The sequence below is a fragment of the Vibrio aphrogenes genome (assembly GCF_002157735.2).
Classification (GTDB): Bacteria; Pseudomonadota; Gammaproteobacteria; order Enterobacterales; family Vibrionaceae; genus Vibrio; species Vibrio aphrogenes.
The window spans coordinates 1,730,147-1,787,817 of the sequence record NZ_AP018689.1 but is presented as its reverse complement, the minus strand read 5'-3'; the positions used below and the strand labels follow the sequence as shown (position 1 = coordinate 1,787,817).

Genomic DNA, 57,671 nt, shown 5'->3' with positions numbered 1-57,671 from the left:
CTTTCACCGGTGACCGAACTGGCAATCGGGCCTACGACCACAATGGACCCCATATCTAACATACGACTGATTGCTTCACTATCAATTCGACGTACTTTGCCACTATGACAATAATCAACCCCATCATCGACACCAAGTGGCTGTGCAATAATGAAATTACCACTAACAACGTTAAGTTGAGTCCCTTGCATTGGGGTGTTATTTAAGCTCATGGATAAGCGTGCAGTGAGCGCTAATTGTAGGCGACCTGCGGCTTGCATTGCCAGATTGAGAGCCGATTCATTGGTGACGCGAATCCCTTTGTGGTAATGCGACTCGCAATGGTTGCTCTGAAGGCTATCATTGATTTGTGGTCTGGCACCATACACCAAGACGATGCGTACCCCTAAGCTATGCAGCAGCGCAATGTCATTGATGATGTTGTCAAAGTTAGGGTCGGTAAAGACTTCACCGCCGAGCATAATGACCATGGTTTTACCACGATGAGCATTAACGTAGGGGGCGGATTGTCTAAAACCTTTAACCAGAGCTGTACTGCGCAATTTCACAATATCCTTTCCTTGGAATAAATTTATATGGGTTTTTATGTTAAAATAATGACTAAAAATTCAATCATTAGCAATGGTTTTTTAGTCAGTTCATTATGAGCGTTTAAAAAACAATGGCGGGATATTTTGTTGACCCCCTGACAAACTGGCTTTTTATTTCGCTATTGTGGTCGGCTGGACTGTAACGCTAATTTGTATCAAAGCATTGTTTATTACTTGTGTGACAAGCCTATTTTTGTCATTCTGCCTCCTGTTGTTATTTTTGTTATTGGATGATTTTTGTGTTTAATTTTCTCGCTTTACCTGCCTCAATTTGCTCTTTTCCTTCTCAGTCAGTAAAGCCATTTTTGACTCGTACGCTGACGTGTGCCTCGGTATTAATTTTATTTGGTTGTGCTCAGCCTACCGAACGAGGTCAGCAATATCTGGATGGTAAGTTAGAAACAACCTTGGAGCGTACTGATCAGATTGAAAGTGAAGCTCCTCGAGATTTTGAAACTTTTGCCGCTCAAGCGAAAAAAGTAGAAATGAAGTCACCCTCTTTAAAAGCCAAATATCAAAATTTATACGCACAATTAAATGTCTGGGCTCAAGAAAGCGGCGATCCTCAAGAATTAGCCAAATATGGGGTCAATGTTGAGCAACTGGCAGGAGCGGATAAAAAAGGTAATATTTTATTTACCGGCTATTTCTCGCCAGTGATTGAAATGCGACATACCCCAGATCATTTATTCAAATACCCAGTTTATGCCAAGCCGGAATGTGGCTCTGTTTGCCCGACCCGAGCTCAAATTTATGATGGTGCGCTCAAAGGTAAAGGGTTAGAGCTAGGTTATGCTTCCAATCGGATCGATCCATTTTTAATGGAAGTTCAAGGCAGCGGCTTTGTTCATTATGCCGATAATGATGAGCTCGACTATTTCGCTTATGCCGGAAAAAATAATCAACCTTATGTCAGTATTGGCCGTATCTTGATTGAGCGAGGTTTGGTTGCGAAAGAAGACATGTCGATGAAAGCGATTAAAGAGTGGGTGGCCGAAAATGATCCTGCTACAGTCAAAGAATTGCTTGAGCAAAACCCATCTTATGTGTTCTTTCAACATCAACCCGGCGCTGAAGTGGTGGGGTCTGCTGGCATTCCACTATTGCCAATGGCTTCAGTTGCCGCTGATCGTAGCCTCTTTCCAATGGGAACCCCCATTCTTGCTGAAGTCCCATTATTGGATGCCCATGGTAAATGGACAGGCGTTCATGTGTTGAAGTTGCTGATTGTGTTAGATACCGGCGGCGCAGTGAAAGGTGGTCATTTAGATTTGTATCATGGCATGGGGGCACGAGCTGGGATTGCTGCGGGTCACTATCGCCACTTTGGCCGAGTGTGGAAGTTAGATTTAACAGCGCCACCATTACAGATACCGGGGAATTAGATTTAAGAGCGTAGATCCCTAGCTCCTAGTTCCTGGTCCCTAGTTTCTAGAAGAAGTAAAAGCATATCTCGTGGCTAGTTGGTTCGAGAAGGGTTTTGCTCTTTCTAGCAGCGAAGCAAGCCTAGCAACTAGGAACTAGAGGCCTAATCTACTATAATGCGCCTCTTTTGATTTTGCGGTAAATAAGGCTTTTCATGAAAACACTTCCCCCAGCATCAGACAATTATGATCAACGCTTTGGTGGCACCCGTCGCTTATATGGTCATAATGAAGTCGATATATTACGTTCAGCTCACGTGTGTGTCGTTGGGATCGGTGGCGTGGGCTCATGGGCCGTTGAGGCGTTAGCACGTACCGGGATCGGTGAGTTAACCTTAATCGATATGGATGATGTGTGCGTGACCAATATCAACCGTCAAATTCATGCCTTAAACGGTACGGTCGGACAAAGCAAAATTGAAGTGATGGCCGAACGTGTTGCGCTAATCAATCCAGACTGTAAGGTCAATTTGATTGATGATTTTATTACCCCTGACAATGTGCGCGAGTACATCAGCAAAGAGTTTGATTACGTGTTGGATGCCATTGATAGCATTAAGCCGAAAGCCGCCTTATTAGCCTATTGTCGCAGTAATAAAATCAAAGTGATCACGACCGGCGGAGCGGGGGGACAAACTGATCCAACCCAAATTCAAATTGCCGATTTAACCAAAACGATTCAAGACCCTTTAGCGAAAAAGTTAAAAGACACCTTACGTCGTCATCATAACTTTAGTAAAAATCCGCAACGTAAATTTGGCATCGATTGCGTATTTTCAACTGAACAACTTAAATATCCGCAAGCGGATGGTTCAGTGTGTGGCGTAAAAGCGACGGCAGAAGGGCCGAAGAGAATGGATTGTGCGAGTGGGTTTGGTGCGGCAACGGTCGTGACAGCGACCTTTGGGTTTGTTGCAGTTTCACGTATTGTTGAGAAGTTGATTCAGAAGTATAAGCTAGTTCCTAGTTCCTAGTTCCTAGTTCCTAGTTCCTAGTTCCTAGTTCCTAGTTCCTAGTTCCTAGGGCGCGTAACTCATAAGCTTGGGCGCTTTGCTGCTCGTGGCTTGAAAGAGCTAAAGCGCTAGGGAAATTGAACCTAATCATAAAAAACAATATTTATCCGTCACCCTGAAAAGCGATGAACAAGCGCAGTTCAGGATCTCCTACCTCTTATTGATACTCAAAGTGGTGTAGGAGATTCTAAACCGTTTATGCCTCACTTTTGGAATGACGGTACTTTTAATACGAGATTGAATTTATGCATCCATTTGGTAATACCATCACAGCGCAAACTATCATCGAGACAATGTCTAGCTTTACAAGCTGGGAGGAGCGTTATCGTCAGGTGATCATGTGGGGGAAACAACTGCCGAAAATGGGTGAAGCCTTAAAGCAGGAGCAATTATTGGTCTCCGGTTGTGAAAGTAAGGTGTGGTTGGTGTCGGAATTTGATGGCATGCAGTGGCACTTTCAAGCCGATTCTGATGCGAGAATTGTGCGCGGTTTAATTGCATTGGTACTTGCGGCCTTTGAAGGGCAGTCGACTCAAGCGATTTGTGAATTTGATGAGCAAGCCTATTTTGATCAATTAGGTTTAATTAATCATTTAAGCCCATCCCGTGGCAATGGGCTTAAAGCGATTGTGGAACAAATTAAACAAGCGGCCCAAGCTAAGGGTTAATGCGTCGTAACTCATACTCGATCTTACACATCCACTAGTTAGTCACGACTAGATCGTACAAAGTCGGCCTGCTGGTATCGTAACTCACAATTGGACAAAACCTTGTTAGACCTGATGCTCTAAAAAGGTTCTGTCAGATTAGGAAAAGTATGTTGAAGCCTTGAACGTTTGCTATATGCGTTACTTACGTGATCTTAAAAGCGTACGTGTTTCTTTGAGTGCAGTCTGAAGTATTCTTGTGGTTTCAGCTGACTTTTGAGCCTCCATTTTACTTACTTCTAAATCAATGGTTGTTTCACCTTTTTTAAGCACAAAATTGCGTTCTGTCGCTAACAGGCTTTCAACCACCTTTGCTTTTAAAGCATTATCGTCACCATGTACTGCTATATTTAAGGCGGTCAACTTACTCTCTATGTTAGTAAGTTCGTTCTGAAAGTACTTCATATCGTTCAGGTTTGCACGATATAAACGAAGGAAAAAGTATGAAAATACTTCAATAAATAGAACAACTGAAAGTCTTGGTATGTAGTATAAAATGTAATCCGTTAATATATTGCCAGTCATAGAATTATCTGCATCATATACAAAGCCACCAACGACTAACATGTATGCGAGTACGCTAATTCCTAAAACTGTCGTCACACTACCAATGAACAAATTAACATTTGCTCGACTAGATAACGTTCGAATTTCACTTTCTACACGCGCTCTAAACTGATAGCTTGCCTTCTGTGTCTGCTCGAAAGCGTCATACGAATTAACTTCAGCTTTAAAACTGCTAATTAAATCTGATGTCAGTTTCTCATTTACATCTGATTTAACTTCATTTAATACGTTTTTATAATCTTCTGCTGAAATACTTTCTTCATTTGTTCTGCTTTTTTCTTTAGCAATTTCAATCTCAAGTTGAGCTAGCTTTCGTTGCATCATTCGATTGGTAGATAGAGACGATGTTGAGTTTTTTACGAACAACTCGTCAAAAACAACCAATGCGACACCTAAAGCTGTTAGTCCAATACCCATTAGTTGATGAAATTGAGAAATTTCACGAATTGAGCCTAGACCAAAAAGTGAAAACGTTGATACTACTATCAACATCGTACCAATTAGAATCATGGGACGCGAAGCTAACGTTCGGTTGACGTTACCACTAATTGATGAACTGACGTTTCCTTGTATATGTTGAACCTGAACTGTACTTTCACTTGTTTTTTCTGTCATTTATATTTCTCATTATTCATTGCTCCATAAAGCATATAACGCCGCATTAAGGTGTGAGCAACGCTACTACGAAACTTAACCAGACCACCATAAACACGAAGCCCGACGATGGAATGAAAAATTCCAAGCGTTGGGAATCACTCTTAAATGCTTGTAATCTGCGTTATCCATTTTCCATCAAATGTTCCATTTCATTATCAGATAATGTCAGCGTTATATTTCTCTCTGAGTCAGCCTTAAACTTCCCTCTAACCCTTACTATACCTTGCTCCATGCCCTCAAGAATTCCAGCATAGTTTCCTTTCCAAATCTCACTAGGTAAGCCTTCAACTGAAAGCCTTAATGCGTCCCAAACAAGAGTGACGTATGAAGGACCACCTTCAAATGATGATGAAACTATCCCCACAACGTGCCCTTCTTCATTAAAAACGGGACCACCACTCATCCCCCCTAAAGTTTCCATATCAACTTCAACACATGGCGATGGCATTCTTTCGCCTCTACCATGGGGGAAGCAGTTTGTAACTAGTCCTGAAGCAAGCAGGGGGCTCACCGAAGCAACGTCCTCTCCAATTTCGCCATCTCGAAAGCCAACTGCCCATAACCTTGTCCCTATTAATGGAAGACATAGTTCCATCGGTACTAGTGATAATGGATACTCAACATGAGCTTCTGAGTTAAGGTTGCATGACACTATAGTAAGATCGGATACTTTTTTTGAATTAGGATCCCATGGACTGTATGAGCTAGGTCCGGAACAAGTAACTGTCGAAGTAGGTAACCAAGCTCGAGCTTTATTCTCTGGCAAAAATGAAAGTAAAACAGGACCAGATCCCGTTCTCGGAAATTCGTCAAACACATGAGAGGCAGTAAGTACTAGCCCTGGTCCCACGATAATCCCACTGCCTATGCTTTTCAACTTACCATCAAAGTAACCTGCAATAGAAACAATCGCATCACTAGCTTGATATAAATTATCTAAGGAACCTAACCCGTCATCTGCTGTAAACGCAGGACGCCCCCATTTGAGTTCAAGGTTTTTTAGTTCTGTGTTTTTTTCTGTAATGACAACTCTATGCACTTGCCTGACCTTATTTAACTTGAGAGAAAATATGACTGAAGCCTAACAATTTAATAGACGGAAAAAATCCATATAGTCTTTCCATCTATCATTCCATTCGTTTTTTCATTCAACCAGTTAAATTACTAAATTTATTCATAAATTAGGATTTATCTCATATTTACTCAGCATAAAATGCGGAAATAATCCGTATAGTTCACCAAAGCCAATTCGTGATAAAGAACTGTGAATTTACTCAGTACCTAAAACTAACCAAAAACCAGAGCCATATTTCAGATTCATGCGTATTTAGCTTTCTAACTCAAAACCCAATTATTCTAATTTCAAGCTATGCGGGATTAGCAACATATAGCATGAGGAAATATATGGAAAAAGAAAATCATTGTAGCCGTTGCAAGGCTACTGGCTAACGCATTTTGGGGCTGAACCGACTTAGGGCAACCGGTCAGATCTAGTCACACTGAGGAAACGAAACTGACAGATTGCATTCAAACTAATTCAGCTAATGCGTCGAGCTTAATTTTTCTTAGTACCTTAATTCTTCTTACTAAGCTTTTTGTTCTGAATAACCTTACTTGTTATCAATCAATGAAAGCGTTGGGTTAAAGTAAATCGAGCGCTTTATTCAATGCGCTTAAGAAGGCATCGATATCGTGCGCATTGTTGTATATTCCCAGCGAGACACGTACGGTGCCGTTAATGCCTAACGCATCCATGAAGGGGTGAGCACAATGATGCCCGGAACGGACAGCGATATTTTGTTGATCCAGTAACGTCGCAATATCATTGTGGTGGATAATTTCACCCTCTAATTCCACAATAAAACTCACCACACTGGCGTTGGGCTGTAAGCCAATCAGTTGCACACCCTCGATACTTTGCAAACCTGAAACCAGTTGTTGATGGAGCTGATGATAATACGCTGCCACTTGCTGTGGATCGAAATCATTGAGCCAGCGAATGGCTGCGCTCAGTGCAATCGCACCGGCTACATTGGGAGTACCAGCTTCAAATTTACCAGGCAAGCCGGTGAAAGAGGTGTGTTCAAAGCTGACTTTTTCCACCATTTTACCACCGCCGTGCCAGACGGGCATCGCTTCGAGCAAAGCTTGTTTGCCATACAGCACACCGATACCGGTTGGCGCATACAATTTATGGCCGGAGAAAATGTAAAAGTCACAATCTAATGCCTGAACGGCTACTTTCTCATGCACGATCCCTTGTGCACCATCAATCAAAACAATCGCACCGGCTTGATGGGCAAGCTTGATGATGGCTTCAATTGGTTGACGAGTCGCGGTGACATTGGTCATGTGTGCCGCTGCCACGATTTTGGTTTTTTCATTAAGCAAAGTTTGATAAGCCGCCATGTCCCATTGACAGTCCTGGGTCATAGGCACTTTGACGACAATGGCTCCAGTTTGTTGCGCCACGATTTGCCACGGCACGATATTGGCATGATGTTCCATTTCACCGACTAAAATCTCATCACCGGGCTTAAGGTTTTGCCGTGCATAAGTTTGAGCCACTAGGTTGATCGCTTCGGTTGCTCCACGAGTCCAAATGATTTCCTTAGTTGAGTTGGCCCCAATGAAATCTTGTACGCATTGACGTGCTTGTTCAAACTGGCTGGTGGCTTGAGCGGTTAAGCTATGGCTACCACGATGTACATTGGCATTATGGCTTGCATAATAATGGTTGATGGCATCAATCACGCATTGCGGCTTTTGAGTGGTTGCCGCGCTATCCAAGTAGACCAAAGGGAAATCACTATTTAAGGCTGGAAACTGACGACGGACACTTTCGCTATCAAAATGGGATGGAGTTAATAACATATTCAGCCTTTTACAAAACATCAAGGGTTGGGAAAGGGAGTATAGAGGAAATTAAACAGAGCGGAAACGTTATCAAAAATGAAGTTTAAGAATAATCGTTTTCTAATTTCTTAATTTGTTGATACAGCGCACTATGAGTTGGCAAATGGAGATCATATTGCTTGGCTTTTTTGAGTAAGAACCCAGTAATAAAATCGATCTCGGTTGGACGTTGGTGCTGGATATCTTGATACATTGAGGAATAATTATCCGCCGTCGCTTCAATGACTTGATATATATATTGTTGTAATTCATCTAAGGGAAAGGCTGGTCCTGCTAATTGCATTACTTGATGGCACTCTTGAATCAGTGCGTGTAATTGAGCGTGATATTGCTCTTGGGTTAACGCACCATTTTTGCAGTGATAATAGGCGGTACTTGGATTGATCACACAGTTGACGGCCAGTTTTTTCCATAAAGCCGCTTGAATATTATCATCCCAAATCACGCTAGGTAAGGCTAAGTTGAGCTGAGAGAGCAAGTGTTGCGACAAGGCGGGCTGGTGAGCCTGATAACGACCAATGAGAGTCAGGCCATGACCGGTATGTTTGACTTGCTGGGATGAGGGTTTAAAAGCCGCTTGGGTGGTGGTGGCTAGGTAAAGGCAATGCTGTTGCCACTGTTTACCCAACGTATCCAATGCGCCCATGCCATTGTGCAAAAAAATCAGTGGTGTTTGTGCGGTGATGAAGGAATATAAAGGCGCGATGGCTTGATTAACTTGCGTTGATTTAACGGTAATCAGGATAACATCGCAGGTTGTTAATTGAGATAACGCATTGGCTGAAAAAGTTTGAATTGGATTATCATCAAGCTGAATTTGTAATTGAGTTGGCGATTTATCACGTGTCATGGTAAGCACTTGGTGGCCAGCTTGCTGTAATTTATATGCCCAGAGCGCTCCAATGGCTCCGATGCCGATAATCGCGATTTTCATGGTTCGATCTTTTATGATTGCGTTGAACGATGAGGATAGCTTACCGCAAAAAACACAATGGCGCAGATTGAAATGCAATCTGCGCCATTGTTATTTAAGTGATGACGATTTGCCCACTAATGGATGACTTAGAACTTATAAGTCACGTCAAAGTAGTGAGAAATACCGGTTGATTCCAGCGCACTGCTGTCTTTAATACCGTATATGTTGTAATAGCCTTTTAATCCATAACCAACAGCGAATTGTTTGTTATGCCAGTATAAACCGTTGAACATAGCACCACCATTTGATGCTGTTGCATATTCATCTTTCATACCAAATTGGTAATCAATGTAACCTTGGTAAGAGATGAAAGAGCCATTGTCAAAGGTGTAGAAAGGTTTGAACCAGTTAGTTGAGATTTGGTAACCATTCCAATCATTTTTGTTTGAATCATAAGTCGCGTATAGGTTTAAGCCCATTTTGCCAAACCAAGGCATATTGATGTCAGAACCTAGACCAACTTTTTGAGTGTTTACACCGAGAGTTGTATCTCGACCACCATCCCATTCAAATAATGTTGCTACGTATAACTCTTGTACTGGACCAAAAGATAAATCGTGACCTGTCATCGCATCGATAGACATACGAGGTGCAAACTTCATGTAAATTTTGTCTTTTTCACCATTTGCTTTGTCGGTATCGTCAGAGTCATCATTGCTGAATAAGTTAAATACATCAACATAACCGTATAGATCAAAAATTCCCGAACGACCACCAAATTCCATTTCTAAATAATCGTGAGCATTAGAGCCAGAGCTAGCTTCCGGTTTTTCTCCAACAGAATACATCAGATTGAAGTTAACGAATTTGTAGTCGTTCTTATGGATATCATCTGAATAGTCTGCTGCTAATACTGGTGCTGATGCCGCAACAAGACTAAGAGCTAAAAGTGTTTTGCGCATGAGTGGGCTCTCTTTTAATCTAAATTTAAAATTTTTACACCGGTTATCGATGTGGTCTTTAAAAGCGTCGCAGATAATAGCTATTTCGATCTCACTTGTAAGTGATAAAACGTGCAAAATTAAAAATACATTGTGATAGTTGTCACAATAAAGAAATAAACAATGGAACTTGTTGTTAATCTTTGTACAAGAATTTAAAAAGAGAATAAAAAACGCCCAAAGCAACCGCTTGCTTTGGGCGTTTTTTGCTCGGCTCTATTAGCGCTTAGTTTTGATTACGTGCTTTTTCGAGTAAGTTATGAAAATAATGACGTAAAGAGTACAGCATGATTAAGCTCGGTATTACCATGAGCGCAGTGATAATGAAAAAGAGTGGCCAACTGTTCAGTGTATCCACTAATTCGCCACTAAACGAGGCGAGAGTGGTGCGGCCAAAATTGCCCAGTGATGCTAATAAGGCGTATTGAGTCGCAGAAAACGCTTGCCCCGTCAATACCGTTAAGAAAGACACAAAGGCGACGGTAGAGAAGGCGGTAGTAAAGTTATCGACTAAAACCGTGGCTAATAATAAATGCTCATTAGGGCCGACCGAGGCTATCCAAGCAAACATTAAATTACTGCTCGCCATGGCAATGCCGCCCATCATGAGCCCTTTAACAATGCCAAATCGAACATTAAACATACTGCCTACAAAGGTAAACAGCATCGTAGCGCCCCAACCAATTAATTTTGAATATTCACCAATTTGCTCGTTACTAAATCCCACTTCTTTGTAAAACACAATCGACATTCGACCAAGGAAGGCTTCACCAATTTTAAACAGAAAGACGAACAATAGCAGCGTCACTGCCACACCAACCCCATTACGGCGGAAGAAATCAAGGAAAGGCTCTACGACGGTTACTGTTAACCAAGCGGCTATTTTCGAATTAACGACTTTTTTATGGCGATCTTCCGCTTGTTGTTGCAGGTGATCTCGCTGGGTGGTGGGCTCACCAGTTAACAAAGTAAAGATCATCAGCAAGACAATCACCCCGGTCATACCGTAATACACTGTATTCCAGCCATACGCATCAGCATTGGAGAACGCGAGATAGCCAGGAAGTGAATAGCCAGTCCACCAACCAATAACAGCCATGGCGGAAGCTTGAGGTAACTTACTATTATTACTTTTGGGGAAGGTGTCGATACGAAAAGCATCTATTGCGATATCTTGAGTGGCAGATGCCGTCGAAATGGCTAAGGCAAAAGCGGAAATGAGGATTAAATGGTTTTCAGGGTGCAAGCCTGCCATGAAGAAGGTACACACCAATATGATGGCTTGACATAACAAGATCCAACTACGACGCTGACCTAACCAAGCGTGTAAGAGGGGGATTTTGACTCTATCGATTAAGGGAGCCCATAAAAAGTTAATGGCATAAACAGCAAATACCGCACCAAAATAGCCAATGGTTGAGCGAGTTAATCCTGCATCGGATAACCAACCTGACATGTTAGAGCCGATTAATACCCAAGGAAAGCCACTAGAACAACCTAACATGAATACCCACAGCAGACGTTTATCTAAGTAGGTTTGAATGGTTGCCTTCCAAGTCATAGAGGCCATGTATTACTCCTAGGTGTACAAAAGAAAATTCAGCCATCGTAGAAGATGGCTGAAGGCTGTAAAGTCAAAGTATGGGTGTTATTGCTTGACCGTCACTTTGGTGATGACGATCGGAGTCACTGGGACGTCTTTCATCATTCCCATTGATTGGGTCGGTTTGCGAGCCATGGCACGAATAACATCAAATCCTTTGGTCACTTTACCAAAAACGGCATAACCGGCTGAGTTACGTGAATAGTTAAGAAAATCATTATCCGCTAAATTAATAAAAAATTGGCGGGTGGCTGAGTTTGGATTACTAGTCCGTGCCATCGCCACTGTTGCGGTTAGGTTTTCAAGTCCATTGCTGGCTTCATTACGAATAGGGGAGTATGACGAGCGTTCATTCATTTGCTCGTCAAAGCCACCACCTTGAGCCATAAAGCCAGGAATAACACGGTGGAACTGAGTACCGACATAGCTGCCATCATTGACATACTTCATGAAGTTTTCTACCGAGATCGGTGCTTGTTGTTGATTGAGCTCGACAGTAAAGCGGCCTAATGTGGTTTCAAATTCGACAGTCGGTGCAGCAAAAGAAGCACTGCTGAACAAGATTAATAAGCTAAATAAAAACGTTTTCATTAAAAATTACTCTTCATGTACTTAGTCAACTCGGTGTCTTTGGCTATCGTAGTTAAGACTCGGCTAGAAACACGGTTAATGACTTCTTCAACATCGGCTTTATCCGCTGAAAATGACCCGGACTTAGTGCCTGAACCCGTATAAGTACGAACAAACTTACCATTTGGTGTTTCTGCCGTCAGTTTGAGTGTCACTTTACCTTCAATGTCGTATTTCATTGGCGATTGGGTCACGGTAGCCAAAGCATCAACGACTTGTAAGTTAACAATATTATTGCTGTTTTTCGTCATGGTAAAACCTTGAGAGAAAAACTGTTGGTAAACGGCGGCTTCATACGCTTTGCGAACATTTTGCTTAGCGTGCATCGGTTGAACTTGCTCTTGGCCTTCTTGTTTGATAACCGCAATAAATTGTGCATTTCGGACATCTTGGCTCGTGAGTGTGAAAGCTAGGCCATCGGCAACTTTACTTGAGCTGAGCGTTGAAGAAGGCGTGAGGTTCACTAAGTCATTTTGAGATACGCTGGCACAAGCGGTTAATAACAAAGCAGTGCAGAGTAGGAGCCATTTTTTCATACTTTATCGTCCTTTATTTAAGTCGTTGTTTTTGATTGCTTCAATAATGACAAATTTATTATTTTCAGCAACGATTGTCACTTGTTGAGATCCAAAAAGCCGAGCTAGTTTTTTGGGATATTCGAGGTGACGATTACCTACGACCAATAATTTACCATTATGGTTCAATGCATCTTTTGCATCACAGAACATTTGCCAAGCAATATGGTCGGTGATGGTATTATTTTGGTGGAAAGGTGGGTTACAAAGTACCAAGTAAGAGCTGTTCTCTTTCATGCCATCCAAACAGTTATTAGCAATCACTTGGATATTCCGTTCCGCCCCTAAATTCGTTTCTAAGTTCTTACGTGCAGAAGCGACAGCCATAAAACTTTCATCAATACTGGTGATGCGAGCTTGAGGGTTGAGTTGCCCTGCTTTAATAGAGAGCACGCCATTGCCACATCCAAGGTCAATGATGTGCCTTAATTCCGGATCGGTTGGGATGTGCTCGAGCATGAATCGAGCGCCGAGATCTAAACTTTCTCCTGAATACACGTTGGCATAATTAGACAGCGTGATGTCTTCGTTATCCACTTTCCAAGTATATTCTTCAGGAACTGGAATAATAGGCATACAGTTTGGTTTTGAAAACACTAAGCGGTGCTTTTTCCAGGCTAACGAAGTGGTGGTCGTGCCGAGGTGTTTTTCAAAGATATTCAAGGTAGAGGTGTGGATCTCTTTGGCTTTATTGACCCCAATAACTTGGACATCCTCATGAAGCGCTTCTCGAAGTTGGGCTAATTGCCAAGTTAGTAGGCGATTACTTTTCGGAATCTGCATTAAGACTAAATCCACTTGTTCTGGAATTGGTTCTAAACTATTTAGAAATTGGATCTTGTGGCAGCGATTACGTTGTAAGTTTTTTAAAGTGCCTTTGTGAGAGATAAAAGAATCACTCATCATGGTTACGTGGTGATGTTCAGAGAACCAGCAAGATAATGCACCAAAGTTGTCGTTGAGAATTAAAATATTGGAACCTTGGGGAAGATTCATGTCTACCACATGATTGATGAGATATTCATCACCGGCATCCCAAGCTTGTAAAGTTTCATTGGCTCGTTTAGGAAAACGCGTCAATAGTAAACGACGATCATGCAAAGTTAATTCTGTTTTCATATTTTATCTTTAATATTCGCTACATAAGAAATGTCATCAAGCGTATTGTGGCAGAAGGGCTCACAACAAGATAGTTCAACACCAATATAACATTGAGTTTATCTGGATTTTCATGCATTTTGGATAAAGAACACTATCAAATAAGGAACAAGATGATGATTCAAGATTTAATCGAAAGAAAACTACAAGCGGCCTTTAATCCAATTCATTTAGACGTGCAAAATGAAAGCTTTATGCATAATGTTCCACCGGGTTCTGAGAGTCATTTTAAAGTGGTGGTTGTGAGTGAAGGTTTTGAAAATAAAAGACTTATTGCAAGGCATCGAGCAATTAATGACGCTTTAAGTGAGGAGCTGGAAAACCATATTCATGCGCTGTCTATTCATGCTTATACAGAACTAGAATGGAAAGAGTTAAATGGTGCGATTCCGGCCTCTCCAAAGTGTGCGGGTGGTGGTCATTAACTCTTAATCAACCGAGGTGGTGAATGTTTGTACCGCGTTATAAACATTAAAAATAATGTGGGTAATTGTGTTATCATCTTGGTGTGTTTATTGCGTTCGTCTATTTAAAGAATTGTGGAGCGCCTCAAAGATATCAATTTTTTGTATTTGTTCTTCCTGATTTACCATTAAAAAAATACCTGAATAGTCGTAATCAGAATGGCAAGCGATTCTAAAAAGATGTTAGAATACGCCACTTAGAAGAGCTTATTGATAAAATTAGGCCTTTTTATACGGATGTTGCGATCCTGTTTTTTCTCTAAATCCAGGGCCGGACACAAAAAGTCGTGTCTTTAAGTTACGCAATTAAAAGAATCTTATTTTCCCTAAATAAAGTAGTGCAAGTGCGTATGATTACAATAAAAAAGGGCTTGGATCTTCCTATTGCCGGAGTTCCTGCCCAGGTGATTAATGACGGTAAGTCCGTCAAAACAGTCGCCTTGCTTGGCGAAGAGTACGTGGGCATGCGTCCAACCATGCATGTTCGCGTTGATGATGAAGTGAAAAAAGGTCAAATTCTTTTTGAAGATAAAAAGAATCCTGGCGTGAAATACACTTCACCTGCATGCGGTAAAGTTATCGAAGTGAATCGTGGTGCAAAACGTGTGCTTCAATCTGTTGTGATTGAAGTAACCGGTAATGACCAAGTGACTTTCGAAAGCTACACAGCAGACCAACTAGCGAAACTTGATCGTGAAGTGATTAAGTCTCAATTAGTTGAATCTGGTATGTGGACTGCATTGCGAACTCGTCCGTTCAGCAAGGTACCCGCTATCGAATCAACTACCCAAGCGATCTTTGTTACTGCAATGGATACTAATCCATTAGCGGCCGATCCTTCGGTAATTATTAATGAACAAGCAGAAGCATTTAAAGCTGGTTTAGATCTTCTTTCAGTCCTTACTGAAGGAAAGGTTTTCGTATGTAAAGCTTCTGTCGAGTTACCAAAATCTGCTCAATCTAATGTTGAAGAACATGTGTTTGCAGGTGTACACCCAGCCGGTTTGGTTGGTACGCACATGCATCATTTGTACCCTGTTAACTTAGAAAATGTCGCATGGAGTATCAATTACCAAGATGTGATTGCATTTGGTCAATTGTTCCTAACTGGTGAATTGTACACAAATCGTGTCGTTTCTCTTGCAGGTCCTGCTGTGAAAGAGCCTCGTTTAGTTCGCACTCACATTGGTGCTAACTTAGATGATTTATGCGACGGCGAAGTGCTACCAGGTGATATTCGAGTGATTTCAGGCTCAGTACTAACAGGTACTAATGCCAATGGTCCACATGCTTATCTTGGTCGTTACCATACCCAAGTTTCTGTCTTGCATGAAGGCCGTGAAAAAGAGTTCTTAGGTTGGGCTATGCCTGGCTCAAATAAGTTCTCTGTAACTCGTTCTTTCTTAAGCCACTTTTTCCCAAGTCGTGTGTTCAATATGACTACAACGACAAATGGTAGTGACCGTGCCATGGTGCCAATTGGTAACTATGAGCGTGTGATGCCGCTGGATATTGAACCAACATTATTACTTCGTGATTTGTGCGCAGGCGATTCTGACAGTGCTCAACGCCTAGGTGTACTAGAGTTGGACGAAGAAGACTTGGCATTATGTACCTTTGTATGTCCTGGTAAGTATGAATATGGCGAGTTACTTCGCGATTGCCTAGACAAAATCGAGAAGGAAGGTTAATTCATGGGCCTTAAGAAATTTATAGAAGATATTGAACCGCATTTTGAACCTGGCGGTAAGCATGAGCGTTGGTTTGCTTTGTATGAAGCTGCAGCCACACTGATGTATACACCGGGTACGGTGACAAAAGGTCGTTCACATGTTCGTGATAGCGTGGATTTGAAGCGTATTATGATCATGGTATGGCTAGCGGTATTCCCTGCAATGTTCTGGGGAATGTATAACACTGGTCATCAAGCCATTGTTGCATTAAACCACATGTATTCTGGCGATCAGCTTGCTTCTGTTATTGCAGGTGATTGGCATTACTGGTTTACCGAAATGCTTGGTGGCACGCTTGCCGCTGATGCAGGTTGGGGCAGCATGATGTTGCTTGGAGCTACCTACTTCCTACCTATTTACGCCGTTGTATTTGCTGTCGGTGGTTTCTGGGAAGTGCTGTTCTGTATGGTTCGTAAGCATGAAGTCAACGAAGGTTTCTTTGTAACTTCAATCTTATTTGCACTGATCGTTCCACCAACACTTCCTCTTTGGCAAGCCGCTTTAGGTATTACTTTTGGTGTGGTTGTTGCAAAAGAAATCTTTGGTGGTACAGGCCGTAACTTCCTAAACCCTGCATTGGCAGGTCGTGCGTTCTTGTTCTTTGCATACCCAGCACAAATTTCTGGTGATGTTGTATGGACAGCCGCAGATGGTTTCTCTGGTGCGACAGCATTAAGCCAATGGGCTCAAGGTGGTCATGGTGCACTAGTGAATACGGTTACTGGCAACTCAATCACTTGGATGGATGCTTTCATCGGTAACATCCCAGGTTCAATGGGTGAAGTTTCGACTTTGGCACTGATTCTTGGTGGTCTGATGATCGTCTACATGCGTATCGCTTCATGGCGTATTATCGCAGGTGTGATGATCGGTATGGCGGCAGTTTCAACCATCTTTAACCTGATCGGCTCTGATACTAATGCGATGTTTGCAATGCCTTGGTATTGGCACTTAGTACTAGGTGGCTTTGCGTTTGGTATGATCTTCATGGCAACCGACCCAGTATCGGCATCATTTACTAATAAAGGTAAATGGGCTTACGGTGCTTTGATTGGTGTGATGTGTGTACTTATCCGCGTGGTAAACCCAGCTTACCCTGAGGGTATGATGCTAGCGATCCTATTTGCTAACTTATTTGCACCTCTATTCGATTACTTTGTCGTTGAGAAGAACGTCAAGAGGAGACAAGCTCGCTATGGCAAATAAAGACTCCATTAAAGGTACGCTAATTACCGTTATCGGCCTGAGCCTGGTATGTTCAGTTGTTGTATCAACAGCTGCGGTACTACTAAAACCAAAACAAGTAGCCAATGCTAAACTTGATGTTCAAAGTAACATTGTGGCGGTTGCAGGTTTTGATGCAAAAAGTCCTGAAGAGATTCAAACTATCTATAAAGAAAGTATTGAACCTCGTTTGATTGACTTATCAACCGGTGAATTTGTTGAAGGTGACGCAAGCAAATATGACATGCGCGCAGCAGCAAAAGATCCTAGCCAATCTATTAAGCTAAACCCAGCAGATGATATTGCTAAAATCATCCGTCTGCCGAATAAAGGCTTAGTTTATCTAGTCAAAGATGGCGATAAAGTTAAAGAAGTCATTCTGCCCGTCCAAGGTAGTGGTCTTTGGTCTATGATGTATGCGTTTGTTGCAGTACAAACTGACGGAAACACAGTTTCTGGTATTACATTCTATGAGCAAGGTGAAACTCCGGGGCTAGGTGGGGAAGTTGAAAACCCGAAATGGCGCGCACAATTTGTGGGTAAAAAGTTATTTGATGAAAATAACCAACCTGCAATTAAAATTGTTAAAGGTGGTGCACCTGAAGGTTCTGAACACGGCATCGATGGTTTATCTGGTGCGACGTTAACAGGTAATGGTGTTCAGCATATTTTCGACTTCTGGTTAGGTAATAAAGGATACGGTCCTTTCCTAGCTAAAGTACGAGCAGGAGAACTGAACTAATGAATGCAAAAGAATTAAGAAAATCTATTGTATCTCCAGTGCTTGATAACAACCCAATTGCACTGCAAGTCTTGGGTGTGTGTTCTGCGCTGGCAGTAACAACAAAGTTGGAAACGGCTTTCGTTATGACATTAGCAGTAATGTTTGTAACGGCATTTTCTAACTTGTTCGTTTCTTTAATGCGTAACCACATTCCAAATAGTGTGCGTATTATTGTTCAAATGGCAATCATCGCGTCACTTGTAATCGTGGTAGACCAAGTACTACGTGCCTACTTCTTTGATATTTCAAAGCAGCTATCGGTATTCGTTGGTCTTATCATTACTAACTGTATTGTTATGGGACGTGCAGAAGCCTTTGCAATGAAAGAAGCACCGCTGCCATCTTTTATTGATGGTATTGCGAATGGTTTAGGCTATGGCTTTGTATTAATTGTTGTTGGTTTCTTCCGAGAACTATTAGGCTCTGGTCGTATTTTTGGCATGCAAGTAATGCCTCTAATTTCAGACGGTGGTTGGTATCAGCCAAATGGTATGATGTTACTAGCACCTTCTGCGTTCTTCCTGATTGGGTTCTTGATTTGGGTTATCCGCGTAATCAAGCCAGAACAAGTTGAAGCTAAGGAGTAATTGCAGTGGAACATTATATTAGCTTACTCGTTCGTTCGATCTTCATTGAGAACATGGCACTGTCTTTCTTCTTAGGCATGTGTACTTTCCTTGCAGTATCGAAGAAAGTAAAAACCTCAATCGGTCTAGGTGTTGCTGTTGTTGTGGTACTAACGGTTGCGGTACCAGTAAACAATTTAGTTTATACCTACTTATTGAAAGAAGACGCATTAGTGCAAGGTGTGGATTTAAGTTTCCTTAACTTCATCACATTCATTGGTGTTATCGCCGCATTAGTACAAATTTTGGAAATGGTGTTAGATCGCTTCTTCCCACCTTTGTACAACGCATTAGGTATCTTCCTACCTTTGATTACGGTTAACTGTGCCATCTTTGGTGGTGTGTCGTTTATGGTTCAACGTGACTATAACTTCACAGAGTCAATCGTTTATGGCTTCGGCTCAGGTTTAGGTTGGATGTTAGCCATTGTTGCGTTAGCCGGTATCCGTGAAAAGATGAAATATTCAGATGTTCCTCCAGGCCTACGTGGTCTAGGCATCACTTTCATCACTGCGGGTCTAATGGCGTTAGGCTTTATGTCTTTCTCTGGTATTCAACTTTAAGGGTAAACGCCCAATAAATAAGGAATAGTCAATGGACATTATTCTTCTTGGCGTCGTGATGTTTACTCTGATCGTTCTAGCTTTGGTTTTAGTGATTTTATTTGCTAAATCTAAGCTGGTTCCAGAAGGTGATATTACGATTTCCGTTAATGGCGATCCTGAGAAAGCCATTACAACAAGCGCTGGTAGTAAACTACTTGGTGCATTATCAAGCTCAGGCATTTTCGTGTCTTCAGCTTGTGGTGGCGGTGGCTCTTGTGGTCAGTGTCGTGTAAAAGTGAAATCTGGTGGTGGTGATATTCTACCAACGGAATTGGATCACATTTCTAAAGGTGAAGCCCGTGAAGGTGAACGTCTTGCTTGTCAAGTTAACGTGAAAACCGACATGGAAATTGAATTACCTGAAGAAATCTTTGGTGTGAAAAAGTGGGAATGTGAAGTTATTTCTAACGATAACAAAGCTACTTTCATCAAAGAATTTAAGATCGCGATTCCAGACGGTGAGTCAGTACCATTCCGTGCTGGTGGTTATATTCAGATTGAAGCTCCTGCTCACCACGTTAAGTACTCAGACTTCGATGTTCCTGAAGAATATCGTGAAGATTGGGATAAATTTAATTTATTCCGTTATGAGTCAAAAGTGGAAGAAGAAACCATTCGTGCTTACTCAATGGCGAACTACCCAGAAGAAGAAGGCATTATTATGTTGAACGTGCGTATCGCTACGCCGCCGCCTAATAATCCTGACGTGCCACCGGGTATCATGTCATCTTACATTTGGTCTCTGAAACCAGGCGACAAATGTATTATTTCTGGCCCATTTGGTGAGTTCTTCGCGAAAGAAACCGATGCTGAAATGGTGTTTGTTGGTGGTGGTGCTGGTATGGCTCCAATGCGTTCACACATCTTTGACCAACTTAAGCGTCTGAAGTCTAAGCGTAAGATGAGCTTCTGGTATGGTGCTCGTTCTAAACGTGAAATGTTCTATGTAGAAGATTTCGACGGCCTAGCGGCAGAGAACGATAACTTTGAATGGCACTGTGCCTTGTCTGATCCACTTCCAGAAGATAACTGGGAAGGTAAGACTGGCTTTATTCACAATGTTTTATATGAAAGCTACTTGAAAGATCATGAAGCTCCAGAAGATTGTGAGTTCTACATGTGTGGTCCTCCGATGATGAACGCAGCCGTTATCGGAATGTTGAAAGACCTTGGTGTAGAAGACGAAAACATCTTACTTGATGATTTCGGTGGCTAAACACTAAGTTGCTGATATTTATGGCTGGCTTGTATAAGTCAGCCATTGTTTTTTCAGAGTATTTATATTAAATCGTACTGATTATTTAACTATCTAATTCGTGTGATAGGGATTAATCATAAAGTGATTGAGCCATGAGTAAATCACCAGGATGTTCTCATTGCCAATCATTTTATTCCGCTGTTATTAAGGAGTAAGCAAGTGCCATTACCTTTCGTTAAACTTGCTCAATCAATAAAAATTTACCTTGTGTCTGTGGTGGCTGTATTGTTGTTAGCTGGGTGTTCAAAGCCGGCTGAGCAAATTCATATTTCAGGCCCAACCATGGGAACTGGCTATAATGTAAAATACATTAATCAAGACGGATTCCCGACCCCTGAAGTTATGCAAACGGGAATTGATAAAGTCTTGGAGAAAGTGAACGACGAAATGTCGACCTATCGTCCTGACTCTGAATTAAGCCGCTTTAATCAACATCAAAGCCGTGAACCTTTTGCCGTATCACAAGACACAGCAACGGTAGTACGTGAAGCATTGCGCATTAATAAGCTCACCGAAGGGGCAATGGATGTTACGGTAGGCCCTATCGTAAACCTATGGGGCTTTGGTCCAGAGGATCGTCCTGATGTAGTGCCAACTCCTGAACAATTAGCTGAGCGTCGTGCGGTAACAGGTATCCAACATTTAAGTGAAACTGGAGATTCTCTGATTAAAGATATCCCAGAGCTTTATGTCGATTTATCCAGTATTGCAAAAGGCCGTGGTACTGATGAAGTTGCCGATTACCTAGAATCGGTGGGCGTTCATAACTACATGGTTGAAGTGGGTGGTGAAATTCGCGTAAAAGGTAAAAATCGCGATGGCGTTGCTTGGCGTATTGCAGTAGAGAAACCGGTTGTTGATCAGCGTTCGGTTGAAAATATTATCGAACCAGGAAATATGGCGATTGCAACATCGGGCGACTACCGTAATTACTTTGAAGAGAATGGCGTGCGATATTCGCATATCATTAATCCAAAAACAGGTAACCCGATTGATAACAAAGTGGTTTCAGTGACGGTACTGGATGCCTCTTGTATGACAGCAGATGGCTTATCAACCGGCCTTATGGTACTGGGTGAAAAAGAAGGTTTGCGCATTGCAAACTTACACAATATTCCTGTTTTGTATATTGTTAAAACAGAGAATGGATTTGAAGAATTTAGTTCAAATGCATTCAAACCGTATTTAAAAGATAAGCAATAATCGAGGCGCATTATGGCAACTTATGGTATTACATTTTTAATTTTTGTCGCGGTAATAGCAGCGATGTCCGTTGGCTATATTTTCCAAAAGAAAGTCGTTAAAGGCAGTTGTGGCGGCCTTGGTGCGGTTGGAGTTGATAAAGTTTGTAACTGCCCTGAACCTTGCGATGCACGTAAAAAGCGTGAAGCAAAAGCAGCATTACGTGCTGAAAAATTAGCAAAATGGGATGATAAACGCATCATGTAAGTGCGATTTTTATCAGCTTTCATGCTCACCTAATCGTGATGTGAGTGTGTATCATACCTCTAAAGAAATGCCTTAATTCGCTTGGATTAAGGTATTTTTTTATCTAAAAGGGGCGGCGATTTCATCAATTAATAGGCGCAACAATAAAATAGTTGGTAAAACTCAGTATAAACGTTATCATTTAAACTGTGTTTTTATACAGTGTTATTGTGCGGTGTGTGGTTATGGGTGAGCGTAAAATTATTCATGTTGATATGGATTGTTTCTATGCAGCTGTTGAAATGCGTGACTATCCACAATATCGAGAGATCCCATTTGCGGTCGGTGGTGATAGTAAGCAGCGTGGCGTTATTAGTACTTGTAATTATGTTGCTCGTCAATACGGCGTACGCTCGGCGTTATCAACCGCAAAAGCGTATCAATTATGTCCACAATTGACGGTTATTCCTGGGCGAATGGAACTGTATAAACAAGTCTCCACTCAGATTCGAGAAATTTTCTCACGCTATACCCACAAGATAGAGCCCTTGTCATTGGATGAAGCTTACTTAGATGTAACGGATAGCCATATTTTGCACGGTTCGGCGACCTTAATTGCACAATCAATTCGCTCTGATATTGAACGTGAATTGAACTTAACGGCTTCTGCTGGTGTGGCTCCGCTTAAATTTCTAGCCAAAATTGCTTCCGATATGAATAAACCCAACGGCCTTACGGTGATCACTCCAGATAAAGTCCAACAAACGATTGATAACTTACCGTTGGAGAAAATACCTGGGGTGGGAAAGGTCAGTATTGAAAAATTGCATCAAGCGGGTTTATATACTTGTTTGGATGTTCGGCAATATTCTTATCCTGAGTTATTACGTCAATTCGGGTTACAAGGCGCGTCATTATGGAAAAAGAGCCATGGTATCGATCATCGAGAAGTGGTGGTCGAACGTCAACGTAAGTCGATTGGTGTTGAACGAACCTTTAATGAGAATATCCATTCTTTTGAGCAGTGTTGGCAAGTGATAGCGCAACAATTACTTCCGGAACTGGAAAGGCGCTTGTGCAAAGCGTCACCAAATAAACAGATTATGAAGCAGGGAATAAAAGTCAAATTTGCCGATTTTCAGCAAACCACGATTGAACATAATTTTCAGGTGTTTAATGCCGAGGATTTCTATCCGTTACTGAAAGAAGTGCTGCAAAGGCAAAAAGGAAGAGAAATTCGTTTATTGGGGGTCAATGTGATGCTAAAACCTGCAGAGTTAGCAAGGCAGTTGTGTTTGATTTAAAAAGTTATTAAGTAGTGAGTCCTTAGTTTCTAAGCAAAGAAACTTATGGGACAAAAGACAAAAGACAAAAGACAAGAAAGCCCCTAAAGACGCAACAAAGCTTCTCTCTAGGGGCTAGGAACTTAAGATTAGTTAGCGTTAAGCTTTTTGTGGAATATTTTCCAAAATAGCAATCATTTGTTCCCAGTAGAGTGCCACGCTGGCAATTTCTACTTTTTCATCTGGTGAATGTGGGAACTTAATTGTAGGGCCAAATGAAATCATATCCATTTCTGGGTATGGGTTTTTAAATAAGCCACATTCTAAGCCTGCATGAATAACCATGATGTTAGGCTTCTTGCCATAAATACCTTCATAAACATCACGGAAAGTATGCATAATTTCAGAGTTAGGATCAGGTTTCCAACCAGGGTAAGCGCCATCAAACTCAATGGTAGCCTCGGCTAGTTTTGCCAGTGAGGTTAAGGTGCTTTCTACATTTTCACGACCAGAGTCAATCAAAGAGCGGATCAAACATAGAATCGTTAGTTTATTTTCTTCGGTTGTAATCACACCAACATTTAAAGACGTTTCAACCACACCTTCAAAGTTGTCATCCATGCGAATAACCCCATTTGGACAAGCATTTAAAGTGGCGATAAAACGACGTTGTACTGCCATGGTAAATGGTGTCAAGGTGGTGTTTGCTTCTGTGATATGAGAAGTGAGAGCCGTTTCAATTTTGCTTAGCTCTTGTTGAACGACTTGCGTATAGTGTTCAAAAGCTTGCGTTAATGCCGCTTGCTGTGTGTTAGGTAGAGCAACCGTAACGGATGCCTCACGAGGAATGGCATTACGTAAGCTACCACCTTGAAACTCAATCACACGTAATCCTAGCTCTTCAGCATGATTGGCAAGGAAGCGCGCTAAAAATTTATTCGCATTGCCACGACCAGTGTGAATATCACAACCAGAGTGGCCGCCTTTCAGGCCTTTCACCGCTAATTTTACGAGCGAATGATCAGCGGGGAGGGCTTCACGTTCTAAATCAAAAATGATGGACGCATTCACGCCTCCAGCACACCCCATATACACTTCACCTTCTTGCTCTGAATCTGTATTGAGCAAGATATCAGCGTCAAGCCAACCTTTCTCTAAAGCAAAAGCACCGGTCATGCCCGCTTCTTCATCGATAGTTAGCAACACTTCTAAAGGGCCATGCTTAATATCAGTTGAGGCTAAAACCGCTAGACAAGAGGCCATGCCCATCCCGTTATCCGCGCCAAGGGTAGTGCCTTTGGCTGTGACCCATTCACCATCGATGTATGGTTGGATAGGATCTTTGGTAAAGTCGTGAACAGTGTCTTCGTTTTTCTGTGGCACCATGTCAATGTGAGCTTGTAGAACGACTTTCTTCTTATTTTCCATACCTGCGGTAGCTGGCTTTGTTATAAAGACATTACCGGCTTGGTCGCGCTTAACGGGTAAATTTTGAGACTGAGCCCATTCGACAATGTATTGAGCTAATGCTTCTTCATGTTTTGATGGGTGAGGGATAGAACAGATTTTGTCGAAAAATTGCCAAAGTGGCTGGGGAGAAAGTTGGCTGATTTCAGAATGTTGATTCGTCACACGCGACTCCTAATAGAAATGGGTGAATACCGGTTAGACAGAGAATGGGGTGAACGTATTTCACGGCATCATTCTTGTTTAGGTATATCTAGTATTTGCTCATAGATTAGCAGAATTATAGAGGTTTACGTTAATAGATAGAATAATGCTACTTGAAAGTGAATATGTACAGCATAGACGAGCTAATATTGATAAATCTTTACTTATTCTTATCTTAAATACTGCTGATGTTGCATATTTGGTAATTTAACTACCGATTAGTGTGATTTTAATACGATATTTACACGTTTAATGATTTTTTGTTTGTAATTTTATTACGATATGGGTATTATATCGACACTTCTTTGAGAGTCATGGCACATGCTCAGTATTTTCTCAGAGGTGAGCAGGTTCATGGTTTGTTATTCCTAGATTTCACGATTTGTTGAGTCTACAGAGAAACCACCTCTTGTTTTATATTACCCCTATTGTTGAGAATCGATCTGCCTGTAGATAGGTAAACTACATTCTACCGCCACCTAATCTTTTAGGTGGCGTTTTTTTATAACTAAAAAACAAGAAGAAAAGATACTGAGCAATATGATGAGAGGTTTTCTAATTTATTGATATAAAAAGATAATATCATGCATTGTTGAAAGGGGTTGATAATTCGACGCTCTTTAATGATACCGGTAACGGATATTTGGTTGATAAATTGATAATTAAATAAATAATTTGAGCAGATTCAGATTGCTTTCATGATTATAATTTGGAAAACTACACGCCTTTTTATTAAACGATTGCGCAATCGTTTATCGTTGCCGATGCGCTCATTGTAGGGATATATCATGTTAGAAAAGTTTTTTAAGTTATCGGAACACGGCACCAACGTGAAAACCGAAGTTTTGGCCGGTGTAACCACCTTTTTAACGATGGCTTACATTATTTTTGTTAACCCAGCGATTCTCTCACAAGCTGGAATGGATCATGGTTCTGTATTTGTCGCGACTTGTGTAGCGGCGGCGATTGGCTGTTTCATTATGGGTATTTATGCGAACTACCCAATCGCACAAGCTCCGGGGATGGGGCTAAATGCTTTCTTTACCTATACCGTTGTATTAGGCATGGGGCACACATGGCAAGTAGCATTGGCGGCGGTATTCTGCTCTGGTGTGCTTTTTATACTGCTAAGTTTATTTAAAGTGCGTGAATTGATTATTAACGCGATACCAATGTCATTACGTTTAGGCATCTCAGCGGGTATTGGTCTATTTCTTGCGCTGATTTCATTAAAAAATGCCGGTATCGTGGTAGGTAATCCTGCAACACTAGTGGGTGTTGGCGATTTAACCTCGTTACCAGCAATACTTGGGGCATTAGGCTTTGTCTTAACGATTGTATTAGTACATCGTGGTTTTAAAGCCGCGGTTATGATCGCTATTTTAGTGGTTACGGCGATTGGCGTATTAGCGGGTAATGTTGAATATCATGGTATTATGTCGCTTCCACCGAGTATTGAACCAACGTTTTTAAAATTAGATTTTTCAGCTATTTTTGATGTTGGCATGATTTCCGTTATTTTTGCTTTCTTGTTTGTTGATTTATTTGATACAGCTGGAACTTTAGTTGGTGTCGCCAATAAAGCGGGTTTTGTGGGGAAGGATGGGAAAATTCCTCGTTTAAACAAAGCCTTATTAGCTGATTCAACTGCAACATCGATTGGTGCGTTATTGGGTACTTCAAACACCACATCATTTGTTGAGAGTACTGCCGGGGTTGCGGTTGGTGGACGTACAGGTTTAACTGCCGTTGTTGTTGGTATTTTATTCCTACTTGCATTATTCTTCTCGCCATTAGCGGGTATGGTGCCAGCGTATGCAACAACAGGCGCATTATTTTATGTGGCCATTCTGATGTTATCAGGCTTGGTTCATATTCAATGGGACGATTTAAGTGAAGCTGCCCCGGTTGCAGTGGTTTGCTTATTAATGCCTCTAACTTTCTCAATCGCAGAAGGAATTGCCATGGGATTTGTCACTTATGCAGCGATTAAACTGTTAAGTGGTAAAGCACGTGAAGTGCACTTTGGCGTTTGGATTCTAGCCTTAGTCTTCTTATTAAAATTCATTCTGACGGGTGCGTAATCGCCATTAGGCTAAGCGTATCTTGGAACTAAAAAAACAAAGCAGGTTTATATTATGAGTAATAAATTCATTATCACTTGGGACAACATGCAAATGTATTGTCGTCAATTAGCAGCCAAACAAATGCCAGCTGAGCAGTGGAAAGGCATTGTTGGTGTAAGCCGTGGTGGTTTAGTACCTGCTGCGATTTTAGCGCGTGAACTAGGTATTCGTTACGTCGATACTATTTGTATTTCTAGCTACGATCACGATCACCAACGTGAAATGCGTGTTCTAAAAACTATCGAAGGTGATGGTGAAGGTTTCTTGATCGTTGATGACCTTGTCGATAGTGGTGATACTGCACGTCATATTCGTCAAATGTACCCGAAAGCAAAATTAGTAACAGTATGTGCTAAGCCTGCAGGTCAAGAGCTAGTTGATGAGTACATTGTCGATATCGCACAAGATACGTGGATTGAACAGCCTTGGGATATGACGCTTCAATTTGAAGAACCAGTAAACCGTAAGCAAAAATAAGATTTACTCGTTTTTCCTTTAATTACAAACCCTGCATCGATGATGTGGGGTTTTTTATTGAGAAAAAAAGACTCATTCAGGTTATGCTAGAACAAACCCATCAGTGAGGAGAAATAGCATGCCAACATTGAAACATGATCCGGTACAACATCGTTACGAAGTAGAAGTTGTGGAAGGCTTTTGGGCACATTTAGATTACACCGTACAAGGTGAGGTTTGGAGTATTACTCATACTTTTGTCCCTGATGAGTTACGAGGACAAGGATGTGGTAAAGTGTTGATGGAAAATGTTTTAACCGATATTCAAGCACAAGGTAAAAAAATTCGACCTATTTGCAGTTATGCCGTGGTGTATTTACAACGCCATCCTCAATGGCAGCACTTGCTCGTATCATGTGATTGAGTGTGGTTGTTTTCTTTCGTTACAGCAAAAGTGGAGATATTCCTTGGAGCCAAGCAGTAAGAACTTATCAGAGTCTTTATTCAAGAAGCATCAACATGCAGAAGAAACATCAAGTTTAATTAGCTATTTGTCTGAAAGCCAAGCCTTATTAGAAGAAACGCAACAGCGAACTCAGAGCGCTTGGTATCGTGCTTTAAGACGAATGCAGTGGATTTGGCAGGGCTTAAACCCCATCGAAATCGAAGCAGTTTTGGCTCGTATTGCCAGTTCTGGAAATAAGCATAACCACCCTGATTGGTTGGATACAGTTGCGGGATATCGTCCCGGTAATTGGTCTTATGAATGGGTGCAACAAGGCATGTCACACCAAAGAAAAGCGGCCTTACTGGAAGGAGTAGATGCGTCAGATGAACTGTACCTAGCCAGTTTATGCTTTGGCATTGCGAGTTATCCTCACTTAAAAGGTGACAGTTTGTCGATTCAAGGGCAAGTTCTCGCAAATAAAGTGTATAACGAAGCGATGCAGCTTAGCCCTTATGTGACCAAGCCGCTCGAAATTCCTTATAAAAACAACAAAGTGATGGCAACGCTACATTTACCTCATACCGATAAACCTTTACCGATCGTGATGGTCAGTGCTGGTATTGATAATCTACAAACGGATATGTGGCGATTGTTTAAAGATTACCTCGCGCAACATGAAATTGGGATGTTGACGGTTGATATGCCAGGAATTGGCGCAAATGTGCATTGGACATTAACTGAAGATTCGAGTTGTTTACATCAAGCGGTATTAAATGCTTTGCCATCGATTCCATGGGTTGACCATTATCGAGTTGGTTTATTAGGCTTTCGCTTTGGCGGCAACGTGATGGCTCGTTTGTCATTTATTGAGCAAGAAAAAATTAAAGCCTGCGTTGCCATCGGTGCACCGATTCATGACTTATTATCAAGCTCCGAACAGCTTGGCATGATGCCTAAAATGTATGTCGATACCTTAGCGTCACGCATGGGGAAACACTCAGTCGATATTTTAAGCTTTGCTAAACAAGTACGAGCATGGTCATTAAAATCACAAGGATTGTTGGCAGGAAGAGCCACGCCTGTGCCGATTTTAGCGTTAGGGCTTGAGGGCGATCCGGTTGGCTCTAAACAGGATAACCAAAGCTTGGCCATGTTTAGCCAAGGAGGTAAGTCACTTCAATTGAAAAGTAAATCGCTTTCAAAAGGGTATGATCAAGTCCTCACTTCCGCGGTCGATTGGTTAAAATCTGCGCTTAATCAGTGACATTTGTGATTAAATGATTAACTATGGTGGCTTAAGAAAATACCATTCTTAATGATCATATACGTTATGGAGAATTATGATGACAGATGGATCTGCACCAACACACTATCGTTTAATGACAGCATTAAAAGCGATCGGCCCTTATCTGCGTGAAGGTGAATGTAACGTTGATGCCTACCTTTTTGATTGTTTATCCGTTTGTGTCGACGATAAAAAATCACCAGAATGCCGTGAGTTTTGGGGCTGGTGGTTAGAATTAGACAAGCAACAAGATGCTTTTATTGCCAATTACACCTTGGGTCAATATGATGAAAAAGGCCAATGGCTTGAGGTCGATATCCCTGAAAGCGCTCAATCAGAAGTTGAAAGAACACTAGAGAACTTTCATCAAAAATTGGTGAATGTTTTATCTGGCAATTACCACTACACCGTAAGCTTACATAAAAATTCTATAGATACCTTATAATTCTATAGCTACCTTATAGTAGCGTGAGTACCGGATTAGGGGGATCTTATTGTCAAGAGTGTAACGACTGGAAAGCATCCTTTAAGGCGTGTTGGTAGATAATCTGCCACACGCCTTATCTTTTACTTGTTAAATGCTGTTGGTATTGATAAAACAATTGAATCATTTTTTATTATTAGTTTATCTTTGACAGGAATCACATGTCAGCTCAATCTGCTTCAACTCAACGTGAGCAAAATAGCGCACAAACCTCCCAGACAATCGTGGTTAAGCTTGGTACCAGTGTTTTAACTGGTGGCACTTTAGAAATTAATAAAGCTCGTATGGTTGAGCTTGTTCGTCAATGTGCAGAGCTTAAAAATCAAGGTCATCATATTGTAATCGTTTCCTCTGGTGCCATTGCAGCGGGTCGAGAGCATTTAGGTTATCCCGCCTTACCCAACTCAATGGCAAGTAAGCAGCTACTCGCAGCCGTTGGGCAAAGCCGTTTAATTCAGGTATGGGAATCATTATTTGAGCTCTATGGCATAAAGATTGGGCAAATGTTGCTGACACGTGCCGATTTAAAAGATCGTGAACGTTTTTTGAATGCACGTGACACCATCAATGCATTGATTGAGCACGGTATTGTTCCTGTTGTAAATGAAAATGATGCAGTTGCAACCACAGAAATTAAAGTGGGAGATAACGATAACTTATCGGCCTTAGTGGGGATTTTATGTGGCGCTGATAAGCTCTTATTACTGACCGATCAATCCGGTCTTTTTACCGCAGACCCCCGTAAAGATCCGAATGCGGAATTGATTCGAGAAGTGAAAACCATTGATGAGACACTGAGAAAAATTGCAGGTGGCAGTGGGACGACTCTTGGTACTGGTGGCATGGCAACCAAATTACAAGCGGCAGATATCGCTCGCCGTACTGGTATTGAAGTGATCATTGCCGCTGGGAGTAGCCCGAATGTCATTATTGATTTGGTCAGTGATAAGCCTCAAGGGACTCGCTTTTTAGCTTTAGAAGAATCATTGGAAAACCGCAAACGTTGGATTTTGGCAGGCCCTGCCTCTGTAGGCGATCTTATTATTGATGACGGTGCGGCCACTGCGGTGATTCAACGTGGCAGCAGTCTGCTTGCTAAAGGTATTACGCAAATCAAAGGCGCATTTTCGCGAGGAGATGTGGTTCGCTTACGTGACCAACATGGCCAATTGCTGGCCAAAGGCATTGTCAGCTATTCTGATTCGGAATTGCAATTATTAATCGGTAAACACAGTACGGAAATTGAAGCTACCTTGGGCTACGAATACGGTTCAACCATCATTCATCGTGATGATCTTGTAGTCATTCAAGAATAAGTCAGACTCTAAAGAATAAAGGAATACATTGTGGATTTAACATTGATGGGCCAAGCGGCAAAGCAAGCCTCTTACCAACTTGCAACAGCATCGACAGCACAAAAAAATAATGCTTTGTCGATTATTGCTGATGAGCTTGAAGCTAATGCTAAGGTAATTTTGGCCGCAAATGCTAAAGATATTGAACTCGGTAGACAAGCAGGACTGACAGAAGCGTTACTTGACCGATTATTATTAAATGAACAACGTCTCGCAGGCATTGCTGCTGATGTACGTAATGTGATTAGCCTGAATGATCCCGTGGGCAGTGAATTAGACAGCAAAGTCTTAGAAAATGGGATGTCGTTGGCCAAGCGTCGAGTACCACTCGGGGTCGTCGGTGTCATTTATGAAGCGCGCCCGAATGTAACGATTGATATTGCGGCGTTGTGCCTAAAAACAGGGAATGCCAGTATTTTACGTGGGGGGAAAGAAACCTTTTTTTCCAATATGGAATTAGTCAAGGTGATTCAAATTGCTTTACAAAAAGCCGGCCTACCTGCGGCGTCAGTGCAATATATTGAAAAGCCGGATCGTGAATTGGTTTCCCAGCTACTCAAATTGGATGATTATGTCGATATGATCATTCCTCGCGGTGGTGCAGGTTTACATAAAATGTGTAAAGAAAACAGTACCATTCCTGTAATTATTGGTGGCTTTGGGATCAGTCATATTTTTGTCGATGAAACTGCAGATTTAGCGAAATCTATCGATGTGATTGAAAATGCAAAAGTACAACGTCCATCGGCTTGTAACTCTCTTGATACGTTATTGGTGCATGAAAAAGTTGCCGCAGAGTTTTTACCTAAATTAGCACAACAGCTCGGTGAAAAAGTGGCTTTAGTGGTTGAGCCAAAAGCAAAAGCAATATTAGGTGAGAACCCACAAGTACGCGATGCTCAAGAAGGTGATTTTGATACTGAATGGTTAAGTTACACCTTAGGCATTAAAGTAGTCTCTGAGATTGCAGAGGCGATTGAGCATATGCAAGTTCACAATGCCAGCCACTCTGATGCCATCATGACGGAATCGCTTCGAAACGCAGAATTATTCATTAACTCGGCCGGTTCTGCTGCTGTCTATGTGAATGCGTCTACACGTTTTACGGATGGTGCTCAATTTGGTCTTGGTGCCGAAGTGGCGGTCTCTACGCAAAAGCTGCATGCTCGTGGCCCTATGGGCTTAGAAGAGCTCACAAGCTATAAGTGGGTGGGTAAGGCGGATTATTTAATTCGACAATAAACAGCCAAATCTCGTGACTCGGAAGCTCGTTTCTCGACGTTGTCCTTTCCGAACTACGAAGTTACCAGAAACAAAAAAGATCGCGATTTAAGTCGCGATCTTTTTTTATGCTTATCGTAACGCTAGAAACTCAAAATTAACCTTTTTTTTCGAGTAACGAGTAACGAGTAACGAGTAGCGAAGCGCCCGCATACCGAGCTTCGTTGTTTACTTAATCTCAATCCCTTGTGCCTGCATATCCGCATGATAGGAAGAGCGTACAAATGGGCCACAAGCTGCGTGAGTAAAGCCTAGTTCTAGAGCAATTTCTTTTAACTCATCAAACTCAGAAGGCGGGACATAACGTTCCACTGGCAAGTGATGGCGGCTTGGTGCGAGATACTGCCCTAGGGTAAGCATAGTAACGCCGTGAGCACGTAGATCTTTCAGCACTTCGATGATTTCTTCTTTTGTTTCACCTAAGCCCATCATTAATCCTGATTTTGTTGGGATATGTGGGTGCTGCTCTTTAAATTTTTGCAGTAATTGCAATGACCATTTGTAGTTGGCCCCAGGACGTGCTCGGCGATATAAGCGGGGCGCAGTTTCTAGGTTATGGTTAAAAACATCGGGTGGATTATCTTTTAATAACTCTAAGGCGACATCCATGCGACCACGAAAGTCCGGGACTAAGGTTTCAATCTTAATATGCGGGCTTTGTTCTCGAATCGCTTTATTACAATCGGCAAAGTGTTTGGCTCCACCATCGCGTAAATCATCGCGGTCAACAGAAGTGATCACGACGTATTTCAATTTCATGTCTTTAATGGTTTGCGCCAGCTTTTGAGGTTCATTGGCTTCGGGAGCATTAGGGCGGCCATGAGCGACATCACAGAAAGGGCAACGACGAGTACAAATGGCCCCAAGGATCATAAAGGTGGCTGTGCCATGATTAAAGCACTCGGCAAGGTTAGGGCAAGAAGCTTCTTCACAGACAGAATGCAGGTTATTTTTACGCATTGCCGCTTTAATGTCTTGAATACGTTGGCTGTCACTTGGCAGTTTGATCTTCATCCATTCTGGTTTACGTAGAACTTCTGATTTTTCTACGGCAACAGTTTTAGTGGGAATTAATGCCATTTTATCAGCGTCGCGGTACTTAACGCCTTGTTCCATTTGGATTGGTTTACTCATAACTTCCTACTTTTTAAAGCGGTTCAATGTAATTAAGCTTTGCAAATTGTGTTATTGACTGACTCGTTAGCGAGGCTGGTCGGTGATATCAACTTGGCAATATTTCAGCTGTTGAGTGATTTGTTGTATTAGGGCATGTTCAACAGTATGGATATCGTTTGGTCCATTAACATCTTTTACTTGTACCATTTCCATTCCAGCATAACCGCAAGGGTTAATACGCAAAAAGGGAGATAAATCCATATTAACGTTAAGCGCTAGACCATGAAAAGAGCAGCCTTTACGAATGCGTAGTCCTAGCGAACAAATTTTTCGAGAATCGACATAGACACCAGGTGCATCGGGGCGAGCGGCCGATTCAATATTGAATGACTTGAGCGTTTCTATCACGATATTTTCGATATGGCTGACCAGTTCACGTACACCAATATGTTTACGGCGTAAGTTTATCATGAAATAGGCGACAATTTGTCCAGGTCCATGATACGTCACTTGTCCTCCACGGTCACTCTGTACGACGGGAATATCACCAGTATTCAATAAGTGCTCAACTTTACCAGCTTGTCCTTGAGTGAAGACAGGGTTGTGTTCGACTAACCAGATTTCATCTGGAGTATGCGCGTCACGTTCATCGGTAAAGCGGTGCATGGCTTGCCAGACGGGTTCATAGTCTTGACGGCCCAATTGTCGGATGATGATATGTTCAGGAGAGGCGATCGCGGGTTCCACTATCTCGACGTGTTCTGTTTGACTATCCATGCACAGATTCCTAAAGCAAAATGGAAGAATGGGGTGTTATTGTATTCGATAGAAAGGATCAGGCTAATAGTATAAACCGAATTGCTCAGTGTAAATACTGATGAAGAGTAAGGGTATAGCGCTGATCCTCGATGGAAACAATAGTATTACAGTACCATTCTAACGATTTCAATATCGCCAAGTTCTTTATACAGAGTTTCAACTTGCTCGATTGATGTTGCTGTAATGGTAATAGATACGGAATGGTAAGTACCTTTACCACTTGGTTTGACGTTTGGAGAATAATCGCCAGGGGCGTGCTGTTGAATAACACTCAATACCAAATCGGGTAATTCAGGTTTTGCATAGCCCATAACTTTGTATGTAAATTGGCAAGGAAATTCAAGTAAGTCTCTTAGTTTTGGTTGCTCTTGCATACCGTACTCCTGAAGGGAAAGGTGCGATAAAGCGTGCATAGTAATGGGATCAGCGTCGGATCTCAACACTCTGAGTCTATCTATATCGCATAGTTTATGCTGTTTAGTTGTTTATCTATAGATGGGGGGAAAATAAAAATAATAAAGCCTATGAAATAATTATCTTTTTTCTTGAGGCTGTATTGATAGTCGTGAAAACAAAAAAGCCGCCATTGGCGACTTTTTGTGATTCAGTTTGTTCTTCAATTATGTGGTTATCCCAGCAATGGGTCACTACATTGGTTACTAAAGATTAGAACCAGCTTTTGAATAACAGCACAATGTAATCGATCATGCGACTGAAGATACCACCTTCTTTTACTTCTTCTTGAGCGACAAGTGGGTATTCTGCGACATCTTTACCATTTAATTGGTAGAACAGTTTACCGACGACATCGCCTTTATTGATAGGAGCTTTTAGCTCTTTATCAAGAACGAAGCTAGCAGAAAGATTTTTCGCTTGTCCACGTGGAACCGTAACGTAAGTATTTTCTTTTACACCAAGTGAGATCTCACTTTTGTCACCCATCCAGATTTTTTCTTTTACAAACTCTTCGTTGGCTTTGTGTGGTGCAACGGTTTCAAAGAAACGGAAACCAAAGTTTAATAGTTTTTTGCTTTCAGCTTTACGGGCATTTTCATTTTTTGTGCCCATCACTACAGCCACTAGACGCATATCACCTTCAGTTGCTGAGGTTACTAAGTTGTAACCCGCACCATCAGTATGACCGGTTTTAATGCCGTCTACGTGCATGCTTTTATCCCACAATAAACCATTTCGGTTGTATTGAGTGATACCGTTATAAGTGAACGATTTTTGAGCGTAAATTTTGTATTCTTCTGGTACATCGCGAATTAACGCTGCGCCTAAAATAGCAAGGTCATGTGCCGTTGAATAGTGTTCATCATTATCCAGACCATGAACGTTGACAAAGTGAGAGTTTACCATGCCAATTTTTTGTGCCCACTGATTCATAAGATCTACAAAAGAATCCTCAGAACCGGCAATGTGTTCTGCCATTGCTACGCAAGCATCGTTACCTGAATCAACGATAATACCTTGGTTTAGTTCATCTACAGTGACGGTTTTGCCCACTTCGATGAACATTTTTGATGAATCTGGGAAGTTTTTAGCCCAGGCATTTTCACTGATCACTACTTCATCAGAGCGTGAAATACTGCCAGATTTGATTTCTTGTCCGATAACATAGCTGGTCAGCATTTTGGTTAAGCTCGCTGGGTGGCGACGCTCATCCATGTTTTTTTCTGCTAAAATTTTGCCAGAATGGTAATCCATTAAAACAAAACTTTGAGCGGCAATTTCAGGTGCGTTAGGCACAACAATGGGATCCGCTGCAGACGCATTCAATGAAACCAATGATGCAGAAAGTGCTAATGTTGGCATTAGCAAAGATGTAAGATATTTAGCCGTATTTTTCATGTGATAAATGCAATCAATATTTAGGTGAACATAGATTTTCCGTATTCTATCAGAAACTTTTCTATAAATCAGATATGGTTCCAAGACGACGAAAACTGGCAATATCGTTTAACCGCAAGACGACAAAGGGCGAAACTTATTGTATCGGTTATTGGCGTGTTTTATGTTTCATAAAAGCAGAACCATAACCATTTTGTTGAAGCTGATGTAACACTTTATTGGCGGCGGTTTGATCTTTCCAAGGCCCCAACATAATTCGATGTATTTTGCTCTGTGTTTCCACACTATATTGTGCGGAGTACTTTTGACCAAGATTGACCGCTAAAGTTCGCGCTTTTTCCGCATTTGATACCGCCGCCACTTGAATCAAGTATTCTTCTTTTGAATAGGCGTGATCCACGTTTGTTTTTGCCACGCTGATGTAGTCGATTTTTACGGGGGCGGTTCCTGCTTGATAGACACCCAGCTTATAAGCAGCAGCGTAGCTTAAATCAATGATTCGACCATCATGAAAAGGGCCTCGGTCATTAATTCTGACAATCGCAGTTTTACCATTAGCGGTATTAGTTACTTTGACATAACTCGGGATTGGTAGGGTTTTATGGGCTGCAGACATAGAATACATGTCATAGACTTCACCATTAGAGGTTAAGTGACCATGAAATTTTTTACCATACCAAGAAGCGTAGCCAGATTGAGTAAAGCCTGTCGGATCTTTCACTATCTGATAGTGTTTACCTCGTAAGGTATAGTCTTTATTGCCACTGCGGCTAAATGGTTCATAGCGCGGGTGGGCATTTTCAATGTTGGCAACAGAAATAGGGTCTTCAGGTGCGACATCATCAGAGAGCTTATAACGGTCATTAGATGATGAACATCCTGCTAGGATCATAAAGGCCATCCACAGGCCGTAGCGATAATATTTTTTCATGATTTTAATTCGCCTTTGAAAGCATTTTTCTATGAGTGTGAATGGACATTAAAATACCAAATCCAGCCAGTAGGGTGATCATGGACGTTCCCCCATAACTAATCAGAGGCAAAGGTACACCGACCACTGGCAAAATGCCACTGACCATACCAATATTTACAAATACATACACAAAGAAACTTAATACGATACTACCACCCATCATTCGTCCAAAAGCCGTTTGAGCTTGCGCGGCAAGGTAAAGCCCGCGGGCAATAATGAATAAATAGACCGAGAGCAATACCGTGACACCGATAATTCCCCATTCTTCTGCAATGACCGCAAAGATGAAATCGGTGTGACGCTCTGGCACAAATTCGAGTTGTGATTGAGTACCATGTAACCAACCTTTCCCCGTGAGCCCACCAGAGCCGATAGCAATTTTGCTTTGTATAATATGGTAACCAGCGCCTAATGGGTCCGATTCAGGGTTAAACAGCGTTCTTACCCGAGTTTTTTGATACTCATGCATCAAGAAGAACCACAGAATAGGGATGAAGGCCCCAATAGCGGCAGCGGCGGCAAAAATGATTTTCCAACTGATACCCGCAAGAAAGATCACAAAAATCCCAGAGGCGGCGATTAAAATAGACGTACCTAAATCGGGTTGCTTTGCGATCAGTATGGTAGGCAAACAAACCAATACTAATGAAGTGATAAGCACTCTGAAGGTTGGAGGCAACGGACGCTTACCTATATATCGTGCCACCATCAAAGGCACGGCTAGTTTGAGAAACTCGGAAGGTTGGAATCGAATAAAGCCCAGGTCTAGCCAACGTTGTGCTCCTTTAGAAATCTCACCAAACAGCAATACCCCCAACAATAAGGTGACGCCCATGAGATACATTATTGGTGCGAATGATTCTAAGGTTCTTGGATTCACTTGAGCCAGACAGAACATCACGATGAGAGAAAGTAACATCCTCATCGCTTGTTGATCCATTCTGACATAATCTTGGCCACTGGCGCTGTACATAATAACCAGCCCCATTGCCATTAATAATAAAATACCAAGTACCAAGGGGAGATCGAGATGGATTCGATCGAAGAATGAACGATTTTGACCGGTAGCAGGATCCATTTTCATACTACTTTTTATCCTCTTTACTGGCTTGTTGTTTAGACTCAACCAAGACATGGTCAAAAATTTCTCGGGCAATTGGACCACCGACACCAGAACCACCACCGGCATTTTCAAGTACCATGGCGACAATCAGTTTGGGATCTTTTAGTGGTGCAAACCCCATTAATAAGGCATGGTCGCGCAAATGTTCTGCAATTTCAGAAGCATTATATTTTTCACCTTCTTTAAGGCCATAGACTTGCGCCGTACCTGATTTGACCGCTGCTTCATATTTCGCACCATAGAAGGCACGACGAGCAGTACCACGAGAACCTGTCGCAACAAGGTGCATGCCTTCTTCGGCGAGTTCCCAATCAGATGTCTTCACATTATCAATGGAAGGGAAGGTTTTTATTGGGCTCAGAACCGGTTTTTGATCTGGCTTTTCTTTATCTATGGTGGCACGTAAAAGGTGAGGAGCCCTCACTTTGCCGTGTGACACCAAGACGGATAATGCTTTAGCGATTTGCATTGGCGTGGCTGTCCAATAACCTTGCCCGATACCGACGGGAATAGTATCCCCTTGATACCAAGGCGTACGATGACGCGCCATTTTCCAGTCACGTGTCGGCATATTAGCGCTGCTTTCTTCATGAATATCAATACCGGTATATTCACCAAAACCAAATTTATTCATCCAAGTCGACAGTCTGTCTATTCCAAGATCAAACGCCACTTGATAAAAGAAAGTATCCACCGATTCTTCGATGGCTTTTTTGACATCTACGACGCCATGTCCCCAACGGCTCCAATCTCGATAACCTTTGTGGTTACGGGCATGCGGAATATACCAGATACCAGGGTCATTACGGGTCGTCTTAGGAGTAATCACTCCTTCTGTTAAGGCCGACACGGCGATAAAAGGTTTGACGGTAGAAGCGGGGGGATAGATACCTAATGTGGCACGATTCACTAATGGGCGATCAGGGTCATTGAGTAAATCCCGGTAGGCTTTGTTACTGATACCATGCACAAAGGCATTTGGATCATAACTTGGGCTTGAAACCATCGCTAACACACCATTGTCTTTAGGATCGAGAATGATGATTGAGCCACGACGATCGTCCATTAAGCCAAATGCGTATTTTTGTAGATTAATATCGAGATTTAACACGATATCTTTACCTGGGACCGGCGGAACATATTTCAACGTGCGGATAATACGCCCACGGCTATTGACTTCAACTTCTTGGTAGCCTGATGTACCGTGTAAAACATCTTCATAATAACGCTCAATACCTAGCTTACCGATATCTCGGGTTGCTTGATAATTAGAGACTTTATCTTCTTCGGTTAAACGCTGAATATCACGGTCATTGATACGAGAGACATAGCCTAATACGTGAGTAAGCACTTCGCCATACGGATAATACCGCTTTAAGGCGGCGGTAATTTCAACCCCAGGAAATTGATATTGATTGACGGAAAATTTAGCCACTTCTTCATCACTGAGCTGGGTGAGTAAGGGCACCGGTTTGTAATGTCGAATATGGGTACGTTCTTTTTGAAAGGCTTCGATTTGCTCGTCTGTGATCGGTAAAATCTTGCGTAATTCGGCAATGGTTTTATCGATGTCTTTTACCTTTTCAGGGGTGACTTCTAAATTAAATACAGGGCGGTTTGAGGCTAATAAATGACCATTACGATCGTAGATTAAACCACGGTTCGGAGCGATCGGAACGATTTTTATACGGTTATCATTGGAGCGAGTTTTGTAGTCTTGATATTGCTTGACTTGAATATAGTAGAGATTGGCCAGCAAAATGCCGACCAATACCATGATGCCCACAAACGCCACAATGGCGCGTCGCGTAAAAAGTTTGGCTTCCGCAGTATAATCACGTATTGGGCTACGTTTGCGTCTCATTGGTCACTATTCTCGATGATACGGGTGATTAGTTGTCACACTCCAAGCACGATACAGGCTTTCAGCCATAATGACTCGCACCATAGGGTGAGGCAAGGTTAAAGGAGATAAAGACCAGCTTTGATCGGCGGCGGCTTTACAAGCAGGAGCCAGTCCTTCAGGGCCACCAATCAAAATTGAGACATCTCTGCCATCCAATTTCCAAGCATCAAGTTGAGACGCTAATTCATTGGTATCCCAACGTTTACCGGGAATATCTAAAGTGATAATGCGGTTACCTTTAGGCACGGCCGCTAACATTGCTTCACCTTCTTTTTGTAGGATACGAGCAATATCGGCATTTTTCCCCCGCTTTCCTGCTGGAATTTCGACAAGATCAAAAGGCATATCATTTGGGAAGCGGCGTTGATATTCATAAAACCCGTCTTCGACCCATTTAGGCATTTTTGTACCGACTGCAATAAGTTGAATTTTCACTTATTTCTCCAATGACTTGGTGAGCGTTAGCCCCAAAGTTTCTCTAGCTGATACAAATCACGAGGGCCTTCTTGCATAATGTGCATCATCACGGAACCGAGGTCGACAACGACCCATTCACCTTCGGCTTCACCGTCAATTCCAAGAGGTTCTATTCCAACTGTTTTGGCTTCTTTTGCGACATTATCGGCGATAGAGGCAACATGGCGCTTTGAGGTGCCAGTACAGACAATCATGTAATCGGTGACACTGGATTTGCCTTTCACATCAAGAGTAATGATGTTTTCTGCTTTCATATCATCGGCTTTATCTGCGAGGAAGTTTTTTAATTCATTTAGTTGCAAAATATGATCTCTTAAATAATTTTTGTTTCTTAATGGTATGTAGAAACGAGTTTTTTGAACAGGTAATGCTTAGTGTTATTTACGATTAGATAAATATTCTACCAAGGCTTTGATTGGTTATGAATACTGGCACTAGGTAATTGAACATTCGGTTGACACAATTCGATAGAAAGTTGGCTTAACGCTGGCCAAGGGTCTTGATCGAACGTGGTTTTTACCGATAACTCTAAAGCGCATAACAAATGGATATAGCGGCGCAATTGCGACAAGGTGAGCCTTTGAAGTGCGGCACTGTAGAGTGGGCGTTTATTTTGCCACACTCGATGTTGATCAAAAATTTTACCGAGGGCTTGCCCTTGCTCAAAGGTTGTTTTCATTTCAATTAAAAAGAACAGCTCTTTTTGTAAGGTACGGAGCAAAATAATCGCTTCTTGGCCTTCGGCTTGTAATTGCCGCAAAATTCGTTGTGCTCGTTTAGCTTGTCCTGCTAGCAAAGCATCCACCCATTGAAATGGAGTGAAGTGATTGTGGCGGCTTAATGCAGCTTCAACTCTTGGCATGGTTAATTTACCATCAGGGTAAAGTAAAGCCAGTTTCTCTAAACTTTGCGCTAACGCCAATAAGTTCCCTTCATGCCATTGAGCCAGCATTTGTATTGCTTCACCATCAGGCATTAACTTCAATTTTTTACATCGTTGTTGAACAAATTGAGGTAATTGACGTAAGTCTGGGCTATTACAACTGACCAATACGCCATGTTGATGTAGCGCTTTAAACCATTTGGTATTTTCTTGCGCTCGCGTTAATTTATTGCCTATGACGATCAGCAGAATATCGGGATTTAATTGGCTGGTGAGAGTCACTAACTCTTTAGCATTGGCGGCACTGAGACCCGATTCTGGGATCTCAAGCTCAAGGATTTGTTGATTCGAAAACAGGCTGAGCGCTTGGCAGCAATCAAAAATCGGGTTCCAATCAATGTTTTTATCAAGAGTAAAGCGTTGCTTATCTAAAAAGCCTTTTTGTTTTGCATGGTGATGCAGTAAATCTTTAGTTTCTTGTAATAACAGCGGTTCGTTTCCCATTAAGAGATAAATGGGAAAGGTTTGACGAGTTAAATGGTCGGCCAGCTTATCTGCAAATATACGCATTGAGATTAATGGCTCTCTACATGACTGTCAGTGTTGTCTTGATTGATGGTGGTCGTCTGTTGTACACCTTCATCAATATCTGTGGTTTCACTCTGAGTGGCAGCATCAGGATCGGTTGGGAAAGACTGAGCGTCATCTTGATCGGGATCCGATGGAGTGACTGCAAGCTGTGCTTTTAAACGCGCCATTTGACGGACGATTTGTTCTGCTGCTTGATCTTTCATTTCACTTAAAATCATGTCTTTTTCAACCGATTTTGCTAACGCCGCAAGAGGGTTATCTAAATAGCTACGAGTGATATTGACGTTAAAAGCTTTTTTGTCATAACCCGGTACGACCACTTGATATCTAACTTGGTAAGACAATTCGTATTCTGCCGCTCGCGCATTTTGATAAAGCGATAAGGTGCGGCTACTGTCACTTTCTGAAAGTAAATGAAGGTTGGCGATGTCAGTTGCAGGGCTCACAATGTTAACGCCATTTAAACGTAATTGCTTTTGCACATCACGGGTAATTTCATTATAAGAATCGAAACTGGTGACTGAGATGGTGGAGACTTCATCAGGCAAAAGGTAGTTACCGCGAAAGTGGAAGCCACAAGCTGTGGTCATCATAGCGAGACTGATAATGGCGAAAAAACGGACATGAGCGCGAGAAAACAAATGTGCCACTAAGTAATACCTCTAGTCGGTTAGAAAATAAGTTGCTTAAGCGATGGAACGCTTATCGTATGCGCTTTCAAATTATCGTTTGATGATTTCAAGACCGATGAAATGAGAAAGCCCATAAGATAAGCGTAAATGGACGTGATGCCCATTTACGCTTTGAAGTGTAACCTGTTGTTATAAAAACTAAAATTAGTTCGCAACGATATTTAACAGTTTACCCGGTACGTAGATCACTTTACGCACGGTTAAACCATCAGTGAATTTAGTCACGTTTTCGTCACTTAAACCCATAGCTTCAATATCGTCTTTGCTGATATCTGCTGGCACGGTCAATTTAGCACGTAGCTTACCGTTAACCTGAACAATGATCAGTTTTTCATCTTCAACCAGTGCTTTTTCATCAAAGCTTGGCCACTCACAGGTATCGACATCCGTTTCACCTAATGCGTTCCACAATTCATGACAAATATGTGGAGTGATAGGGTACAACATGCGCACTACGGCTTTCAGTGCTTCATCAAGAATCGCGCGGTCTTGAGCGTTTTCTTGCGGTGCTTTACCAAGCTTATTCATTAATTCCATGATGGCAGCAATCGCGGTGTTGAAGGTCTGACGACGGCCAACATCATCGCTAACTTTAGCAATGGTTTTATGAACATCACGACGTAGCGCTTTTTGATCTGCGGTTAATGCTGAAACCTCTAATGCTTCTACTTCGCCTTTTGATGTGTGGTCACCGACTAGCTTCCAGACACGACGTAGGAAACGGTTTGCACCTTCAACGCCAGATTCTTGCCATTCAAGCGTCATATCGGCTGGTGAAGCAAACATCATAAATAGGCGAACGGTATCGGCACCGTATTTATCCACCATTTCTTGTGGATCAATACCATTGTTTTTCGACTTCGACATTTTGATCATGCCAGAGTGATCCACGTTGCGACCTTGGTTGTCTACCGCTGAAATGATGCGGCCTTTACCATCACGCTCAACGGTAACATCAGTAGGTGCAACCCATTCTTTACCGCCTTTCTCGGTCGTGAAAGAGAAGGCATCCGCTAATACCATGCCTTGGCAAAGTAGTTGCTTGAAGGGTTCGTCAGAAGTGACATAGCCTGCGTCACGCAATAGTTTGTGGAAGAAGCGCGAGTACAATAGGTGCATACACGCGTGCTCGATGCCACCAACATATTGATCAACAGGTAGCCAGTAGTTGGCTTTTTCTGGATCTAAAATGTCATCGGCTTGTGGAGAACAGTAACGTGCATAGTACCAAGATGATTCCATGAAGGTATCAAAGGTATCCGTTTCACGTAAGGCATGTTCGCCATTGAACGTAGTTTCAGCCCATGCTTTATCCGCTTTAATTGGACTAGTGACCCCATCCATGACCACATCTTCAGGTAGAATAACTGGAAGTTGATCTGCTGGAACCGGGTGTACTTCACCGTCATCAGTGGTCACCATTGGAATTGGCGCGCCCCAGTAACGTTGACGAGATACGCCCCAGTCACGTAGACGGAAGTTGACGGTTTTCTTACCTTTACCTTCAGATTCTAATTTGGCTGCGATCGCATCAAAAGCATCTTGGAAATCAAGACCGTCAAATTCACCAGAATTGAACAGTTTGCCTTTTTCAATATGTGCTGCTTCTGATACGTTCGGTTGGTTGCCTTCTTCATCAAGAATGACAGCTTCGATGTTGAGACCGTATTTAGTCGCAAATTCAAAGTCACGTTGATCGTGAGCTGGAACGGCCATTACAGCACCCGTGCCGTAATCCATTAATACGAAGTTAGCGACAAAGACAGGGACTTCTTTACCATTTAGCGGATGAATGGCGGTGAGACCGGTGTCCATGCCTTTCTTTTCCATGGTGGCTAATTCAGCTTCTGCCACTTTGGTGTTTTTGCATTCATCAATGAAAGCGGCAAGCTCTGGGTTGTTTTGTGCAGCAATAGCCGCAAGAGGGTGACCAGCAGCGATACCCACATAAGTCACACCCATTAGTGTGTCAGGGCGCGTGGTATACACTTCTAGATCCGCTTGACCGTTCACTTTAAAGGTTAACTCAACGCCTTCAGAGCGGCCAATCCAGTTGCGCTGCATAGTTTTTACCATCTCAGGCCAGCCGTCTAGATTGTCTAAATCGTCTAGTAACTCTTGTGCGTATTCAGTAATTTTGATGAACCACTGTGGAATTTCTTTTTGTTCTACAGGGGTATCACAACGCCAGCAACAGCCATCTTCAACTTGTTCGTTGGCAAGAACCGTCATGTCGTTTGGACACCAGTTGACTGAAGAGGTCTTTTTATAAACCAAGCCTTTTTCATACAGCTTAGTGAAGAACTCTTGTTCCCAACGGTAATATTCTGGTGTACATGTGGCGAATTCACGTTTCCAGTCGTAACCAAAGCCTAGCAATTTAAGCTGGTTTTTCATGTATTCGATGTTTTCATACGTCCACGGCGCAGGGGCGGTTTTATTTTTAACCGCGGCATTTTCAGCTGGAAGGCCAAATGCATCCCAACCAATTGGTTGCATTACGTTTTTGCCTTGCAGACGTTGGTAGCGTGAAACCACATCACCGATAGTGTAATTACGAACATGGCCCATATGTAGTCGGCCACTTGGGTAAGGGAACATCGATAAGCAATAGAATTTTTCTTTGCTTGGATCTTCAGTTACTTCAAATGTTTTGTTGTTATCCCAGTATTGTTGAACCTTCGGCTCAATATCTTGCGGATTATAATGTTCTGATAATTTCACTTTATGCTCTTGCATCGATGATGTCCGGTTATCGTAGATTTGTGAGTTCGGTTAAAACCGATAATACTTGATCAGCATAGAATACCTTAAAGGGGTTGCGCTCAACAATAGCTAATATGCCCCTCTACTTAAGTTGATGCCAAGGAGATCGATATGACGAAACGTAATCAAGATTATAACAAGGTACTTGAACAGGTCATTGAAAGCTTAAAGCTGGCTCCCAAAGAGTTAGATAAAGCCTTAGAGACGCCCAAACAGATGTGGCAAGCCACTAAAGATATGACAAAAGATGAGTTCGCTTTAATCAATGAATATGTGAAGTCCGATCTTAAAGAGTTTTCTGATAATTATAAAAAAGATAAAGAGGCACTCGAGAATGATCCCTTTCGTGATGTGATTTCTGAATCGATTTGGGAAGGGCTATTGGATATTACCGACAAAACTCAAATTGAGTGGTTAGAGGTTTTTCAAGATATTGAGCATAAAGGGTTATATCAAGTTGGCGATGTGATTGGGCTTGGAGCCTTAGTGTGTGAAAAATGCGGCCATCGACAAGAATATACCCACGCCTGTGAAATAACGCCTTGTGTTCAATGTCAGAATCACGCGTTCACTCGTGTGCCGTTAAAGCCTTAGTTTCTTTAAATGGGAGTTTCTTTAAATCGGAGTTTTTTTAAAATATGAGTTTCTGAAGACAGGATTTTTTTAAGGTTGGGGAGGGGGGCTTTCAAGGATTAATGTTATTAAAGGCCTAATTTTATTTAAGGCTTAATGTTATTTAAGACCTAATGCAACTAAACCCCCAGTACTTTATCTTGTTTTTTAGCGGTAAATATTGCTGTTATGTTGGCTGGTTGAGTTTTTGATGTTAAATGCGCTAAGAATTAGTTGGAGGGATTTAACACAAAACGCCTAAATTTATCGCTATAAGCATAAAAATTGATAAGAAATAATATTTGATGTGTTGCCTTTTGTTAATTTGCGTGGATTAAAAACAACGTCAATCAAGAAGTGTTCACCGTGAAGCTTCTTTTTTTAAAAGGCAAACATCTATGCTAGAACTTTTTATCGGCTTTATCGTGACGATGGCGGTGGGCTACTTTATTGTTAAAGGTTATAAACCGACTGGTGTGCTATTAACCGCAGGTACGGTGTTATTGTTACTGGCTAAGCCGTTAGGGCATACTGTTCTTCCTGCGGGGATGGAGTCAACGGGTAACTTCTTTACCGACGCATTATTTTTCTTAAAAAACTCACTACAAAATTACAATGGCGGTTTAGGGCTCCAAATTATGCTGTTGTGTGGGTTTGCTTCTTATATGACCCATATTGGCGCTAACAATATTGTGGTTAAGCAGTTTTCTAAGCCCCTTGCGTTTATTAAGTCGCCTTACATTCTGTTAGTGGCGGCTTATATTGTGGCTTGCTTGATGTCATTGGCCGTGAGTTCAGCAACAGGACTCGGGGTATTATTGATGGCAACCTTATTTCCGATGATGACGGCAATGGGTATCTCTCGCCCCGCTGCGGTAGCAGTGTGTGCTTCTCCTGCCGCTATTATTTTATCGCCAACATCAGGGGATGTGGTGATTGCCGCGCAAAAATCTGGCATTCCTCTGCATATCTTTGCGGTTGAAACCGTGTTACCTGTGTCAATCTCTGCCATCATTGTGATGGCGATTGCGGCTTTCTTTTGGAATAAATATCTCGATAAGAAAAACAATACACCGATGGAAAAAATCGATTTATCGCATATTGATGTTAGCGCGCCTGCCTATTACTCCATCTTGCCATTTCTACCGATTGCTGGAGTATTCCTTTTTAATGGTCAAACCATCCCAGGAATGAGCCTCGATATTTATACTATTGTGGTGTTATCAATTTTCATTGGTGCAGTTGTGCATTATGTCTCTAATCGCTTTGATGGTAAGAAAGCGGTTGAGGATTTAGAAGTGTGTTATCAAGGCATGGCCGATGCATTTAAAGGTGTGGTAATGCTGTTAGTTGGGGCTGGGTTATTTGCGCAAGGCTTAATGTCGGTTGGTGCGATTGATAGCTTATTGAGCTTGGCAAACAATGCTGGAGCTGGGGCGGTGGCATTGATGCTGCTATTGACCACCATTACTATTGCTGCCTCAGTGGCCACCGGATCGGGGAATGCGTCTTTCTATGCGTTTGTTGAATTAGCGCCCTCACTTGCGGCCAAAATGGGGATTAACCCAGCGTTCTTGATCATTCCTATGTTACAAGCGTCGAATTTAGGTCGTACGATTTCACCGGTTTCTGGTGTGATTGTGGCGACGTCTGGTATGGGACAAGTGAATCCATTTGAAGTGGTGAAACGAACTTTTGTTCCGGTGATGTGTGGTTTGATGACAGTGATTATTGGCACCGTGTTCTTAGTGCCAATGATGGCTGCCTAACGATTATTGATTTGTAAAAGCTCGCTATTTGGTGAGCTTTTTTCTTTTAAGGAGTACAAAATGTCTCAACAATTTGATCTTCAAACGTATATCAAACAATTAGAAGCCTTAGTCAATGTCGATTGTGGGACCCGCACGCCACAAGGGGTGGCGAAAATTGCGGATATTCTGACCCCAATGTTTGAGCAAATTGGCTTTACGGTCACGCGTCATCATGTGGATGATAAAGCGGGTCCTTGTCTTGAAATCACCAACAAGCCGAATGCCGATCAGTATGATGTTATGCTGAGCGGTCACATGGATACAGTTTTTCCTGAAGGTACAGTGGCGCAACGTCCACTGACTTATGATAAGGAAAAAATCTATGGCCCTGGCACCTCAGATATGAAATCCGGCATTTTAAGTGCTTGGTATGCGCTGCAACAATTGACTGAGGAAGAAAAAGATAAATTAGCCATTGTGGTGGCACTCAACTGTGATGAAGAAATTGGCTCTTTATATTCTCGTTCTTGGATTGAAGCCATGGCGAAGAAAAGTCAGCGCGTATTGGTGTGTGAAGCGGCTCGCGTCAGTGGCAATTTGATCCGCTCTCGTAAAGGGAATGCTAAGTATGAATTAGTGTTTAAAGGCGTTGCCTCTCACGCGGGTTCAGCCTTGCAAGATGGGGTGTCTGCGATTTATGAGCTCAGCCATTGGTCACTTGCGATTAAAGATTTAGTAAACCTTGAAACCGGCACTACCATGAACGTCGGTATTATTGAAGGCGGTCTTGCGGTTAACGTCGTACCTGATTATGCCAAGGCAACGGTAGATTTACGTTTTTGGAGTAATGAAGAAGCTGAAGCGATTGATAACAGATTGCGTGAGATGGCAAAAACACCGTTTGAACAAGGAGCGAGTGTGGAAGTGAAGCGTTTAGCCTTCAAACCCTCGATGCAACCAACTGACGCGACACAAGAGATGATCAAATTGGTCAGTGAGAAAGCCGAAGCATTGGGGATTCAATACGGTTGGGAAGATGCTGGCGGCGGCTCTGATGGTAACTTTACTGCGAATGTCGGTACTCCAACCTTAGATGGTTTTGGGCCGATGGGGGCTGGTTTCCATTCTGATAAAGAATATTTATTGATTGATTCAATTAAGCCTCGTATCGATTTATTAGCCAGTGTCTTGAAAAGTTTCTAACCGCGATAAGAGTTAGAGAAGAACAAAGCAGCCCAACATTGCGCGAAGATGTTGGGCTGCTTTTTTATAGGGGTTGGTTATTAACTAATAGGGGGCGGCTGTTAACTAAAAGCGAAGATTGATGAAGGCTTAAGCTTACCAAAAGCCTAACACTTTCCACCACAAGCTACCGACAACACTCCAAATAAACAGGTTAACAATACTCATGATAAAGCCGGCTTTCCACCAGTTACCTAGAGAGACATAACCAGAACCGAAGATAATAGGGGCCGTACCAGTTGCGTAATGGGTGATAGACATCATCAGCGATGAGGCACCGGCCAAAGCTAAACCTAAGAACATCGGAGGTACGCCTAATCCTAAACCTGCAGCAAAGAAGGCCCCAAACATGGCTGTAATGTGGGCTGTGGTACTGGCAAAGAAGTAGTGCGCATAAAAATACACACAACACAGTAAAATGGTCACTCCCCACCAAGGCAAACCGAGAACACTGACGTTAGTTTGAATTTGAGTGGCAAACCAGGAGATCAAACCTAATTTACTCAAATAGCCCGCCATCATGACTAAGGCGGCAAACCAAATAATGGTGTCCCAAGCGGCTTTTTCTTTTAAGACATCATCCCAAGTTAAAATACCGGTTAACAGTAATACTGATAGGCCAATAAAAGACACCGCGGTGGCGTCTACTTTATATTCTGGCCCTAATATCCAAGCCGGAATACCCGCCCACAAGACTAAGAGCATGAAAAAGACCCCGAGCATGATTTTTTCATTGAGCGAAATAGGCCCTTGCTCTGCCAGTTTCTGTTTTGCAAATTGTGAGGCGTTTGGCGTGGATTTTACCTCTGGAGTAAAGAAGTAATATAAAACCAAAGGCATCACTATTAAGGCGACTAAGCCGGGTAATAACGCAGCTAATGCCCATTGTCCCCAAGTGATATGAATATCAAGTCCAGTCCCTTTTGCGATCAAATCAACCACCAAAGGGTTAGGGGCCGTGGCGGTAATAAACATCGCGGAAGTAATTGGGTTGGCGTTGTAGTTGACTAAGGCGAGATATTCGCCAATTTTTTTGGAGGACTCATCGTGTCCTTTTGATGAAAAACTTTCGGCGATGGAGCGCATGATCGGGTGGATAATACCGCCACCGCGCGCGGTGTTACTTGGCGTGATAGGGGCGATGGTCAATTCAGCAAAACTGAGGGCATAACCAATGCCTAAGGTTTTTTTACCAAACAAAGAAATAAACCAATAGCCGATTCGGTGCCCTAATCCGGTTTTGATTAAGCCTCGCGAAATAATAATAGAAGAGCCGATCAGCCAAATTAAGCTGTTGGAAAAGCCACTTAATGCATTTGCCATGGATTGCTTTTGAGGATTGGCTACGGAAGGATCCACTGTGACACCGGTGATAGCCACTAAAGTGATCGCAACAATAGATAAAGCCCCAATGGGCATCGCTTTACCTATGATGGCTGCAATGGTGCCAATAAATAATGCTAACAGATGCCAAGCTTGTACGGTAACGCCCTCAGGTGGAGGACTAAACCAAATGACCGCAGCTATCATCGTTGCGATAAACATGGGAAGTGGTTTGAATGCGTTCATACAGAACTCTCTCATGATTAATATTAGAATAATTATAAATCAGTCATCTAAAGAGAACGATAGTTATCTATCGACACTATGAACTGCTTTCAGAGTTCGTTTTTTTGTTTGCGTTAGCGTTGATTTATTTATCTAAGATCAAAGAGATGAATATGAAATGTTGCTAGTCGTAAAAAAAATACCGCGCAAGTTAATTAAACTGGCGCGATATGTATAACAGTTTATCGTTAATAATTTAATGTTGTTTTTTACGGGTAAGTTGCCAAGCCAGAGCTAAGCCGATAACGCACCAAAGGTAGAGTAACCAAGAGCCGATAAAAGTATAAGGGGTATTACCAGTGGTTGAGGTAACGTCGGCTTTTAAGACTTCGGTTTGAAATTGTGGAACTTGTTTAATAATTTTTCCACGGTAATCGGTCACCGCAGTAACGCCATTATTGGTGGCACGAATTAACGGCTTACCCAGCTCTAAAGCTCTCATGCGGGCGATTTCCATGTGCTGTAGCGGGCCAATCGAATGGCCAAACCAAGCGTCGTTGGATAAGGTCAAAATGAAATTCGTTTCTTGAGTGACGTTATCACGAACTTGATCGCTGAAAATAATTTCATAACACAACGCCGCTAATAAGTGTCGGCCATGAGCAATTAAATTCGGTTGCAAGTAAGCTCCACGTTGGAATGAGGACATGGGTAAATTAAAAAATGGAGCAATCGGGCGCAATAGATCCCCAAAAGGTACAAACTCTCCAAATGGTAATAAATGATGTTTGCTGTAGCGCTTTGCCGTCTCATAGTTATACGGGCCTTGTTCATTAGCCCCAAGCGTGAGGACATTATTGTAAAAACCTCCCATGCTATCTTGAGAAAGCACTCCAGTGATCAACGCGCTGTTATTTGTTTTTGCCGCCATATCGAGATTACGTAAGAAAGCCGGTAAATCAGATTCTAACGCTGGAATCGCCGCTTCTGGCCAAATCACAATATCAGAATCCCAATTGGCATAACTCATGTCGGTGTACTTTCGTAACGTTGGCCAACGATGACTAGGAAGCCATTTCATTTTTTGATCAATATTGCCTTGGATTAGGGCAAATGATGTCTTAGTACTCGGGTCGAGCTTGACCCAGTGAACTTGATTTAAGATAAAGCTCACCACAAAAATACTGAGTGGCATTAAGAGATAGCGCCATTGCTTGCTCAAAAGGGTAAATGCACAGCTACCAGCAATCAGCCAAATTGCCAGCGTGATGGATTCGACACCAGAAACGGGGGCAAAGCCATTTAAAGGACTATCAATTTGACTGTAACCCAGCCAGAGCCAAGGAAAACCAGTAAATACCCAACCACGTAGCCAATCGGTGATTAACCACAAAATAGGGGCGGCAATGATTAAGCGTACGGCGGTTGTTTTAGGAAAAAAGCGATTGAGTAAAGCCCCGAATAGTGCCGGATATAAGGCTAGGTAGCCGACTAAGAGTGCCATCAATAACACACTCGCGGGCTTAGGCATTCCTCCAAAGGTATCAATGCTGACGTGCACCCAGTTGATGCCGGTACCAAATTGTCCTATCCCCCATGCAAAGGCAATCCAAAAGCCCATTTTGGTGCTGTGATTGTTGAGGATAAGTAATAAAACGAAAGGGCTAAGAATAGCGATAGGCCAGTAAGAAAAGGGGGCAAACGCTAAGGTTGTTATGGCACCAATAAGGGCAGCTAACATTAGCTGCCCAAGGCGCGAGATCCAAATGGTTTTCATAGAGTTATTGGGTTCGCTACTTAATCGTATTGTGAAAGTCAGCTATCTTGGCTTTCTGCGTCGATATTGGTTTCAGCATTATTTGGAATGGTGACTTGTAATTGAATGATTTTGCGATTATCTGCCGCGGTAATTTTAAAACTATACCCATCTAATTCAATCACTTCGCCTCGCTCAGGCAGGTGCCCAAACGCAAGTGTTACTAAGCCACCCACTGTATCGACTTCTTCATCACTGTACTGAGTATTAAACGCATCGTTAAAATCATCAATATCGGTGAGAGCTCGGACAGCAAAGGTATGTTTACTCAGTTGACGAATATCGGCCGCTTCTTCGTCATCAAATTCATCTTCAATTTCGCCAACAATTTCTTCTAAGATATCCTCGATGGTGACTAAACCTGACACACCACCAAACTCATCCACCACGATGGCCATGTGGTAGCGCTCTTCTCGGAATTCTTTTAAGAGACGATCAACACGTTTACTTTCTGGTACGACAACAGCAGGTCGAACAACTTCACTTAACTCGAACTCTGTGCTATCGGAAACCAAATAGCGTAAGAGGTCTTTAGCAAGCAAAATGCCTTCCACGTGATCTTTATCTTCATTGATCACAGGATAGCGAGAGTGGGTTGCATCAATGATTAACGCGGCTAATGACGCTAGGTCATAATCACGACTGATGGTGATCATTTGTGAGCGCGGGATCATAATATCGCGCACACGCATTTCAGATATTTCCATCACTCCTTCGAGCATATCGCGCGTATCAGGATCAATGAGATCATTTTCTTCTGAATCACGGAATACTTCGACTAACTCTTGTCGATCTTTAGGATCACCTTGGAAGAGGTGAGTTAGGCGCTCAAAGAAGGATTTTCTACTGGGACCTTCAGATTTATCATTGTTGCCTTCATGCTGAGAAGGCGAGGTACTGTCGTTCATGTTTACTCTTTAATCAATATCAATGTATAGGTCTGTCACTGGTTGGCTAATAACAAGCATTGCAGTGTTTGGATTGATATAACGCCACCAAAAGCGGGTAGCACGCTGTTAAAATCGCGGATTAACCGTGCATTACAGTCATCCGCGAATGGGTTATTCTTTTTCTGATAAGTAAGGATCAGCAAAGCCGAGTTTTTGTAAAATCTCGGTTTCAAGGGCTTCCATTTCCTCAGCTTCATCATCTTCAATATGATCATAACCTAGCAGATGAAGCGAGCCGTGTACAACCATATGCGCCCAATGTGCAATTAAGGGTTTATTTTGCTCTTGAGCTTCTCGTTCAACCACTTGTTTACAAATAATAAGATCGCCAAGTAGGTCAATTTCAATCCCTGGTGGCGCTTCAAATGGGAAAGAGAGCACATTAGTTGGCTTATCTTTACCACGATAATCACGGTTTAATTGTTGGCTTTCTTCACTTTCAACAAGACGAATTGTGACTTCTGCTTGTGGTTGAAAAAGTGTAATGGCAGAAGATAACCATTGTTGAAATTGTGCTTCCGTAGGAAGGCTATCGGTGTCTTCGACTGCAATTTGAAGGTCGAGTTCAATTGTCATAATCTGCCAAATACCTTATTCAGAATCTGAGTGCTGGGTGGTTGTATTTACATTGTTTGCATTGGCGGTTGAGAACAAAGCGGCTGCTTGGGCTTCACGTTGTTCACGCTCTTCACGACGACGCTTTTCAATCGCTTTTTTCTCTTTTTGATCTTGTGCTTCCCATTTTTCGTAGGCATTGACGATACGTGCCACGACGGGGTGACGCACGACGTCATCGGCAAGGAAGAAGTTAAAGCTGATGTCTTCAACCTCGGATAACACTTCAATCGCATGACGTAGGCCTGAGCGAGCACCACGAGGTAAGTCGATTTGGGTCACGTCACCGGTGATCACAGCGCGTGAATTAAAGCCAATACGAGTTAAGAACATTTTCATTTGTTCGACCGTGGTGTTTTGGCTTTCATCTAAAATGATGAAGGCATCGTTTAATGTACGACCACGCATATAGGCTAATGGAGCAACTTCAATCACGTTACGTTCAATCAGCTTTTCTACTCGTTCAAAGCCAAGCATTTCAAATAAGGCATCATAAAGTGGACGCAAATAAGGGTCGACTTTTTGACTTAAATCCCCCGGTAAGAACCCGAGTTTTTCACCGGCTTCAACCGCAGGACGAGTTAACAGAATGCGACGAATTTCTTGACGTTCTAATGCGTCGACCGCAGCAGCAACGGCAAGGTAAGTTTTACCTGTACCCGCAGGGCCTATACCAAAGCTGATGTCGTGAGTTACCATATTGACCAAATATTGAGCTTGGTTGGGGGTACGTGGTTTAATGACCCCTTTTTTGGTCTTGATAAAGACTTCTTTACCATACTCCATCGGTTGTTCTTGGTGTTGCTCTAGAATGCCAGACTCTTTGACTGCAAGATGAATATGCTCCGGATCGATATCGGGAATCGTGCCACGCACTGGTGCTGTATCGACGTATAAATCTTTGATGATCTCTAATGCCGCCGCTGTCGTGTGAGGTTTACCTGTAATGGTAAAAAAGTTGCTGCGGTGGTTGATTTCAACGCCTAAACGACGTTCAAGATGTTTAATATTGTCATCAAAAGGACCACATAAACTAGAGAGTCTGTGGTTATCGGAAGGTTCTAAATTAATTTCAAGCGTTACGATTTTATTGCTCACGGTTTCCCCTCGCTACAAACGGTTCATTACCCTTGATTAGGCAGAGTAATGAACCGTTTTTACTTATCTTAATTATATACCCAAGTGACTTCAAGATGCAGAATTCAGAGCTATCATCCAAACCTTTAAGCAAGGAAGATTGGAGAAGGAATGTAGGCACCTTTCAAACCAATCTGACGCGGCATAAAGGTTTGAATGGAGCTCCCGAAGGGCAAGTTAAAACAAGCTTTATGCTGCGTTAAATTGAACTGAGATAGAATAACTATGATCATATTCAATTTGCCTTGCCTAAAGCTTGTTTTATTCTTGCTGAAACTCGCATTTTGAAGTTACTTGGGTATACGATGGTGTTAGGGCGTGAAAGTAACAACCCCTAACTCATCTTCTTTGCGTGTTTTTTTCATCATTTCCGCTGGAGAAACGGCAGAACGTAAGCCCATTTCGGCTTCTGTACGGATTAAAGTACCACGCAAAGAGTTCGGGAATACTTCGGTGATCTGTACATCAACAAATTGACCAATTAGGTCAGCTGAGCCTTCAAAGTTTACCACACGGTTATTCTCAGTACGGCCACGAAGTTCCATCAAGTTTTTCTTGGATGGGCCTTCCACTAGGATGCGTTGCTCTGTATTTAGCATTAAACGAGAGTATCGCATAGCTTGTGCATTGATTTGCTGTTGTAGCTCATACAAACGTTCTTTTTTCTCATCTTCTGGCACATCACATGGGTAATCCGCTGCTGGTGTACCTGGGCGAGGAGAGAAAATAAAGCTAAAGCTCATGTCAAAATCGACATCTTTAATAAGCTTCATTGTGTCTTGGAAATCTTGTTTTGACTCACCTGGGAAGCCAACAATAAAGTCTGAGCTGATTTGAATATCAGGACGGGCTTTACGTAGCTTACGAATGATGGATTTGTACTCAATTGCGGTATGAGGACGCTTCATCATAGTCAAAATACGGTCAGAACCACTTTGTACCGGTAAGTGTAAGAAGCTCACCAATTCTGGAGTATCTTCATAAACAGCAATGATGTCATCACCAAACTCTAGTGGGTGGCTGGTGGTGAAACGAATACGGTCAATCCCATCGATAGAAGCCACTAAGCGTAATAATTCAGCAAAGGTACAAATATCGCCATCGTGCGTAGGGCCACGGTAAGCGTTAACGTTTTGGCCTAGTAGGTTAACTTCACGTACCCCTTGATCGGCTAATTGAGCAATTTCAAATAACACGTCATCCATTGGACGGCTGACTTCTTCGCCACGCGTATAAGGTACGACGCAGTAAGTACAGTATTTAGAACAACCTTCCATAATAGAAACAAAGGCTGTCGCGCCTTCTGCACGAGGTTCAGGTAAACTGTCAAATTTCTCAATTTCAGGGAAAGAGATGTCCATTACTGGGCCAGTATTGGCTTGCGATTGTTTGATCATTTCAGGCAAACGGTGCAGCGTTTGTGGGCCAAAAATCACATCAACAAATGGTGCACGTTCGCGGATATGGTCACCTTCTTGAGTCGCCACACAGCCACCTACACCAATTACGACACCTTCTTTTTTATCTTTAAGTGTTTTCCAACGACCTAGCTGGTGGAACACTTTCTCTTGCGCTTTCTCACGAATCGAACAGGTATTTAACAGTAATACGTCTGCTTCCGCTGGATCTTCGGTGAGTTCATATCCGTTCGCGGCATTAAGTAGGTCGGCCATTTTTGATGAATCGTATTCATTCATCTGACAGCCCCAAGTTTTAATTAGCAGTTTCTTACTCATTTCACATTCGCTCGTATTAAATCAGTGTTGGGTTGAGCTTTTGCTCATCATTATTTGGGTAGATCTGGCATTAAAAGCCAATCAAGATCTAGCAAGCCGCGTATTGTACTGCTTTAAACTCAAGCTGACTAGAGCTTAGATGGCACAAAGCCTTGATTGAATTATAGCCGTAATTTTATTAAGGAATAATGTGCGGATAAAATGGAATAATTTGCGTGAGTTGGCTGACAAAGATCTCGGTTAGAGTAGAATGCCAATACTGTTTGTTGTTGAGGTTTTTTATGGCCAAGTTTGATGTAGTCATCATTGGTGGTGGCATGGTTGGGGCAGCACTTGCTCTTGGGTTAGCGAAACAAAAAAAATCAGTCGCGTTAGTTGAAGGCAAAGCACCTCAAAGTTTTGAACCCTCACAAGCGATGGATTTACGGGTGTCGGCTATTTCTAAAGCTTCAGTGGATTTATTTAAGCAGCTTGGTGCTTGGCAAGCCGTAGCGACCAAACGTGTTACACCTTATCTTGGTTTAGAAACTTGGGAACACCCAGATTGCCGTACTCGTTTTCATGCCAGTGAGTTAAATCTCGATAAGCTTGGTTATATGGTTGAAAATAGAGTGATGCAACTGGGGTTATGGGAACAGTTCTCACAATTTTCTAATTTGTCGGTATTTTGCCCCAATCATTTAGAACATATTGAGTTTGCTGAGCAGACAAATATCGTTCATCTTGATAATGGTAAATCGCTTGAAACTCGTTGGGTGATTGGGGCCGATGGTGCTAATTCACAAGTCCGCCAACA

Annotated in this window: 53 protein-coding genes (2 of these 53 running past the window's edge); 24 read left to right on the top strand and 29 right to left on the bottom strand. The window is 42.3% G+C overall.

Going from position 1 to position 57,671, the window contains the following annotated elements:
• Positions 1-548: the 5' end (the start) of an amino-acid N-acetyltransferase gene (gene argA / locus VCA1004_RS08160; RefSeq protein ID WP_086983238.1), read on the bottom strand. Its footprint begins 790 nt before the window's first position; the window shows 548 of its 1,338 coding nt (coding positions 1-548); the start codon lies at positions 546-548; the stop codon falls past the left edge of the window.
• A gap of 347 nt (positions 549-895) precedes the next feature.
• On the opposite strand from argA, the gene mltA reads away from it, so the two are divergent.
• The 3 genes from mltA (at position 896) to csdE (ending at position 3,695) form a co-directional block, all read left to right on the top strand.
• Positions 896-1,975 carry a murein transglycosylase A gene (gene mltA / locus VCA1004_RS08155; protein ID WP_232012644.1) on the top strand — a complete coding sequence of 360 codons (1,080 nt, stop codon included), beginning with the start codon at positions 896-898 and terminating at the stop codon, positions 1,973-1,975.
• Positions 1,976-2,169: 194 nt separating this feature from the next.
• Complete coding sequence (gene tcdA, locus VCA1004_RS08150) at positions 2,170-2,988, top strand: tRNA cyclic N6-threonylcarbamoyladenosine(37) synthase TcdA (RefSeq protein ID WP_086983242.1); 819 nt, start codon at positions 2,170-2,172, stop codon at positions 2,986-2,988.
• Positions 2,989-3,272: 284 nt separating this feature from the next.
• Positions 3,273-3,695 carry a cysteine desulfurase sulfur acceptor subunit CsdE gene (gene csdE, locus VCA1004_RS08145; RefSeq protein WP_086983244.1) on the top strand — a complete coding sequence of 141 codons (423 nt, stop codon included), beginning with the start codon at positions 3,273-3,275 and terminating at the stop codon, positions 3,693-3,695.
• A gap of 180 nt (positions 3,696-3,875) precedes the next feature.
• Here csdE and VCA1004_RS08140 read toward each other — a convergent pair whose 3' ends face one another.
• The 9 genes from VCA1004_RS08140 to VCA1004_RS08100 all read right to left on the bottom strand — a co-directional run bounded on the left by VCA1004_RS08140 (position 3,876) and on the right by VCA1004_RS08100 (position 13,718).
• Positions 3,876-4,916: a hypothetical protein gene (locus tag VCA1004_RS08140; protein ID WP_086983246.1), complete on the bottom strand. Its 1,041-nt coding sequence runs from the start codon at positions 4,914-4,916 to the stop codon at positions 3,876-3,878.
• A gap of 163 nt (positions 4,917-5,079) precedes the next feature.
• Positions 5,080-5,997, bottom strand: coding sequence for a S1 family peptidase (locus VCA1004_RS08135; protein ID WP_164520848.1), 918 nt, complete (start codon positions 5,995-5,997; stop codon positions 5,080-5,082).
• Between the two features lie 602 nt (positions 5,998-6,599).
• Positions 6,600-7,832 (bottom strand): cysteine desulfurase CsdA, encoded by a 1,233-nt coding sequence (gene csdA / locus VCA1004_RS08130; RefSeq protein WP_086983250.1) that lies wholly within the window; start codon positions 7,830-7,832, stop codon positions 6,600-6,602.
• Positions 7,833-7,917: 85 nt separating this feature from the next.
• Positions 7,918-8,808 carry a 2-dehydropantoate 2-reductase gene (locus VCA1004_RS08125; protein WP_086983252.1) on the bottom strand — a complete coding sequence of 297 codons (891 nt, stop codon included), beginning with the start codon at positions 8,806-8,808 and terminating at the stop codon, positions 7,918-7,920.
• 128 nt (positions 8,809-8,936) lie between these two features.
• On the bottom strand, positions 8,937-9,752 hold the full coding sequence (locus VCA1004_RS08120; protein WP_086983254.1) for a nucleoside-specific channel-forming Tsx family protein: 816 nt from the start codon (positions 9,750-9,752) through the stop codon (positions 8,937-8,939).
• A 265-nt stretch (positions 9,753-10,017) separates the two neighbouring features.
• Positions 10,018-11,361: an AmpG family muropeptide MFS transporter gene (locus VCA1004_RS08115; RefSeq protein ID WP_086983255.1), complete on the bottom strand. Its 1,344-nt coding sequence runs from the start codon at positions 11,359-11,361 to the stop codon at positions 10,018-10,020.
• Between the two features lie 78 nt (positions 11,362-11,439).
• Positions 11,440-11,985, bottom strand: a complete 546-nt coding sequence (locus VCA1004_RS08110) for a peptidylprolyl isomerase (protein ID WP_086983257.1) — start codon at positions 11,983-11,985, stop codon at positions 11,440-11,442.
• Complete coding sequence (locus VCA1004_RS08105) at positions 11,985-12,560, bottom strand: YajG family lipoprotein (protein ID WP_086983259.1); 576 nt, start codon at positions 12,558-12,560, stop codon at positions 11,985-11,987. The genes VCA1004_RS08110 and VCA1004_RS08105 overlap by 1 nt, the downstream gene beginning before the upstream one ends.
• A 3-nt stretch (positions 12,561-12,563) precedes the next feature.
• Positions 12,564-13,718: a methyltransferase gene (locus tag VCA1004_RS08100; RefSeq protein ID WP_086983261.1), complete on the bottom strand. Its 1,155-nt coding sequence runs from the start codon at positions 13,716-13,718 to the stop codon at positions 12,564-12,566.
• Positions 13,719-13,873: 155 nt separating this feature from the next.
• Between VCA1004_RS08100 and bolA the strand changes: the two genes are divergently transcribed.
• The 10 genes from bolA to dinB all read left to right on the top strand — a co-directional run bounded on the left by bolA (position 13,874) and on the right by dinB (position 23,183).
• Positions 13,874-14,182 (top strand): transcriptional regulator BolA, encoded by a 309-nt coding sequence (gene bolA, locus VCA1004_RS08095; RefSeq protein WP_086984640.1) that lies wholly within the window; start codon positions 13,874-13,876, stop codon positions 14,180-14,182.
• 389 nt (positions 14,183-14,571) lie between these two features.
• Positions 14,572-15,912: a Na(+)-translocating NADH-quinone reductase subunit A gene (locus tag VCA1004_RS08090; protein WP_086984641.1), complete on the top strand. Its 1,341-nt coding sequence runs from the start codon at positions 14,572-14,574 to the stop codon at positions 15,910-15,912.
• A 3-nt stretch (positions 15,913-15,915) separates the two neighbouring features.
• On the top strand, positions 15,916-17,160 hold the full coding sequence (locus VCA1004_RS08085; protein WP_086983263.1) for an NADH:ubiquinone reductase (Na(+)-transporting) subunit B: 1,245 nt from the start codon (positions 15,916-15,918) through the stop codon (positions 17,158-17,160).
• A complete protein-coding gene (locus tag VCA1004_RS08080) occupies positions 17,150-17,920 on the top strand; it encodes a Na(+)-translocating NADH-quinone reductase subunit C (protein WP_086983265.1) in 771 nt (256 codons plus the stop codon). The genes VCA1004_RS08085 and VCA1004_RS08080 overlap by 11 nt, the downstream gene beginning before the upstream one ends.
• Entirely contained in the window at positions 17,920-18,549 is a 630-nt protein-coding gene (locus VCA1004_RS08075; RefSeq protein WP_086983267.1) for an NADH:ubiquinone reductase (Na(+)-transporting) subunit D, read from the top strand. Before VCA1004_RS08080 ends, VCA1004_RS08075 begins: the two co-directional genes overlap by 1 nt.
• A 5-nt stretch (positions 18,550-18,554) precedes the next feature.
• Positions 18,555-19,151 (top strand): NADH:ubiquinone reductase (Na(+)-transporting) subunit E, encoded by a 597-nt coding sequence (gene nqrE, locus VCA1004_RS08070; protein ID WP_086983269.1) that lies wholly within the window; start codon positions 18,555-18,557, stop codon positions 19,149-19,151.
• A gap of 31 nt (positions 19,152-19,182) precedes the next feature.
• Positions 19,183-20,409 carry an NADH:ubiquinone reductase (Na(+)-transporting) subunit F gene (nqrF, locus tag VCA1004_RS08065; protein WP_086983271.1) on the top strand — a complete coding sequence of 409 codons (1,227 nt, stop codon included), beginning with the start codon at positions 19,183-19,185 and terminating at the stop codon, positions 20,407-20,409.
• 234 nt (positions 20,410-20,643) lie between these two features.
• The gene (locus VCA1004_RS08060) at positions 20,644-21,654 is read left to right on the top strand and encodes an FAD:protein FMN transferase (protein ID WP_086984642.1); all 1,011 of its coding nucleotides are present in this window, start codon (positions 20,644-20,646) and stop codon (positions 21,652-21,654) included.
• Positions 21,655-21,666: 12 nt separating this feature from the next.
• The gene (gene nqrM / locus VCA1004_RS08055) at positions 21,667-21,900 is read left to right on the top strand and encodes a (Na+)-NQR maturation NqrM (RefSeq protein WP_086983273.1); all 234 of its coding nucleotides are present in this window, start codon (positions 21,667-21,669) and stop codon (positions 21,898-21,900) included.
• A 224-nt stretch (positions 21,901-22,124) separates the two neighbouring features.
• Complete coding sequence (dinB, locus tag VCA1004_RS08050; protein ID WP_086983274.1) at positions 22,125-23,183, top strand: DNA polymerase IV; 1,059 nt, start codon at positions 22,125-22,127, stop codon at positions 23,181-23,183.
• A 138-nt stretch (positions 23,184-23,321) separates the two neighbouring features.
• Here the strand turns inward: dinB and VCA1004_RS08045 are convergent, their stop codons facing one another.
• A complete protein-coding gene (locus tag VCA1004_RS08045; RefSeq protein ID WP_086983276.1) occupies positions 23,322-24,794 on the bottom strand; it encodes an aminoacyl-histidine dipeptidase in 1,473 nt (490 codons plus the stop codon).
• An 827-nt stretch (positions 24,795-25,621) separates the two neighbouring features.
• Here VCA1004_RS08045 and VCA1004_RS08040 point away from each other — a divergent pair.
• The 7 genes from VCA1004_RS08040 to VCA1004_RS08010 all read left to right on the top strand — a co-directional run bounded on the left by VCA1004_RS08040 (position 25,622) and on the right by VCA1004_RS08010 (position 32,229).
• Positions 25,622-26,917, top strand: coding sequence for an NCS2 family permease (locus tag VCA1004_RS08040; protein ID WP_086983278.1), 1,296 nt, complete (start codon positions 25,622-25,624; stop codon positions 26,915-26,917).
• Positions 26,918-26,971: 54 nt separating this feature from the next.
• A complete protein-coding gene (gene gpt, locus VCA1004_RS08035; protein ID WP_086983280.1) occupies positions 26,972-27,436 on the top strand; it encodes a xanthine phosphoribosyltransferase in 465 nt (154 codons plus the stop codon).
• Positions 27,437-27,554: 118 nt separating this feature from the next.
• On the top strand, positions 27,555-27,839 hold the full coding sequence (locus VCA1004_RS08030; protein WP_086983282.1) for a GNAT family N-acetyltransferase: 285 nt from the start codon (positions 27,555-27,557) through the stop codon (positions 27,837-27,839).
• 43 nt (positions 27,840-27,882) lie between these two features.
• Positions 27,883-29,127 (top strand): esterase FrsA, encoded by a 1,245-nt coding sequence (frsA, locus tag VCA1004_RS08025; RefSeq protein ID WP_232012583.1) that lies wholly within the window; start codon positions 27,883-27,885, stop codon positions 29,125-29,127.
• Positions 29,128-29,203: 76 nt separating this feature from the next.
• The gene (crl, locus tag VCA1004_RS08020; RefSeq protein ID WP_408646849.1) at positions 29,204-29,593 is read left to right on the top strand and encodes a sigma factor-binding protein Crl; all 390 of its coding nucleotides are present in this window, start codon (positions 29,204-29,206) and stop codon (positions 29,591-29,593) included.
• Positions 29,594-29,793: 200 nt separating this feature from the next.
• Complete coding sequence (gene proB, locus VCA1004_RS08015; RefSeq protein ID WP_086983288.1) at positions 29,794-30,948, top strand: glutamate 5-kinase; 1,155 nt, start codon at positions 29,794-29,796, stop codon at positions 30,946-30,948.
• Between the two features lie 30 nt (positions 30,949-30,978).
• Positions 30,979-32,229, top strand: a complete 1,251-nt coding sequence (locus tag VCA1004_RS08010) for a glutamate-5-semialdehyde dehydrogenase (RefSeq protein ID WP_086983290.1) — start codon at positions 30,979-30,981, stop codon at positions 32,227-32,229.
• Positions 32,230-32,436: 207 nt separating this feature from the next.
• Here VCA1004_RS08010 and lipA read toward each other — a convergent pair whose 3' ends face one another.
• The 12 genes from lipA to leuS form a co-directional block, all read right to left on the bottom strand.
• Positions 32,437-33,402, bottom strand: coding sequence for a lipoyl synthase (gene lipA, locus VCA1004_RS08005; protein WP_086983292.1), 966 nt, complete (start codon positions 33,400-33,402; stop codon positions 32,437-32,439).
• Positions 33,403-33,468: 66 nt separating this feature from the next.
• On the bottom strand, positions 33,469-34,161 hold the full coding sequence (gene lipB / locus VCA1004_RS08000) for a lipoyl(octanoyl) transferase LipB (RefSeq protein WP_086983294.1): 693 nt from the start codon (positions 34,159-34,161) through the stop codon (positions 33,469-33,471).
• 146 nt (positions 34,162-34,307) lie between these two features.
• Positions 34,308-34,577 carry a DUF493 family protein YbeD gene (gene ybeD, locus VCA1004_RS07995; RefSeq protein ID WP_086983296.1) on the bottom strand — a complete coding sequence of 90 codons (270 nt, stop codon included), beginning with the start codon at positions 34,575-34,577 and terminating at the stop codon, positions 34,308-34,310.
• Between the two features lie 292 nt (positions 34,578-34,869).
• Entirely contained in the window at positions 34,870-36,057 is a 1,188-nt protein-coding gene (locus tag VCA1004_RS07990) for a serine hydrolase (RefSeq protein ID WP_126000527.1), read from the bottom strand.
• Positions 36,058-36,205: 148 nt separating this feature from the next.
• A complete protein-coding gene (locus VCA1004_RS07985) occupies positions 36,206-36,988 on the bottom strand; it encodes a septal ring lytic transglycosylase RlpA family protein (protein WP_086983299.1) in 783 nt (260 codons plus the stop codon).
• A 4-nt stretch (positions 36,989-36,992) separates the two neighbouring features.
• Positions 36,993-38,114: a rod shape-determining protein RodA gene (gene rodA / locus VCA1004_RS07980; RefSeq protein ID WP_086983301.1), complete on the bottom strand. Its 1,122-nt coding sequence runs from the start codon at positions 38,112-38,114 to the stop codon at positions 36,993-36,995.
• Between the two features lies 1 nt (position 38,115).
• Positions 38,116-40,017: a penicillin-binding protein 2 gene (gene mrdA, locus VCA1004_RS07975; protein WP_086983303.1), complete on the bottom strand. Its 1,902-nt coding sequence runs from the start codon at positions 40,015-40,017 to the stop codon at positions 38,116-38,118.
• A gap of 6 nt (positions 40,018-40,023) precedes the next feature.
• Positions 40,024-40,494 carry a 23S rRNA (pseudouridine(1915)-N(3))-methyltransferase RlmH gene (gene rlmH, locus VCA1004_RS07970; RefSeq protein WP_086983305.1) on the bottom strand — a complete coding sequence of 157 codons (471 nt, stop codon included), beginning with the start codon at positions 40,492-40,494 and terminating at the stop codon, positions 40,024-40,026.
• 26 nt (positions 40,495-40,520) lie between these two features.
• Positions 40,521-40,838 (bottom strand): ribosome silencing factor, encoded by a 318-nt coding sequence (gene rsfS, locus VCA1004_RS07965; protein WP_086983307.1) that lies wholly within the window; start codon positions 40,836-40,838, stop codon positions 40,521-40,523.
• 98 nt (positions 40,839-40,936) lie between these two features.
• Complete coding sequence (holA, locus tag VCA1004_RS07960; protein ID WP_086983309.1) at positions 40,937-41,989, bottom strand: DNA polymerase III subunit delta; 1,053 nt, start codon at positions 41,987-41,989, stop codon at positions 40,937-40,939.
• A 5-nt stretch (positions 41,990-41,994) separates the two neighbouring features.
• Positions 41,995-42,660: an LPS-assembly lipoprotein LptE gene (locus tag VCA1004_RS07955; RefSeq protein WP_232012582.1), complete on the bottom strand. Its 666-nt coding sequence runs from the start codon at positions 42,658-42,660 to the stop codon at positions 41,995-41,997.
• Between the two features lie 186 nt (positions 42,661-42,846).
• Positions 42,847-45,441: a leucine--tRNA ligase gene (gene leuS / locus VCA1004_RS07950; protein WP_086983311.1), complete on the bottom strand. Its 2,595-nt coding sequence runs from the start codon at positions 45,439-45,441 to the stop codon at positions 42,847-42,849.
• Positions 45,442-45,579: 138 nt separating this feature from the next.
• Between leuS and VCA1004_RS07945 the strand changes: the two genes are divergently transcribed.
• The 3 genes from VCA1004_RS07945 (at position 45,580) to VCA1004_RS07935 (ending at position 49,034) form a co-directional block, all read left to right on the top strand.
• Positions 45,580-46,062, top strand: coding sequence for a zinc ribbon-containing protein (locus tag VCA1004_RS07945; protein ID WP_086983313.1), 483 nt, complete (start codon positions 45,580-45,582; stop codon positions 46,060-46,062).
• A gap of 416 nt (positions 46,063-46,478) precedes the next feature.
• Entirely contained in the window at positions 46,479-47,849 is a 1,371-nt protein-coding gene (gene dcuC, locus VCA1004_RS07940) for an anaerobic C4-dicarboxylate transporter DcuC (protein ID WP_086983315.1), read from the top strand.
• 60 nt (positions 47,850-47,909) lie between these two features.
• Positions 47,910-49,034, top strand: coding sequence for a M20 family metallopeptidase (locus tag VCA1004_RS07935; protein ID WP_086983318.1), 1,125 nt, complete (start codon positions 47,910-47,912; stop codon positions 49,032-49,034).
• Positions 49,035-49,169: 135 nt separating this feature from the next.
• Here the strand turns inward: VCA1004_RS07935 and VCA1004_RS07930 are convergent, their stop codons facing one another.
• The 6 genes from VCA1004_RS07930 to miaB all read right to left on the bottom strand — a co-directional run bounded on the left by VCA1004_RS07930 (position 49,170) and on the right by miaB (position 56,875).
• Positions 49,170-50,642 carry an anion permease gene (locus VCA1004_RS07930; protein WP_086983321.1) on the bottom strand — a complete coding sequence of 491 codons (1,473 nt, stop codon included), beginning with the start codon at positions 50,640-50,642 and terminating at the stop codon, positions 49,170-49,172.
• Between the two features lie 235 nt (positions 50,643-50,877).
• Positions 50,878-52,398 (bottom strand): apolipoprotein N-acyltransferase, encoded by a 1,521-nt coding sequence (gene lnt, locus VCA1004_RS07925; RefSeq protein WP_086983327.1) that lies wholly within the window; start codon positions 52,396-52,398, stop codon positions 50,878-50,880.
• 38 nt (positions 52,399-52,436) lie between these two features.
• Positions 52,437-53,345 carry a CNNM family magnesium/cobalt transport protein CorC gene (gene corC, locus VCA1004_RS07920; RefSeq protein WP_086983330.1) on the bottom strand — a complete coding sequence of 303 codons (909 nt, stop codon included), beginning with the start codon at positions 53,343-53,345 and terminating at the stop codon, positions 52,437-52,439.
• A gap of 153 nt (positions 53,346-53,498) precedes the next feature.
• The gene (ybeY, locus tag VCA1004_RS07915; RefSeq protein ID WP_086983331.1) at positions 53,499-53,963 is read right to left on the bottom strand and encodes an rRNA maturation RNase YbeY; all 465 of its coding nucleotides are present in this window, start codon (positions 53,961-53,963) and stop codon (positions 53,499-53,501) included.
• A 15-nt stretch (positions 53,964-53,978) separates the two neighbouring features.
• Positions 53,979-55,100 (bottom strand): PhoH family protein, encoded by a 1,122-nt coding sequence (locus VCA1004_RS07910; protein ID WP_086983334.1) that lies wholly within the window; start codon positions 55,098-55,100, stop codon positions 53,979-53,981.
• A 350-nt stretch (positions 55,101-55,450) separates the two neighbouring features.
• Positions 55,451-56,875, bottom strand: coding sequence for a tRNA (N6-isopentenyl adenosine(37)-C2)-methylthiotransferase MiaB (miaB, locus tag VCA1004_RS07905; RefSeq protein ID WP_086983336.1), 1,425 nt, complete (start codon positions 56,873-56,875; stop codon positions 55,451-55,453).
• 281 nt (positions 56,876-57,156) lie between these two features.
• Between miaB and VCA1004_RS07900 the strand changes: the two genes are divergently transcribed.
• On the top strand, positions 57,157-57,671 hold the 5' portion of the coding sequence (locus VCA1004_RS07900) for a 2-octaprenyl-3-methyl-6-methoxy-1,4-benzoquinol hydroxylase (protein ID WP_086983339.1). Its footprint extends 667 nt past the window's final position; 515 of the gene's 1,182 nt are visible here — the first part of the coding sequence; its start codon is at positions 57,157-57,159; its stop codon lies beyond the right edge, outside the window.

Excerpts from the sequence above, each read along its gene's own strand:
- tcdA (WP_086983242.1), top strand. The coding sequence starts at position 2,170 with ATGAAAACACTTCCCCCAGCATCAGACAATTATGATCAACGCTTTGGT.
- csdE (WP_086983244.1), top strand. The coding sequence starts at position 3,273 with ATGCATCCATTTGGTAATACCATCACAGCGCAAACTATCATCGAGACA.
- VCA1004_RS08140 (WP_086983246.1), bottom strand. The coding sequence starts at position 4,916 with ATGACAGAAAAAACAAGTGAAAGTACAGTTCAGGTTCAACATATACAA.
- csdA (WP_086983250.1), bottom strand. The coding sequence starts at position 7,832 with ATGTTATTAACTCCATCCCATTTTGATAGCGAAAGTGTCCGTCGTCAG.
- VCA1004_RS08125 (WP_086983252.1), bottom strand. The coding sequence starts at position 8,808 with ATGAAAATCGCGATTATCGGCATCGGAGCCATTGGAGCGCTCTGGGCA.
- VCA1004_RS08120 (WP_086983254.1), bottom strand. The coding sequence starts at position 9,752 with ATGCGCAAAACACTTTTAGCTCTTAGTCTTGTTGCGGCATCAGCACCA.
- VCA1004_RS08115 (WP_086983255.1), bottom strand. The coding sequence starts at position 11,361 with ATGGCCTCTATGACTTGGAAGGCAACCATTCAAACCTACTTAGATAAA.
- VCA1004_RS08110 (WP_086983257.1), bottom strand. The coding sequence starts at position 11,985 with ATGAAAACGTTTTTATTTAGCTTATTAATCTTGTTCAGCAGTGCTTCT.
- VCA1004_RS08105 (WP_086983259.1), bottom strand. The coding sequence starts at position 12,560 with ATGAAAAAATGGCTCCTACTCTGCACTGCTTTGTTATTAACCGCTTGT.
- VCA1004_RS08100 (WP_086983261.1), bottom strand. The coding sequence starts at position 13,718 with ATGAAAACAGAATTAACTTTGCATGATCGTCGTTTACTATTGACGCGT.
- bolA (WP_086984640.1), top strand. The coding sequence starts at position 13,874 with ATGATTCAAGATTTAATCGAAAGAAAACTACAAGCGGCCTTTAATCCA.
- VCA1004_RS08090 (WP_086984641.1), top strand. The coding sequence starts at position 14,572 with ATGATTACAATAAAAAAGGGCTTGGATCTTCCTATTGCCGGAGTTCCT.
- VCA1004_RS08085 (WP_086983263.1), top strand. The coding sequence starts at position 15,916 with ATGGGCCTTAAGAAATTTATAGAAGATATTGAACCGCATTTTGAACCT.
- VCA1004_RS08080 (WP_086983265.1), top strand. The coding sequence starts at position 17,150 with ATGGCAAATAAAGACTCCATTAAAGGTACGCTAATTACCGTTATCGGC.
- VCA1004_RS08075 (WP_086983267.1), top strand. The coding sequence starts at position 17,920 with ATGAATGCAAAAGAATTAAGAAAATCTATTGTATCTCCAGTGCTTGAT.
- nqrF (WP_086983271.1), top strand. The coding sequence starts at position 19,183 with ATGGACATTATTCTTCTTGGCGTCGTGATGTTTACTCTGATCGTTCTA.
- nqrM (WP_086983273.1), top strand. The coding sequence starts at position 21,667 with ATGGCAACTTATGGTATTACATTTTTAATTTTTGTCGCGGTAATAGCA.
- dinB (WP_086983274.1), top strand. The coding sequence starts at position 22,125 with ATGGGTGAGCGTAAAATTATTCATGTTGATATGGATTGTTTCTATGCA.
- VCA1004_RS08040 (WP_086983278.1), top strand. The coding sequence starts at position 25,622 with ATGTTAGAAAAGTTTTTTAAGTTATCGGAACACGGCACCAACGTGAAA.
- gpt (WP_086983280.1), top strand. The coding sequence starts at position 26,972 with ATGAGTAATAAATTCATTATCACTTGGGACAACATGCAAATGTATTGT.
- VCA1004_RS08030 (WP_086983282.1), top strand. The coding sequence starts at position 27,555 with ATGCCAACATTGAAACATGATCCGGTACAACATCGTTACGAAGTAGAA.
- crl (WP_408646849.1), top strand. The coding sequence starts at position 29,204 with ATGATGACAGATGGATCTGCACCAACACACTATCGTTTAATGACAGCA.
- proB (WP_086983288.1), top strand. The coding sequence starts at position 29,794 with ATGTCAGCTCAATCTGCTTCAACTCAACGTGAGCAAAATAGCGCACAA.
- lipA (WP_086983292.1), bottom strand. The coding sequence starts at position 33,402 with ATGAGTAAACCAATCCAAATGGAACAAGGCGTTAAGTACCGCGACGCT.
- lipB (WP_086983294.1), bottom strand. The coding sequence starts at position 34,161 with ATGGATAGTCAAACAGAACACGTCGAGATAGTGGAACCCGCGATCGCC.
- ybeD (WP_086983296.1), bottom strand. The coding sequence starts at position 34,577 with ATGCAAGAGCAACCAAAACTAAGAGACTTACTTGAATTTCCTTGCCAA.
- VCA1004_RS07990 (WP_126000527.1), bottom strand. The coding sequence starts at position 36,057 with ATGAAAAATACGGCTAAATATCTTACATCTTTGCTAATGCCAACATTA.
- VCA1004_RS07985 (WP_086983299.1), bottom strand. The coding sequence starts at position 36,988 with ATGAAAAAATATTATCGCTACGGCCTGTGGATGGCCTTTATGATCCTA.
- rodA (WP_086983301.1), bottom strand. The coding sequence starts at position 38,114 with ATGAAAATGGATCCTGCTACCGGTCAAAATCGTTCATTCTTCGATCGA.
- mrdA (WP_086983303.1), bottom strand. The coding sequence starts at position 40,017 with ATGAGACGCAAACGTAGCCCAATACGTGATTATACTGCGGAAGCCAAA.
- holA (WP_086983309.1), bottom strand. The coding sequence starts at position 41,989 with ATGCGTATATTTGCAGATAAGCTGGCCGACCATTTAACTCGTCAAACC.
- leuS (WP_086983311.1), bottom strand. The coding sequence starts at position 45,441 with ATGCAAGAGCATAAAGTGAAATTATCAGAACATTATAATCCGCAAGAT.
- VCA1004_RS07945 (WP_086983313.1), top strand. The coding sequence starts at position 45,580 with ATGACGAAACGTAATCAAGATTATAACAAGGTACTTGAACAGGTCATT.
- dcuC (WP_086983315.1), top strand. The coding sequence starts at position 46,479 with ATGCTAGAACTTTTTATCGGCTTTATCGTGACGATGGCGGTGGGCTAC.
- VCA1004_RS07935 (WP_086983318.1), top strand. The coding sequence starts at position 47,910 with ATGTCTCAACAATTTGATCTTCAAACGTATATCAAACAATTAGAAGCC.
- VCA1004_RS07930 (WP_086983321.1), bottom strand. The coding sequence starts at position 50,642 with ATGAACGCATTCAAACCACTTCCCATGTTTATCGCAACGATGATAGCT.
- lnt (WP_086983327.1), bottom strand. The coding sequence starts at position 52,398 with ATGAAAACCATTTGGATCTCGCGCCTTGGGCAGCTAATGTTAGCTGCC.
- corC (WP_086983330.1), bottom strand. The coding sequence starts at position 53,345 with ATGAACGACAGTACCTCGCCTTCTCAGCATGAAGGCAACAATGATAAA.
- ybeY (WP_086983331.1), bottom strand. The coding sequence starts at position 53,963 with ATGACAATTGAACTCGACCTTCAAATTGCAGTCGAAGACACCGATAGC.
- miaB (WP_086983336.1), bottom strand. The coding sequence starts at position 56,875 with ATGAGTAAGAAACTGCTAATTAAAACTTGGGGCTGTCAGATGAATGAA.